Consider the following 57,671-nt stretch of genomic DNA (forward strand, 5'->3'; position numbering starts at 1 on the left):
GTGCCAGGGTATAGGCCGATCCACTGAACAACCTGTAATCGGTTGTCACTTTGATATCACCAGCGTGTGTATTGATACCGATATTCATAATGCTTTCAGCTTTCAGTGTTACCAGGATTCGTTTGTTGAACCGGTAACCCAATGAAAGATTCGGATAATTTTGCCAGCCTGTTCCCTTTGTTTTTACACCTTGCACATTGATGATCCCAAACCAGAATCCAATGTCATTGCCAGCAGCCATCGATAACCTGTCACTAACAGGAATGGCTATCCTGGGGCCCAGCGTAATGAGGTTTTGAAGGCCCTGCAGGGATAAGTGACCATCCAGGTACCATTTATTATGTAACCTGCGCAATATATGTACATCCCCGGCAGGCATTCTGAAATGCAGTTCTTCAGTAATCTCGTATGGCATGGTGGTTCCAGTGAATCCTACAGAAGTGCTCCACTTACGGTCCATTGGGTATGGGAAAAAAATACGTTTCTGGTGATCGATCGGTACATCCTGTGCTTTTATGGCAGTTTGTCCCGCCAGTAAAAAAAAGAATAGGACCAGTTGGATACCTTTCCTGTAACTATGATTCATATAAAGTAATAACCAGTAAAGTAATTAGGTGGTTCAGGATAAAATAGAGGATTTATAAACGCATTGGCAGCATTCCAGCCAACCCTGCAGTAGTTATACAATTTACGGGCCGCAGATTATTTAATTGAAATGTTGTAGTAGTAAGCTTACTTGCCGGCAAAAAATAGACCCCTGTGGAAACAGGGGTCGCAACCAAAACTAACTGCTTATGAGAAAATTTTTCTGCTTTTGTTGAATACAAAATTACTGTTGTTAATGGTAAAATCTTGTTATTGCAATGTTAGTAGTGGATTAAAATTTCATTATAATATTGATGAGGATCAACTATTTGAGTAAGATATGATACCGGATCATAATACAAAAATGCTTGAGCCAAATAAAAATGGAAAAGCCGCATAACAAAGCCTTTGAGTTTTCTTTATTATTTTTAGCGGGATGCCAACGAAAAGATTTGTATTACGGGAGATCAAAAGTTATTTCCTGATCATCATTGCCATTCTTTCCGCTGGCATGGGCATAAAAGGTTACCTGCTTTCCAGTCATTTTATTGATGGAGGGGTAACTGGTATTTCGATGCTATTGAATAATATTTTTGGCTGGCCATTATATATACTCATTCCCCTGATCAATCTTCCTTTTATTATACTGGCCTACTACCAGATGGGGCTTAAGTTTGCCTTGAAAAGTTCACTGGCCATTGCCGGGCTGGCGATCTGCCTGGCCTTTGTTCCATATCCTGATGTGACACCTGATAAATTATTGACAGCGGTATTCGGAGGCTTTTTTATTGGACTCGGTATAGGTCTGGCCATCAGGGCAGAGTCGGTACTGGACGGCACCGAGATAGCCGCCCTACTTGTAAGTAAAAACACCAGCGTATTGAAAGTTGCTGATGTGATCCTGCTGCTTAACGTGGTTATATTTGCCACAGCGCTGTTCTTCCTGGGCGTGGAACCTGCCTCCTACTCCATCCTTACCTATTTCGCGGCTTCCAAAACCATAGATTTCCTTTTATACGGACTGGAAGAATACACAGGTGTTACTATTGTTTCACCTTACAGCGATAGTATCAGGGATCGCATTACGGAAGAAATGGGAAGAGGTGTGACCGTATATAGTGGAAAAAAAGGTTATGGGAAGCGTGGTGAAAGTGATGCGGAAAATGATATTCTTTTTACTGTTGTTACACGCCTCGAAGTGGGAAGATTGAAAACTATTGTAGATGCCATTGACCAAAATGCCTTTATCATCCAGCACAGTATCAATGATATACAGGGCGGGATGGTAAAGCAAAGAGGCCTTCATTGACAGCAATTATTTTTTTCTTCTATAGCGCCGCCGCAGGGTAGTAATACCAAAATAAGTTATGTACATTTACCGCCTAAAATATCCTACATGAAACTTTTTGTAGCAGGCCTCCCTTACGATCTTTATGATGATGAACTAATGGAGATCTTCGAAAAATTTGGCACTATTGCTTCCGCCAAAGTTACCATGGATAAAGAAACAGGTAAAAGCAGGGGTTTTGGTTTTGTAGACATGCCCAATGATGAAGAGGCTAAAGAAGCTATCGAACACCTGAATGACATCTCTCTTGGCAAAAAGCCATTAGTGGTAAAACAGGCTGACGATCGTGGTGGATCTGGTGGCGGCCAAGGCGGTGGTGGTGGTTTCCGTGGTGGCCAGGGTGGCGGCGGTTTTAATAAAAGAGACGACAGGGGCGGCAGGCGGTATTAATATCAGCCTTGCATCTGTAAATAATAAAGAGCAGCATTTTCAATGCTGCTCTTCTTGCCTAAATAGGTCATCAATCTTTTAGAAAATTAAGCACCTGCTCTTTAAAGATTTCTGGCACCTGGATATGGGGAATATGCCCAACTCCTTTCAGCTCCACCAGCTTTGATCCCCTGATCTGGTGTTGCAGTTGCTTACCCAATAAGTGATACTGGCCATGATGTTGAATGATGGCCTTATTCAGCAGGTTCTTTCCAACTATGGTTCTGTCGGCCTGGCCAATAATGGCCAGCGTAGGCACCCTGATGTTTTTTAATTCATAAACCACCGGTTGTTCATAGATCATCTGGTAAGTCAGAGCACTGGCCCAGGTAGCTTTTTTAAAATCCGGAAATTGCAGCGCGGCATACTGCGCATCCACATAAGGTTCATAAGCTTCTTTCCACGCCGGGTAGTACGATTGCTGGTATTTCTTCAGCGATTCCCTTGTAGCCTTCAATTCATTGGCATATTGTTCATCTACTGAATAATAAGGCACAAAGGTCTTGTAATCTTCAAGGCCAATTGGATTCTCGTAGATCAGCTTTTCAACCCTGTCGGGATACATCAACACAAAACGGGTACCCAACATGCCGCCCATGGAATGAACCAGCAGTGACACTTTCATTACACCAAGGGTATCGAGCAATTGTTTGGTATTGGCAGCAAGCAAATGAAAACTGTAATGTATATCAGGCTTGTCTGAATAACCCCAGCCTACCTGATCGGGCACAATGACCCTGTAGCCTGCCGATGATAAAAATGAGATCACGTCTTTCCAGTAAAAGCCATTAAAATTTTTCCCATGTAACAACAATACAGTTCTGCCATTTGCTTTCCTGGGATTTACATCCATATAGGCCATCCTTACTGGTTGTTGCTCTATGGTGATACTGAGATAGTGAACTGGATAAGGATACTCAGTTTTTTGGGCCTCTGAAATAAGAATACATTGTAGGAATAAGATAGCTAAGAGGATATGCTTCATGGTTGTAAGGGTGTTGGTTAGAAAAGCAAATTGCAAAGAAACAAAACTGTGGCTTAGTGCAGTTTGGCGGCCTCCTGCTGGTGGTACATTTTCAACCGGTCACTGATATAATAGATCACTTCTTCGTTGGTAGAGTGCTGACGCAACCATTGATAGGAAGGTGTATTCTCATACAGGAACTGTCGCAAGGTGTCTCCTTTTAAGCTCGTATAAAAAGCCACCATAGCTGCGGGAAAACGGTAATTGACATAGGCTAGTCTTTCAGTCTCTTCAAACAACTTTTCCTTTTTGCGTTGATCCTGGTATTTACGTTTGGTAAACCTATCCAGGTTTAACACGATACCAAAACCTTCATGACGCCTGTTGGAAATTGTTGAGAGATCTTTCCCCCGCATCAGGTCAAATGTGGAACGGCGGTCTATACTGTCCGACTGGTACTTGTTATAGCGAGCACTTACTGTCACATTGGGAAGAATATCGCCTGTGGGAGAGAGATATAGTGTAAGCGTATCTGTTGATAAAAAGGAATATCGAAGCGTGTCGCTCTGGTACCCGGGAGCAGCCGCCAGGACCAGGTCGCCGGGTGACAGCCTGAGCGTAAATAAGCCATTGCCATCGGTGTGAAAAACTACCCTTGTCTTTTCATTCAATATGCTACCGTTGCTGATAGGAAAATGAGTGATGCTATCCTTCAACAATCCACTTACCGTTACTATTTGCGCCTGGCAATAGTTACCCATGGTAAACAACAAAACAAAAAAACAAATGGCTTTATACATAATGCAGGTTGGCTATGAAATTAAACTAACAACTACCTCAAAATGGTTAAGGGCAGGTTAATAGAATCAAATGCCACCTCTACATTATAAGCATTTTCAAATATCTTGCGGATGAGCAATCTTACTGTCATCATAAAATCTATTAGCTATATGAAAATCTGGAGCACCCTGGTTGTATTATTCATTGTAATTACCATGCATGCACAAACCTCACCGGCCTCGCTGGCATTGATACCAGAACCGGTATCCGTTCGCACAACCAAAGGCCAGTTTACATTGCCTTCACAGTTGGTCATAGCTGCACCTGCCAGTGCTGAAATGAAAGAAGTTACTGGTACACTGGTGCATCGCCTGGCAACTGCCACAGGTGTAAAAGTTTCTGCCGTATCGTACTCACCTGCTGCTTCCATACAATTGGAATTGAATAAAGTGAAGGATAACAAAATTGGCACTGAAGGCTATAATCTTTCAGTTACTCCAAAAAAGATCCAGTTGAAAGCCAATACACCTGCTGGTTTATTCTATGCAGTTCAAACACTTTTACAATTATTTCCGAAAGAAATAGAAAGCGATTCTGTCATGCATCATGTTGCCTGGAATGTGCCTGCAGTGGAGATCACCGATTATCCACGATTTGGCTGGAGAGGATTGATGTTTGATGTAACAAGACATTGGTTCACCAAGGATGAAGTAAAGCAGTTCATTGACGACATGGTACGTTATAAGTACAACCTGCTGCACCTGACGCTGTCAAATGATGAAGGTTGGCGCATTGAAATAAAAGGGTTACCCAAATTAACCGAGGTTGGCGCATGGCGCGTGAAAAAAGAAGGATACTTTGGAACGTTTTCTCCACCCACACCTGATGAACCACGCAACTATGGTGGCTTCTATACACAGGATGATATCCGTGAACTGGTGCAATATGCAAAGGCCCGCTTTGTCAATATACTTCCGGAAATAGATGTGCCTGGGCACAGCCTGGCAGCAGTGGTATCCTATCCCGAACTATCCTGCACCCCTGATGCAAAGAATTATGTAGTGCGTTCAGGCGAACAGATCATGGACTGGTCGCACGGAGCGCCACCCATTGCCCTTATTGACAATACACTTTGCCCCGCCAATGAAAGAGTATATGGATTCCTTGATACGGTCATCACACAGGTAGCCCAATTATTTCCTTTTGAATATATACATATGGGTGGTGATGAAACACCGCAAAACTTCTGGAAGAAAACACCCGAGATACTCGAGTTGATGAAAAGAGAAGGATTGAAGGACATGCATGAAGTGCAGGGATATTTTGAAAAGCGGGTAGAGAAAATCGTGCAGTCGAAGGGTAAAAAGTTTATGGGATGGGATGAGATCGTGGAAGCAGGAGTAACCCCTACTGCAGGCGTCATGAGTTGGAGAGGTATGAAGGGTGGCATTGAAGCTGCCAAAACAGGACACGAAGTGGTAATGAGCCCTACCACCTACGCTTACCTCGATTATATGCAGGGAGATCCTATTACTGAGCCTAAAGTTTATGCTTCTCTCAGGTTGAATAAAGCTTACGAATTTGAACCCTTACCAGAAGGTGTGAATGCTAAGTATGTAAAAGGTGGCCAGGGTAATCTATGGACGGAGCAGATAGCCAATATGCGCACGGTGCAATATATGCTGTGGCCGCGGGCATTAGCCATAGCAGAATCAGTTTGGAGTCCAAAGGAAAAGAAGAACTGGAACAGCTTCTTTCCAAGGGTGGAGCAACACTTTGCAAGGTTTGACATTGCCGACAGGAAATACTCACCTGCTGTATATGACCCGATATTTGAAGTAAGCCGCAACGCTGATAAAAGTCTGAAGATCACACTTAGCACGGAACTGCCGGACCTGGACATTCATTATAGCTTTGATAATTCATTTCCCGATAATCATTACCCTGTTTATAAAGGACCGCTTACTCCACCAAAGGATGCAGTAATGCTGAAACTGATCACCTATAGAGGGAATAAGCCTATGGGAAGAATGATCTATATGCCAATTGAAGAATTGAATAACAGGGCGGATAAAAAGAAATAGATTAATGATAAAGCCGCGAACTAATATACGGAACGTATAACGTAAATAACTAAACGATAATTTGATAAAAGAAAATTGTCATAATGTAAAAAGCCCCACTTTAGGTGGGGCTTTTTACATTATAGCTTCTTTATCAATCAATAGGCTTGTAATCAGTGAACAGGTCAATCTTCGTATGCTCCACCTGTGAACGGTAATTGTTCCACTGGCTGGCATAAAAACTATTGATCCGTTTAACTGCCGCAGCGATCATGGCCTCAGCGTTTTTCACCAGTTGCTCTTCCTGTGCTCCGGGCGCTACACTTTTCGACATGATGTAATTCTGTGCTTCCTGCATGGTATTCATTACATTGATAGTGGGTGGGCGTGACAGTCCCTGGCGATCAGATGGTTTTCCACTGATATACTCGCGGATGGCCTTGATACTATCTTTGGTAGCTGTAGTTAACTTTTGTAAAGAATCTATGTCCTTACCTGTTAGTCCCTGAAGGTTGGTAGTAAGCTTTGACAATACTTCTTCAGATTCAGCCAGGCGGTCCATACCTGTCAATAATTTATCAGAGCTTTTCCGCAGGCGCTCCAACATGGCACGCTGTGCTGTCTTTACTGCTTCTGATTTATTTAGTCGTGGATCATCCTTGATGGTAACAAGGGTGGAATCCGCTTCTTTACCAAAAGTCAGCACCACTTTATATGTTCCCGGAAATACCTGCAGGCCTCCGGGCTCATTGGCTGTGATATTGCCACCCTTCACCGCACGGCTTCCAGGCTGACGAAATCCTTTTTCTTCCATACCCCACCATTGACGGTTTAATCCTGTATCTGCTTTCCACTTCAGGTTACGGATCACTTCATTTTTATCATTGTAGATTTTAACCACTACACTATCCATCGCAGCCTTTTCCTTTCCCTTGTTCAGTGAGGTATCCGCAGGGGCTATTACTGATTTACTGGCTTGCGCTTTTCTTTTTTTTCCAGTGCTTACAGAAGAGGAAACTGTTTTGTTATTGATAAAATAAGAAATCTCAGCGCCACGTCGCCTGTTGGGAGCGCCCCATAATCCATAAGTGCTCCATTCATAACCAGGAGCATCCTTAAAGCTGGCCTGGTATGCAACCGGTGTTTCAAAAGCTGTAATAGATTTATTAAACACCTGGCCATTATTTGCAGCTATCCTACGAAATGGGCGAATATCATCCATAATCCACAAGGTGCGGCCAAAGGTAGCAATGGCGAGGTCCGCCTCCCGCTCCTGTATGGCAAGGTCAAAAGTGGAAACAGCAGGGAAATCATCATTCTTCCAGTGCTGGAAACTATTGCCATTGTCAAAGCTTACCCAAAGGCCATGCTCACTACCTGCAAATATCAGGTTAGGTTCTGCAGGGTCCTGGATCATGCATAAGGCGTAGCCATCTATGTTCTTCCCTGCCAGCATATTGGTCCATGTTTTTCCATAATCTTTCGTGCGGAATATATAAGGGTTGAAATCACCACGACGGTAATCATTGGCCACTACGAAGGCCTCAGCCGCATTGTACCGCGAAGCCCTGATCTGCGGCACCCAGGCGCCTACCGGCATGCCTGGTATCTTGCCGCGGAAGGAGGTCCATGTTTTTCCACCATCCCGCGTCAGCTGCACATTACCATCATCTGTTCCTACCCATATCACGCCATGTTCTTTGGCAGAAGGTTCAATGGCAAGAATGGTACAATAATTCTCTGCACCTGTTATATCAAGCGTCAACCCTCCATTTTCCGACTGGTCAATTTTGGCTGTATCATTTGTAGTGAGATCAGGTGAAATGGTCTGCCAGCTGGCACCTTTGTCTGTACTCTTGTGCACAAACTGGCTGCCGTAATAAATCGTGCTTTTATCAAATGGATCTTGTGCTATGGCGCTGTTCCAGTTGAAGCGAAGTTTAACAGAAGTATCAAGGGCGGGAGGCTTCAGGAACCAGTTCTCCCCTGTTTTATAATTCAACCGCTGCAGGTTGCCTCCCTGGCTCATGGAATATACCCAATCCGGATCTCCTGCATCTGGCATGGCGTCAAATCCATCGCCGCCTCCAATATTGTTCCAGTAAAAATTCCGCAGGCCACCGTTGATCCAGGTGTAGGCCGGACCATGCCAGGTGCCATTATCCTGCATGCCACCCATAACATTGTAGGGAAGCTGGTTATCTACATTGATATGGTAGAACTGCCCTACAGGCAGGTTCTCATTAAAATTCCATGACCGGCCCCTGTCCCTGGTAATGCCCATGCCGCCATCATTACCATCAAGGATAAAATCAGGATCCTGTGGCGATATCCACCAGGCATGGTGATCGGGATGAATGCCACCATACTGCAGCAGGGTGCGAAACGTTTTGCCCCCATCTTCACTGATGTCTATAACATCATGTATGCTGTATAACCGATTTTCGTTCTTTGTATCCACAGCAATGTCCTGGAAATAAAATGGACGGTTGGTCACCCATTTGGGATCACTGTTTACCAGTTCCCATTTAGCGCCACCGTCATCACTTTTGTATAAGCCATTCTTCGTGGCTTCCACCATGGCATATACACGCGAAGGCATGCTTTGAGAAAAGGCAATGCCGATGCGGCCATAATTGCCCTCTGGCAAGCCATCATCCTTTCCCAGCTTCTTCCAGTTCCTTCCACCATCATAGGTAATGTATAAGCCACTACCAGGACCACCACTTTTAAAGCTCCATGGGGTGCGGCGGTGCTGCCACATATTCGCTATTAGTTTATTTGGATTGGATGGGTCCATCGCAAGGTCGGCACAACCACTGGTGTCATTAGTATAAAGTACCCGGTTCCAGGTAGTCCCTCCATCGGTAGTCTTATAAACGCCACGCTCGGAATGCTCCGCATATGGGTTACCGATAGCTGCAGCATAGACCACATCCGGGTTGACCGGATCAATAATAATGCGGTGCAGGTTACGTGTCTTTTCCAGGCCCATGCGTTTCCATGTCTTGCCTGCATCCAGGCTTTTATAAATGCCTTCACCAATATTAAGAGAGTTACGTGGGTTGCCTTCACCGGTACCCACCCACACCACAGCAGGATTACTTTGCTGCACCGCCACCGAACCTATATTGAGCGTAGGTTGCTGGTCAAATACGGAGGACCATGTGGCGCCTGCATTGGTAGTTTTCCATACACCTCCAGAGGCTGAACCAATATACCAGGTGTTGGGATCCTTTTCCACTACATCAATAGAGGTAATACGCCCGCTCATACCGGAAGGCCCAATATTGCGTGGCTTCAGGTTCTTAAGCCTGCTGATGTCAATGTTTTGAGCAAGAATAGAAACAGATAAAAAACTAAATACAACAATAAAAAAGGGTCTCATCAGTCAATTTTTAAACAGGGCTAAACTTACTGATAAGTTGTGAGAGTGGGATGTATAAGTATGCTGCTAAAACAAATTGAACCCCTGTTACCCTTCCGGAAAACTATGATCTGTTATAAAAAAGAAGGCCACTCACCAGGAAATGAAACATCACCTGGTGAGCGATCTTTACAATTTTCATTTAAAACAGGTCCAGTCTATCTGCCAGTTTTCTGTTCTTTCCTGGTTTGTAGGGAATGCTGAATGTTGGGTGTAAGAAACCAGTTTACCGCTTGCATCTAACTGGTGGTTACTATATTGCCTTTCAAAAGAAGCAGGGTAACTAATACCCTCCCCACCAAATGAAGAACTGGTAAGCAGGTTCTCCGGTTGCAATTCAGGCAAAACATTCAGGTATTTCAGGAAGAAATAAAACATGTGGTAATCGCCAAACATATCATCAGGATATACCTGCGCCCTGGCCTTCCTGGAAGCATCATACCTGTAGTCTATCCAGGATTTGTCTGAACTCCTATAAATACCTCCGGCTGTAAGTCTTGTTATATTTTTATTTCCTTTATCGTAAGCCAGTTGAATATAAGGTATCCATTGCCCTGCATCCACAGAATGCACTTCACCGGAAATTTGTATCTCTCTAAGGACATTGCCCGCATAAATGAAATTATAATCTCGCCGGTAGCTCCAGTCTAGATAAAAAGGAGTAGCTGCTTTGGCACTGGTCAACCGGCCGTTGGGACTAAAATTTAAAACAGCAGTAGTATCACCATTATCCCTGGTGAAGATCATTTGCCCTGGCTGGTAGGAAACATTCAGGTTGAAACTATATTGAATTCCTGTGGCTACGTTTCGAAACCGGCTATAGATGGATTGCAAACGGGAAGATGCGTCATAGGTCTTGGTAAATAAAGCAATAGACCCTGAGGTTTCCGGTATGATACCGGGTGCAGAAGCCTGAACATAATCGTATTTGTTTTTATTGAAAATGCCATTCATGCCTTTCAGGTCATTCTTTTTACAACTATTTAGAGCCGTAAGAATAAGTAAGAAGCTGGCGAAATAAACTTTTCTCATAAAATGATGATTAAGGTGTTATATAATATCAGTTCGTCAGTTGGAAAGAATTGTTTTAAGAGTTAATATCCAACTGTTACAAGCTTTGTTCATTTAAAACATTTCCAGTCAATGGTCCAGTTTTCTACCATTGTGAGATCATAAGAGCGGTGAGAGGTTTGGGTGTAGGATAACAACTTTCCTTCCTTATCTATAATATGGTTGGAATAAACCCGGTCATAAAATGATGGATAGGGATAAAAGACTGTTGACCCATAGGTGGAACTGGTTAACATATTCTCAGGCTGCAGGTCAGGCAAAATATTAAGGTATTTTAAAAAGAAATAGAATGTAAACGCATCTCCAATCATATCATCCGGGTAAACCTGTTCTTTGATCTTCCTGGAATAATCATATACATATTGAATGGTATCATAGGCACCACTATGGAAAAACTTGAGTTTAGAAATGTTTTTATTGGTTTTGTCATAACTCATTTGAATAAAGGGTTCTGATTCGATGCCCTTTACTATCTCTGATAATTTGTTTCCAGTGTAGATAAACCTGATATCATTACCATTTACATGATCCAGTTGCCCCTGCTTATTAAAAGCAAAGTCGTAAACGGTTTCTCCTTTCATGCCTGTAAAGACCATGTGGCCCTGCGGATAACTTACCGTATACCTGTATAGATCAACTGGAAAATAGGCAACATTACGAAGACGGAAACTGATCTCTGAAAGCCGGTTATTGGCATCATAGGTTTTAGTAAATAGATAGATGGGTCCAGTTGTTTCAGGTATCAATCCAGGAGCATACGCCTGTGAATAATCACATTTTATTTTTTGAAACATCCCGGGAGGGATAAAATCATTTTTTTTACAAGCATAAAGGCCAAACAGGAGTAAGCTGATGTAAATAAGATATGCTTTTCTCATAGCATAAAAATTAAGGGTGATCTACAAAATCAGCAGTGCAATAAAGGTCTTTAGAGAGGATATGTAAGATAAGAAAATTGATTAATATAATATATGACTTTGCACCCTGCCTTAATGTTGAGGTCCACTATTGAACAATGAAAATTGCGCATTTAAACCACCTAAAAGAAGGACTGCTAAAAAAGGTATCTCCAACCTTAATACTTCATCATTTGATATTCCTTATGCTATTTTTCGATATTCCCATTCTCCACCCTCCCCACTTAGGACCGCTGTCTAACCTACTTCCTACTAACACCCTATCAACCTCCAACCAACGCCCATGATACTCCGTGTTCGCACGGAGTATCTATACCGTAGATAGGGAGCACCTATAAGGTTGCCAGGGAGGAGCTATCTCCAGGTGGACGCCCTCTGTTCACTACTGCACCTCCTAGAATGTCGCATTCTTACCACTTATTACCTTTCCTGATCCAGAACTTTATATCAGGAACAGAGGTAAATAATCTTCCTAAGAAATACCGATAACCCAATCCGTCGGGAGTTCTGGTAAATCGATAAATCATATAGTAGCGTCAAACCCAGAGGTATCGTCTCAAACCAATATAGTGAGCTATCGCGGCTTTAACACGTTAATTGTAAAAAAATGAAACGGATTTTACTTTCAATATTGTTGGTAGTTACAAGCTTAGCTATCATCTTCCCCGCTTGCAGAAAAGAGCATTCATGTGAAACATGCGGCAAAGGCAATAAGCCACCCAGAGCCTGCGCGGGCCTGGATCAAACCATTACTTTGCCAATAAATTCCTTGCATTTAAATGGCCGTTGTTCCACTGATCCCAATAATGATATTGCGGGTTATCTCTGGACAAAGATTTCTGGCCCTGGTCTGATTAGCATAGACAATGCAAGGGAGGTTGAAACACAGATAAGTGACCTGGCCGAAGGCACCTACCTGTTTCAATTGAAAGTCACAGATGCAGGTGGATTGTTTTCGATGGATACCGTACAGGTGATTGTATATCCTCAAGGAAATGTGGTATATCCACCAGGGAATGATTCGCTTGTAAATATCTACGTGGCAGGAGACCTGAATGGCCAGGCCACTTATTGGAAAAATGGCCAGCCTGTAACACTAAAAAGCAAATCTAATAATTCCGGTGCCACTTCGATTGCTGTTGCGGGCAGCGATATTTATGTGGCCGGGTGGGATGGCGATGGTTTTGTACAACGTTATAATATAGCCAAATACTGGAAAAACGGTGAGCCTGTGGAGCTGACCGGTCCCACAGGTGCAGGTGCGAATTCTATTGCGGTGTCAGGCAGCGACGTGTATGTAGCAGGGTGGGAAGTTAAAGGATCCGCGTCCATAGCCGAATACTGGAAAAACGGACAACCAGTTGCACTCACGGATGGAACAAAGGAAGCCGAGGCCACTTGCATTATAGTTGTAGATGGAAATGTATATGTAGCGGGTCATGAGAACGGGGTAGCCAAGTACTGGAAAAATGGCCAGGCAGTGGCCCTGACTGATGGGATTCAACAGGCTTTTGCCTATTCTATAGCTGTTTATGGCAGTGATATATATGTTGCCGGATCACAGTCGAACGGAACGACACACGTTGCCAGGTACTGGAAAAACGGACAGCCATTTACACTAACTAATGGATCAGCAGTTCAGGCAACTGCTAATGCCATAACTGTTACCAGCAGTGGTGTCTATGTAGCGGGGTGGGAAGGCGATGATGTTGGCAGAGTGGGCGGCACAGGTGCTGTAGCAAAATGCTGGAAAAACGGTCAGGAAGTCAAACTAACCAACGGGTCAAGCTACGCTTACCCCACTTCTATAGCTCTCTTTGGCAGTGATGTATATGTAGCAGGAACTGAATCTTATACGGCTTTATATTGGAAAAACGGGCAAACCGTACCTTTTAAAGTGTCCAATAACGCCTGGGCAACGAGTATATTGGTTGTACCTCGTTAAAGCAGACGGAGCTCTTGCTATCTGTAGTTTACTCAGAAAATAATAAATAAGAAGCAAAACGCTGGCCTGGTTTGTAACTAAGGCCAGCGTTCCCTTAACTTGATACCATAATGTCAGGTACTGGCTTAAACTGCTTTAAAAATACCAGCACTTTATAAACAGGTAATGACGCCCTAAAGAAAAGAGAGATATAAACCGGAAGATTATTTTTGATGAAGACACAAACTGTTTCCGTCCAGGTCTTTTAGCCAGGCAAACTTTCCCCAGGGAGTATCATCAATCTTTCCACCTACTATTCCTTTTGCTGCCAAATCTTTTAGTTCTTCTTCAATATTATCTGTTTCACAAATAATAGCTTGAAAACCTGCAAGTGAAATACTTGTCTCGCTACCGGGCAATCGCATTTGTATCCATGTTTCACCATGTGGGTCTGGTGCTTCTATAACGATTTGGAAACCCAGCCTCAAATAAAACTCTTTTGCCTTTTGCCTGTCCTTTACCGGGAGCATGATAATTTCTACTGATTTCATTTTCTTATTTTTTGAATTACTATGATGTTTTCCATGCAAAGCTACTTGCGCATTCAAAGAGAAACGTATGGCAGATACGACAATGTTACCCGTTGATTGCGACAACATACTGTTATACATTTACCTTATGAAGCATGTTTCCATCTTACCGCTATACGAGGCTACCCTGTCAAGCATTGATAGCAGCCACCAGCTTTTCTCACGTATCAATGACTTTATGAAATACCAGGGGAAACCACCATTTTACGAAGTGGAAATAGTAGGTATAGATAAGAAAACAAAACTCAACAACGGGTTGTACCATATTCATACAGATAAAACAATACAGCAAATCATAAAAACAGACGTGATTGTCATTCCACTATTATGCGGCGATTTTAGAAAAGCCATAATAAAAAACAAGAAATACACTGAATGGGTAATAGAGCAGTATGACAACCATGCAGAAATCGTTTGCCTCTGTGTTGGTTCATTTTTTCTTGCATCAACCGGGCTTTTGAAAAATAAGAACTGTGCAGTGCACTGGGCTGTAAAAAATGAGTTCACAGCTATGTTCCCTGACATAAACATTACTGACAACACGATTATTACAGACGAAAATGGAATTTACACCAGCGGCGGCGGCTTTTCTTACCTGAACCTGTTGCTTTACATTTTTGAAAAACATTTGGGCAGGGAAATATCCATACTGGCATCAAAAATGTTTGAAATTGATATTGAAAGAAAAAGTCAAAATCCCTTCGTGATCTTTATGGGACAAAAACAGCATGGAGACGAAGTTGTTTTACAGGCACAGGAATTTATAGAAAAGAATCCTGCAGATACTTTTAACGTTGATGATATATGCAACAGGTTCAGTATAGGCCGAAGGACCTTTGAAAGGAGATTCAAAAAGAACACGAATAACTCCATCGTGGAATATATTCAAAGAGTAAAAGTTGAAGCCGCCAAAAAACAGCTGGAGACAGGAAGAAAGACCATCAACGAAATTATTTACGACATAGGCTATAATGATATTGATGCGTTCAGAAAGGTATTCAAAAAGTTTACCGACTTATCTCCAATAGATTACCGCAAAAAATTTGCAGTACAATAGTAAGGGTCCCTACGAAATGAATACCAGTATACCTTTAAAAAGCCATAATTCATTAAATTGATCTTCCTTAACCAGACTGACAACATGAACAAGATAATCATATTAATAACAGGGCTCCTGGCTTCGTTTTGCTTTGGGTTTGCTGCCAGGTCAATAATTGTTAAACCAATCAATTCTAACACCATCAATATGAAAAAAGTAACAGGGATAGGCGGCATTTTCTTTAAATGCAAAGATCCTAAAGCAGTTAATGAATGGTATAAAACCCACCTGGGTTTTGATACAAGCCCCTATGGTACAAGCTTTGAATGGCGGGATATGGAAGACAGCACAAAAAAGGGGCTGACGCAATGGAATCCCTTTGCCGAAACAACAAAATACTTTGAGCCTTCTACAAAAGAATTCATGATCAATTACAGGGTAGAGAACCTGGAAGCGCTGGTGGAACAACTTAAGCACGAAGGCGTTACCATTGTTGATAAAATAGAGGATTCGGAATATGGCAAGTTTGTACATATTATGGATATAGAAGGAAACAAGATTGAACTTTGGGAACCAAAGTAATTACATCATTCACTAAGCGCCTTATTGTAAATGGAGAAAGGCTGCCTTGTTCATCCTTTTTTCGGTAAACTAACTGCGGAGCAGGCTGGGCGTATTGCTTACAAACGTATTGACCATCATCTAAGCCAATTCAATCGTTAATATGTTTTCATAAGCCTTGAATTCCTTCCAGGAACATTTAGAAATAGTAAGCATACAGTAGTTGAAGGATGCGTATGAGCAGATATTGTATTCAATAGTGCAACCTTAGAAAAATAAGAGAGCCATCTATCGGAATCGAACCGACGACCTGCTGATTACGAATCAGCCGCTCTGGCCAACTGAGCTAAGATGGCTTGGTAAAGAACAGGGAAAATATTACGGTACTAATTTAAAAAATCCTGCAACAAAACACTTCCCTGTTCTCATGATATTTATCAGTTAAAATGTCTTTTTTACACCACCGGGCACATTGGTATTCTCAGGGTATAAAACTGCCTTTACATAATTGTCCATGGTTAAAAATTTCTGTGCTGCCTTTTGCAAGTCACCAACAGTTAATTCATCTACCTTTTGCTCATAGTCCAATATGTTTTCAGGATCCACCTGGTCAATAAAGGCCCGCGATAAATTATCCAGCCAGTAATTATTCTCCTGCAACTGCGAACGGTAATGCTTTTTCCATGTCTCCTTCACCTTATCAAGATCCTTTTGCTCCACTCCTTTTTGTTGCGCATTTTTGATGATGGCAAGCAAAGCATTGGTGAGTTTGTCCACATTCTCCGGGCCCGTTGGAATGGATGCAGAAACGGAATAATGCACATAAGGCCTTTTCTGAATAGCACCTCTTAACCCACCACTATACATGCCTCCCAGTTCTTCCCTGAGCTTTTCGATGATGGAAATATTCAACACATCCAGCAATGCCTGGAAGGCCATATTTTCCTCGCGGCTGTATTGGGTTTCTCCCGTCCACAATACGGTTATCAGCGCTTTTTCTTCCTTACCTTTTTTAATATTGGCTTCCACTACACCCTTCACAGGACGAATGTTATTGTCTTTAAATAAATGATCTGCTGGTGTAGCAGGCAGCGAACCCAGGTACTTCTCCAGCAATGGTTTGGCTTTCGCCAGGTCTATATTACCTACAAAGGTGAAATGCATACCATCGGCATTGCCAAAAACCTTTTTGTAAATGGACAATGCTGTATCCAGGTTCAGGTTATTGTATTCTTCTTCGGTAGGAATGACACTGATCCATGGATTGCTGTTATAAACGATCTTCATCAGCGTATCCTGGTAAAAAGCCTGCGGATTGCTTTTCATGAATTGCACCATACCTTTTTCCTTGGTCACCATAGATTTGAACAGGCTCTCATCCCTGCGCGGCTGAGTGAAATACAGGTTGACCAGTTGCAGGAAGGTCTCAAAATCCCTGACACTGCTACTTCCTTCTATTCCTTCTTCATAGTCATTGATATAGGGTGTTACTTCAACTGTTTTGCCGGAAAGAAATTTCTGGAGATCAGTAGGGGAAAGATCCTTTACCCCCATTTCGTTGACTACGTTGGCTGCATGTTTGGCATTGTCTTTTTCGGATAGAGGAAACCGTTGGTAACCACCCCAGCGCCATGCATCCATTAATACCTGGTCATTTTTATAAGTGGTTGGCTTGAGTGTAATTGTTACTCCATTGCTCAGGGTAATATTAGTTGTCCCCAGCTTATCATTCTTTGTTTCTGAAGTGATCTTTCCAGGTGTTGGCGTTTCACTCATCAGGTTTTGCGCTACTGCTTTTTCAGCGTAAGGTTTTACTTCCTGCTTAGTTGCAGCTACCATCTCTGACAAGAGCGCATCATTGGTTGGCAGTTTATCTTTCATTTTAGCAGGAGCCATCAGCAGCACAAAAGCATTTTTATTATCCGGCATTTTCCTGGCCACTGCATTGATCTCCGCTGCTGTAATGCCGGGCAATACCTGGCTAACAAATTTGTAACGGTTCTCCACCCCCGGGATGGGTTCGCCCTGTAAAAAGTTATTCAAATATCCCTGGACCAATTGTGCGGATTGTAATTTATCCTTTTCATGGAAAGCTGTTTCAGCGCTGTTCAATAGGGAAGCCTTGACCCTTTCGATCTCTGAAGGCAGAAAGCCATATTTGCGGGCTCTTTCTGTTTCAGCTACCACCGCATCCAGGGCTTCTTTAGAACTGTTATTTCCCAATACGGCAAATGATACAAAAGCTTCATAGCCCCGGATAAATGCTTGCTGCCCTGTGAAGGCATATACAAAAGGAGGATTCTCCTTTGTAGTTAGCTCCTGCAGGCGTTCATTGATCAGCGAATTGACCATGTCTTCTACCAGGTCTTTCCGGAAATCGGCCCATGTCTTTATTTTTTGAGCAGGCCTCAGGTAGTTGATCACTTCCAGTATGGTATTGGTGTTCTCTTCATCTGTCAGCACCATGGCCTCAGGCTTTGTTCTTGGTTTTATAGGAATAATAGCCGGACGAGGTTTGCTTGCTACAGGATTTTTAAAACTACTGAAATGAGCCTTGATCTTTTTCTCTGCTTCTGCCGGGTCAATATCACCTACAACGATTACGGCCATTAAGTTGGGCCGGTACCATTGTTTATAAAAGCGCTGCAGCGTGGCTGGTTGAAACGTTTTTAATATGGAGTCCGAACCAATAGGAAGGCGTTCTGCATAAAGAGAGCCATTGAATAGTTTTGGGAAATACTGGCGCAGCATTCTTTGCTGTGCACCCTTGCTGAGTCGCGACTCTTCCAGCACCACACCTCTTTCCTTGTCAATCTCTGATTTGTCCATCAGGTTATTGAAAGCCCAGTCCTCTAATACGGTAAAGCCCTGCTCCACGATCTTCGGATCATCGGTAGATATAGGAAGAATATAAACGGTTTCATCAAAACCTGTATAGGCATTGAGGTCGGCACCAAACTGCACACCTATCTTTTGCAGGTAATTCACCAGCTCATTCTTTGGAAAATGTTTGGAGCCATTGAAATTCATATGCTCCATGAAATGCGCCAGGCCACGCTGGTCCTTATCTTCCAGTACAGAACCTGTATTTACGGCAAGGCGCAGTTCTACCTTGTTATCAGGTTTGGTATTTTTTCGAATGTAATAGGTCAGTCCATTGGATAGTTTTCCCACCCTTACATTCGGGTCTACAGGAATGGGAGCTGATAGGTTGATCTGTGCGATGGATTGTAATCCAGAAAGGAAAACAAGCAAAAAAACATAACAATGCCGGAGCTTCAATTTCATAAGTGTTTTGTTAGAATACTAATATAATCGAATTGTTCTATTTGAAAACGGGTATGCAAAATTTAAAAGAAGGATTAACGTTCACTACTAAAAAAGTTAACCCTCCATTAGGAGGGCTAACCATATTGATTAAGCTATCCGTATTAAAAAGCTTTTTTCTTTTCTGTAGATGCAGCCCCATTGCCAGAAAGGTATTTGTCAAGGAAATCAAGGGTGACCTTAGCCGCCTTGATCTGGTTCTCTTTTTTCCGGAAGCCATGGCCTTCATCAGGGAAGAGCACATATTCAACAGGCGTTCCATTCTTGCGGGCTCCTGCCACGATCTCATCGCTTTCCACGGGCAACACACGTGGATCATTTGATCCCTGCAATACCAACAATGGCGTTTTGATCTTGTCTGTATTGAATAAGGGTGAAATATTATGCAGCCTCACGCTATCTTTTTCAGGATCTCCCATTTCTTCATACAATGCTTTTTTGAAGCTTTCCCAATAAGGCGGAACGCTTTTTAGCGTACGCAGCCAGTTGGTGACACCAAACAGGTCCACACCCACTTTAAATTCATTGGGATACTGGATGATACCTGCCAGGGACATGAAGCCACCATAACTGCCCCCATAAATACCGATCTTATTGGGATCAATGTAGGACTGCGAAGCCAGCCATTTTTTACCCCATACACAATCCTTGAGGTCCTTATCACCATGATTTCTATTATCCATTTTGTAGTACGATTTACCATAACCACTGCTGCCCCTGTTATTGACAGCAAGTATGGCATAACCATGATTGACAAAATATTGAATGGCCTGCGAATAACCGGCACGACTTTGTCCACCAGGACCACCATGCACCCATACCAACGCCGGCACCCTGCGTCCACCTGATGCCTGCTTTGGCTTATAAAATATGGCTGGCACTTCCATCCCATCAAAGGATTTGTATCGCACCACCTGTGCATCCACCAGGTCATTAGGATTGATCTCGGGGTTCAGCGCTGAGGTCAGCTTTTGCATCTTACGCGTATCGAAATTATACCACCATAGATTAACGGGCGAACGGTCTCCGGCCACATAAATGATCATATTCTTTTCCGAAGGAGAAATGCTGACACCCTGTACATTTCCTTCTTTAACTGCAGGAAAAGGAATTTGTTTCCCGGTGCGGTGATCAAAGAATAATACCTTATTACGTCCATCTTCATTAATGCCAATAACATGGTATTTACCATTTTCGCTGAGGTACATATACATCACATCCCATTTATCAGAATACACGGTTTCTTTTTTACCACTGGCAATATTGTACTTCACAAGGCGTGCAAATTCATTGTCCTCATTGGTCAGGTAATAAAATGCGCTGTTATCCAGTTCAAAAGCCTGTGGGGAATAGGTGGCTTCATCTTCTACGGAGATCTTTTTCAAATCGCCCGACTTCCTGTCCAGCAGGTACATTTCATTCTTATCCGTGGTGATATTCTTTACCAGCAAAATATTATTCTCGTCAGGGGAAATGCTCCCTACATCAAATCCCTTATCGTTGGTATAGAGCAATTCAGGCTTCAAATCGGCAATGGTCATTTTATAGACATCAAAATATTTTGGATCCCGAACATTGGATTGGTAATAGAATGCTGTTTTGGCTTTGTTCCATCCAAAGAAACTGGCCTTTTCCTTTTCGCCAGGGGTTAGGTCCTTAACCGAATCAGCGGATTGAAGGTAGATGTGCGCATTTTCATTGCCTCCTTTATCAGCGCTATACAGGAAATCATTGGACCCAGGGATATAATCGATCATAAAATAGGACTCCTTAGAAGATTTTGTCAGTGGCTTCTTTACTTTGGAAGAGAGGTCTATTTCATAAACATTGAAGATGCCTGTACTGTTATCATGCAGGAGGATCTTATTTTCCTGTTTATTGAAATTTCCTCCACCATAGTTGATGGTCTTGTAAAACTGTTCAATGGTATACTGTTTTACAAATTGCTGCGCATGCAGGGTTTGAATGAGAAAGAAAAAAAGAATGGAGTACAATGCCCGGTTCATATGCATAAGTTTTAGTCCTTAAAAGTTAGTGCATTAAATAACCGGGGCAAAAAATATATGATGGAAGGGTGATGGGTTGAAAGGTCGAAAGGTTAAAATGGCAAGGGGCCAGGTTGAGGATAGTGAATTATAAGCTTCTATGAATACCCATGCAATAGATGAATTGCAACAATTGCAAGCAATCAAATTATCCTCAAAAATCCTATTAAATCCCTTAAATCCTAGTTCTCTTTTTTGTACTGCTTCTCTGCTTCCTGTGCTTTTTTAAAATCCAGCACTACTCCATTGATACAATAACGAAGGCCTGTGGGGGGTGGTCCATCATCAAATACATGTCCCAGGTGCGATTTGCAACGGCCGCACATTACTTCGGTGCGCTTCATTCCATACGCATTATCGGGTGCATAGATAACGCTGCCCTTGCTAACCGGCTGGTAAAAGCTGGGCCATCCGCAACCACTTTCAAACTTGGTATCACTTATAAATAAGGGGTTACCGCAAACAGCGCAGTAGTATGTTCCCTTATCTTTTATATTCTCCAATGGACTACTCCATGGTCTTTCCGTGCCTTTTTCTCTTGCCACCTGGTACACGTCAGCAGGTAGGATCTTCTTCCATTCTGCATCTGTTTTGTTCACATTAGAAGTATCAGAATTGGAATGTACCGGGTTATTTTGATTAGAAGGCTCCATAGCTGTCTGTTTTTTAGATTGAGAATAAGTGCAGAATTGCAATCCCAATGCCAGTGGTAATAAAATAAGTATTCGTTTCATGAAAAAGGTTATCTCAAATTTACGAAGAATGAAAGGGAGCGGTTTTGTAAACAAATGTGAAAGCCTGTGCTGCAACCTTATTTGCTTTTGGTACCCGGTTTATAATAGCGCTTTCGTTTGATAAGTTGTTTATAATGTATAACCTAACTAAAATCATGTGCCTGTAGCAGCAATGAACCCCCGGCGAAGCGCTTTTTCCTTATATTTGTTTTTCAAGCTTAGGAAGCGTCTATGTTCAATTTGATCTTATTTGGCCCCCCGGGAAGTGGAAAGGGCACCCAATCCGAAAAAATAGTAGAGAAGTTTGGTTTGATTCATTTGTCAACAGGCAATTTGCTGCGCCAGGAAATAGCTGATAAAACTCCGCTGGGACTTGAGGCAAGGAACTTTATGGACAAGGGACAACTTGTACCAGATGAGGTAGTGATCGGCATGATCGACTCCTCCCTGGAAAAGCATGCAGATGCCAGGGGCTTCCTTTTCGATGGATTTCCACGTACTATTGCCCAGGCTGAGGCGCTGGACAAATTATTAGCCCTGAAGAAAACCAGTATATGCAAGGTGCTGGCACTTGAGGTTACTGAAGATGAATTGGTGAAAAGACTGGTGAAAAGAGGTGCAACTTCCGGCCGAAGCGATGATACGGACGAGCAGATCATCAGAAGACGCTTTTCTGTATACAAGCAGGAAACAGAACCCGTTGCAGCTTATTATGAAAAAGAGAATAAGCTTGTAAGAATACATGGTGAAGGTTCTGTGGAAGATATCTTCTCTAAATTGAGTGGTTGTATTAACACAGAAATGGAGAAGCACTCAACTGCCATTACAGAAAGCAACACCAATGATGAAGCATAATTAAGCTGTTTATTGACAATATATTTAAGCCCTACGCTGTTGGGGCTTTTTTTATTTTATTGTTTACAGTAAAACAAATTACCACATCCGCAGAGGCCGCAATTTTTCCCTAAATTGGCTGCTATTATAACTTGCTATATGAATGAAGAGAAACTGCAATTTTTAAAGCACAGGCTGGTGATCTTGTTACGCCAGGTTCCTTCAGATACACATCCGCTATGGGGAAAAATGACCTTGCAGCAAATGGTTGAACATTTTTCAGATTCAGTCCGCATTGCTTCAGGCAAAACAACCTATACCAATATTGTAACACCTGAAGAACACCTTGAAAAAATGCGGGTCTTTTTGGCTAGTGAAAAACCATTTAAGGAGAATACTATGAACCCATTGATGCCAGAGGTACCTGCACCTGTCAGGAACCGCTCGGCTGAAGAGGCCATCAGTGAACTCAAAACGGAGTTAGCAGATTTCTTTTCTTACTTCGAAAAGAATCCTATAAAGGCTACACGCAATCCAATATTTGGCGACCTGAACTTCGAAGAGAATGTTCAGTTACTCTATAAACACGCTTTACACCATTTAAAGCAATTTGGAATAACCATTGAAAAACAAACACAGGCATGAACAAACTTGGAAATTATATAACAGGCAAATGGATAACAGGCGATGGAGATGGCCAACCACTTTTTGATGCAGTAACCGGCGAAGGCGTTGCAATAGCTTCAACTAAAGGGCTTGACTTTGCAGGTGTGCTTAAATATGGCCGCGAGGTAGGAAACCCCGCCCTGCGCAAAATGACCTTTCATGAAAGAGGCCGGATGCTAAAGGCGCTTGCCACTCATCTCATGGAAAGAAAAGAGCAGTTTTACAAGATCAGCTACCATACCGGTGCCACAAGGGCAGATAGCTGGATAGATATAGAAGGCGGTATAGGCAACCTGTTTTCAAATGCTTCGCTGAGGCGCAAGTTTCCTGACCTTCCCTACACTACCGATGGAGATCCTATCGGACTGAGTAAGGAAGGCAATTTCATGGCACATCACCTGCTGGTGCCAAAAGAAGGGGTGGCTGTACATATCAATGCCTATAATTTTCCCGTATGGGGCATGCTGGAAAAATGTGCTGTTAACTGGCTTGCAGGGGTACCGGCCGTAGTAAAGCCAGCAAGTATCACCTCCTATCTTACTGAAGCTGTAGTGAGAGAGATCATTGCTTCTGGTATACTGCCTGAAGGGGCACTTCAGCTACTGTGTGGTAGCGCCGGCGATATGCTTGACCATGTAATGGCGCAGGATGTAGTAACGTTCACAGGCTCTAAGACCACAGGTTTGATGCTGAAGTCTCACAAGAACATACTGGAAGAAACAGTTCCTTTCAATATGGAAGCAGACTCATTGAATGCGCTGGTACTAGGCACTGATGTAACCCCTGGCAGTCCTGAGTGGGATATCTTTATAAAAGAGGTGCGTAAAGAAATAACTGTCAAGGCAGGACAAAAATGCACCGCTATCAGGCGCATATTTGTTCCACAACATTTATTGGAAGATGCTTCTATAGCTTTAGGCAAAGCATTATCTCAAACCATAATAGGCAACCCCCTTAATGAAAAGGTTAGGATGGGATCATTAGCGAGCCTGGGCCAGCGCGACGAGGTGAAGCAGAACATTCAAAAACTATTAGCCGGCGCTCAAATAGTTTATGGATCACTTGACAGCCTGGAAGTTTTAGATGCCGACGCCAAAAAAGGCGCCTTCCTGTCTCCCATACTACTGCTGAATGAACAACCTTTCCGAACTGAAACCGTGCATGACATAGAATGCTTTGGACCTGTCAGTACTATCATGCCTTACGATGGTATAGCTGAAGCCATTACACTTGTTAAAAAAGGAAAAGGATCTCTTTGTTGCTCTATTGTCACCAATGATGATCGCTTAGCCACAGAATTTGTGATAGGGGCCGCCACCCATCATGGGAGGATATTGGTATTGAACCGGGATGATGCCAAAGAAAGCACTGGTCATGGCTCACCGCTTCCGCTTCTCGTTCATGGAGGTCCTGGCCGGGCAGGTGGTGGTGAGGAAATGGGTGGTGTCAGGGGAGTGAAACATTATATGCAGCGTGTGGCCATCCAGGGCTCACCTACTACCATTACCGCTATCACCAAATCATTCCAGCCAAATGCCAAAGGCATACAAAGCATTGTGCATCCTTTCCGTAAATATTATGAAGAACTACAGGTTGGCGACCAGGTAATCACAGCCAAAAGAAAGATCACCCCGGAAGACATCGATGCCTTTGCCGGGTTAAGTGGTGATCATTTTTATGCGCATAAAAAAGACACTGATTTCACAGGCACCATGTTTGAGCAACAGGTTGCACATGGTTATTTTATATTAAGTGCTGCTGCTGGCTTGTTTGTCGATGGCAGTGAACTGGGCCCTGTTTTGCTGAATTATGGTATAGATGAGCTACGGTTTACTAAACCCGTATATCCAGGAGCAGAACTGACCGTAAGGTTCACCTGCAAGGAAAAAATACCACAAGACCTCAAAGATGAAAATGATATACCAAAAGGAATCGTGAAATGGCTGGTCGAAATGCTGGACGAGACGGGGGAGCATGTGGGGATAGCCACCATCCTTACCATGGTAAAAAGAAAATAATAAATAATTACCTGCACGATTACAAAGGCACAAGTTCCCGCTTGTGCCTTTGTAGTACTGGTATTATTTTTTAATACCTATAAATAGTATTCAATAAATACAGGTTTAGGACAACAACTCTTTCGCATACAATCTTGCGGGTATTCAATAATTTTGAACCAGGCAAAGAGGAAATTACCCGGCCTTCTTTCTTTTATAAAAAATGTAGCTATGGCAAAAGACATGACCAATGGATATGTAAACACAGAAACGCATAATGGAATAACAACAATAGAATTCTTCCATCCGCAAAGTAATTCTTTGCCCTATAGGCTTTTGGAAGACCTGGCAAATGAGGTACATGCGGTAGGCACTGACAAGGAAACGAAAGTGATCATCATTCGGTCATATGGAGACAAAGCATTTTGTGCAGGAGCTTCTTTTGACGAGCTAACACAAATAGAAAATGAAAAGAAAGGCTTCCATTTCTTTAGCGGTTTTGCCAATGTGATCAATGCCATGAGAAAATGTCCAAAGTTGATCATTGGCCGTATACATGGTAAATGTGTAGGAGGCGGTGTAGGCCTGGCTGCGGCTATGGATTATGCTATTGCCCTGGAAGGCGCTGAAATAAAACTGAGTGAATTGGCTATTGGTATTGGCCCATTTGTGGTTGGCCCGGCCATCCAGAGAAAATTAGGCTTATCTGCTTTTTCCCAACTAGCCATAGATGCGGGCATGTGGCGCAATGGTGACTGGGCACGCCGGAAAGGATTGTATGCAGAATTACATCCATCGCTGGAAAGTATGGACGAATCCATATCACGTCTTTCAAACCAGCTGGCTAAGAGTAGTCCTGAGGCCATGTCAGCCTTAAAGAAAACATTATGGCAGGGAACAGAAGATTGGGATGATCTGTTAAGCAACAGGGCTGAGATCAGCGGACGCCTGGTGCTAAGCAATTTTACCAGGGAAGCAATTTCCAAATTCAAGAACAAGGTTTCCTAAAAATTTAATTACATAGGTAAGGCTGGCACACTGCCAGCCTTCTTTTTATTCCATGATTGAACGGTTCTCAGAAGCAACTTTACCCGGGTTATATACAACTATCACTCAAAAGGATGATCACCTGCACATGATCGTAAATGAATATGGTCATCCTCCCCTGTGGATACGACCAAATAATTTTGAAACACTGGTACTTACCATCCTGGAACAACAGGTATCGCTGGCCTCGGCTTATGCAGCTTATAAAAAATTAAAAGAACGCATCGGCACCATTACACCAATAGCCTTACTACAGCTTTCTGATGAGGAACTGCGCAACTGTTATTTAAGCCGGCAAAAGATCGTCTATACCAGGGAGTTAGCAAAGGCTTTGAATAACAATTCCATCAGCCTGAGAAAGCTGCACCATCAGCCCGACGATGTGGTGCGGCAGGAATTAAAAAACCTAAAAGGCATTGGCGACTGGACGGTGGACATATACCTCTTGCATGCGCTGCGCCGCACTGATATCTTTCCGGTTGGTGACCGCGCACTCCTGAACGCTATTAAAATGGTAAAAGGAATAGACAAGCTTTCAAAAGAAGAGGCGCTGGAAATGGCAGCACCCTGGAGGCCCTACCGTTCAATAGCTACCATGTTGTTCTGGCACTATTATATAAAAAAGAAAAACATCAAAATCCTGCATTGATATATTCGTATGGTAGTGGTGCCTGGGCAAATAAAAAGCACTCCAGGAGAAGTGCTTTGATTCTATTTGAAAGAATGCTTTATTTAGTTGCGAAGCTTATTACATATACAACCCACCATCCACACTCAGCACCTGCCCTGTTACATAAGCGCTAAGTTCAGATGCAAGGAATAAGGTAACATTGGCAATATCATCGGCAGTACCAAAACGACCTAATGGAATCCCTGCCTTGTATTTATCCGCCTGCTCACCTTCTTTCAGGTAGCCTGTCATATCTGTTTCTACGAATCCGGGAGCGATGGCATTGCAACGGATGTTGCGGCTACCTAATTCTTTTGCTACTGACTTGGTAAAACCTATAATACCAGCCTTTGATGCTGCATAGCTGCTTTGACCTGCATTACCCATCAACCCTATCACAGAGCTCATGTTGATGATGCTGCCAGTCTTAGCTTTCATCATAGGCCGGATTACCTGCTTGGTCATGTTGAACACACTTTTCAGGTTGATGGTCATCACATCATCCCATTGTTCTGGTGTCATGCGCAGTAGTAAATTATCTTTAGAGATCCCTGCATTATTGACACAGATATCAACCTGTCCCAATTCTTTGATCACATTATTCACCAGGGTTTCACACTCAGCAAACTCTCCGGCATTGCTTCTATAAGCTTTTGCTTTCACACCCATAGCAACTAATTTTCCTTCTAAAGCCTGTGCTCTTTCAGCGCTGCTTTCACTTATATAGGTAAACGCTATACTGGCGCCATGTTCAGCTAATTTCAAAGCAACCCCCTCGCCTATTCCGCGTGCAGCACCGGTGACAATGGCAACTTTTCCTTCCAATAATTTCATGCATTAAATTTTACAGGCAACAAATGTAGGTTACACCAGGAAAATGGGAATAGAAATTTAGAAAGGACAACCAGTAAAATACTAATAGCTAGAGCATGAAGGATTTAATATCCTCAATGATGGTCCTTTCATTAGACAACCGGGGCACCTTGTGCTGTCCGCCAAGCTTTCCTTTACTGCTCAACCAGTTGGTAAATGTATTAAGTGGAACAGATTTAATAAGGGGCATTCTTAAAGCTATGTCTTTATAGCGTTTGGCCTCATAATCACTGTTGATATTCTTTAATGCAATATCAAGTTCTGAAGTAAAACCTTCCAAATCCTTCGGTTCCTTTTCAAATTCAATCAGCCATTCATGAGCGCCATTTCCTTCTTCCGAAAAATACACAGGTGCGGCAGAATAATCTTTCACCACTGCCCCTGTCTTTTGGCTTGCAACAGCAATGGCCTGATCGGTATTATCAATAATGATCTCCTCACCAAAAGCATTGATATAATGTTTGATGCGGCCTGATACTTTAATGCGGAATGGGTCAAGCGAAACAAATTGAATGGTATCACCCACCAGGTAACGCCATAGCCCGCCATTGGTTGTGATCACCAGGGCATAGTTCACTCCTGTCTGCACATCATCCAGTTGTATGGTTTCAGGAAATTCTTTCCCATATTCACTTAAGGGCATGAACTCATAAAAAATACCATGATCACACATCAGCAGCATACCTTCCTTGGTCACATCATCCTGCGCAGCAAAAAATCCCTCCGATGCATTATACATCTCCAGGTAATTGATAGGTGCACCTATTAACTTTTCAAATTGTTGTTTATAGGGAACAAAGCTTACACCTCCATGCATATACAATTCAAGACTCGGCCACACCTCTTTAATTGTTTGCTTTCCGGTAATTTCCAGGATACGCTTCAACAATACAATGAGCCAGGTAGGCACGCCGGCCATAGATGTCACATTCTCTAATATGGTTGATTGTGCCAGCTTTTCAATCTTGCTTTCCCATTCATCCATCAATATGATGGAGGTATCAGGTGTCCTGATCCAGTTGGACCAGAATGGTGAATTCTGCACGATCACTGCACTCAGGTCACCACAATGCACTTCTTCATTTACCTGGCTTATCTGGTGGCTGCCACCAATGATGAGACTTTTACCAGTTAAAAGATCGCTTTCGGGATGCGAAGCATAATAGAAACTCAATACATCCTTCGATGCCTTATAATGATTGTCCTGCAGGCTTTCTTCACTTACAGGGATGAATTTGCTTTTATCACTGGTAGTACCGCTGCTTTTGGCAAACCAGGATATAGGCGTATTCCATAGTATGTTTTCTTCCCCCTTCATCATTCGTTCAATAAAGGGTTTCAGGCTATCATACTCTTGTATAGGAACTGTATTTTTAAAATCTTCCAAAGACTGTATATGCGAGAAATTATACATTCTGCCAAACTCCGTATACTGTCCGGCAGCAAAGAGATCCTGCCATACATCAAATTGGTTGGAAGCTGCATCACTCATCCATTTTTCAATGGACCAAAGGCGCCAGCGGGCAAAACGTGATATGGCAGGGCTAAGCAACTTCATGAGTCTCGGCAAAATACGAAAGAAGCATCAATAAAAAGGGGAAAAACAAGCTATGGTAATACAACAGCGGCCTGAGCCATAATGGGATTATTGATCCTAAACAATAGTCTACAAGCTATCAGTTAAGGCTTCAGGGTTTAGATCCTGTAATAGATAATCTTTTCTTTTCAACTCAAAATTTCTACCCAGGTACAGCTTTTTCACCTGCTCATCCTCTGCCAGTTCTTCTGCTGTTCCATGTTTAAAGATCTTTCCTTCAATAAGAAGATAAGCTCTGTCGCAGATCGATAGAGTTTCAGTTACATTATGATCGGTGATCAATATGCCGATATTCTTGAACTTTAATTTTGCCACAATAGCCTGTATATCTTCCACTGCAATAGGATCAATACCTGCAAAAGGTTCATCGAGCAATATAAACTTGGGGTCCACAGCAAGGGCCCTTGCAATTTCGGTTCTTCTCCTTTCACCACCACTCAACACATCACCATGACTTTTGCGCACATGTGTCAGCCTGAATTCTTCCAGTAATGACTCAAGTTTTTCCCTTTGTTCCTTCTTAGGGAGCCTGGTCATTTCAAGGACTGCCTTGATATTATCTTCCACACTCAGCTTACGGAAAACCGAAGCTTCCTGCGGCAGGTACCCTATACCCATCTGGGCTCTTTTATACATCGCCAAAGGGGTAATATTTTCGTCATTGAGATATACCTCTCCCTCATCTGGCTTGATCAAACCTACCACCATATAGAAAGTAGTGGTCTTGCCTGCTCCATTTGGTCCCAGCAATCCCACGATCTCTCCCTGCTTTACCTCAATGGATGTATGGTTCACCACCGTCCTGTCTCCATATCGCTTTACCAGCTCATTGGTATGTATTCTAATGCTCAAAAAGAAAATTTTGGTAAAAATAATTGTTTCAGGGCTTGCTGAACAGTTAAACAATTGCCTGTTATACTATGAACCGGCAAAACCTCCTTAAGCTTTTAAGATCCAATATTTATACAGGCTGAAATAACAGCCATAATAAAATGCTATAATCAACTTGTGTCCGTCAACTTATCAACTTTAGCTAAGTTTGCGCCAGTTTATGAAAGTAATCGACCACATCAGGGAATCAAAAGGAACACATATTTCCTTCGAAATATTGCCACCATTAAAAGGGAAAGGTATCAATGCACTTTGGGAGCACCTTGACCCTTTACTGGAATTCAAACCATCTTTTATCAATGTTACCTACCACCGCAGCGAAAGCATGTTCAAACGCAAGAGTGATGGCACTTTTGACAAGGTAGAGGTGCGTAAGCGTCCAGGAACTGTAGGAATTTGCGCAGCCATTCAGAATCGATATAAGGTAGACGCTGTAGCTCACCTGATATGCGGAGGCTTCAGCAGGCAGGAAACCGAGGATGCATTGATAGACCTGAACTTCCTTGGTGTGGATAATGTACTTGTGCTGCGTGGTGATGCGCCAAGGAATGAGTCATTCTTTGAGCCTGAGCCAGGGGGCCACCGCTATGCCATAGAACTAATGAACCAGGTAATGAACATGAACAATGGGATCTACCTCGAGGAAGACCTGAAGAATGCCGTCAAAACAAACTTCTGTATAGGGGTGGCAGGATATCCCGAGAAGCATTTTGAAGCACCCAATATGCAAACCGACCTTCAATACCTGAAGGCCAAGGTAGATGCCGGTGCTGAATACATTACCACGCAAATGTTTTTCGATAACAAGAAGTATTTCGATTTTGTTACTGCCTGTCGTAATGCAGGTATCAATGTTCCCATCATTCCAGGGCTGAAACCTGTTAGCACTAAAAAACAACTAACCGTGGTGCCCCGAACCTTTCATGTGGATATCCCGGCAGATCTTTCCGGTGAGATATTAAAATGCAAAACAGATGCGGATGTTGAAATCGTAGGCACGGAATGGCTGTTGCAACAATCAAAAGAATTAAAAGCTGCGGGTGTTCCTGTACTTCACTATTATACTTTAGGCAAGCCTAATATCATTTCCAACGTAGTAAAAGCGATCCTATAAAAAAGAATAGAGGCCTTTGGAAAGGCCTCTATTCTTTTTGAGCTATAAGTTCATCCCACTGGTTAATACTTTTTATTACGCTTTAATTCTTCCAGTGCTTTCTGGTTCATAACAACAGGGTATTTCTTTTTCAATTTATCCAGCCAATCTTTTTCCAGTTGCGCCTGGTAATCTGTGATCACCAATCCTTTAGCATCGGCAAAATTCCTGGGCTCAGCTTGGGGGTAATATTTCAATATATAGGCAAAAGAAGCCGTGTTATCTGATTTATTGACCAACGGAGCAGTGATCGTTCCTGGTGTTAATGATAAATGTGAAGGATTAGGCAATTGCTCCAGTTCAAAGCGGGATGAATCTGCAGCGATCTTTTCACTTCTTTCACTCACCAATGTTCTCCATTGTGCAGGATCTTTTTTAAGTTCTGTAGACAATTCAGTGGCACTTGTCAAATCATTAGCATAGAAGATCACCGCATCCGCACTTTGCTTCCAGTTGTATTTATTCTTATGAGCGTTATAATAAGATACCAGGGCAGCAGAATCATTTTGAGCTGGTCCCCATACTTCTCTTTGCATGATTTCGAAGAATAAATTTCCATCCCTGAATTCATTGATCTGCTGGCGAAACTCCTCATTGTAATCTTCCAGGTGACGTTGGTAATAATCAAGCGCACTGGCATCAATAAATTCGTCCATCACCTGTGCGTAGGGCTTTATGCCACTGCCATCAGCCCTGAACCTGAAGTTTTGAGCATAATTGATCCAGTCATTCACTGTAACATTTTGCTTCCCTACAGTGAATAGAACAGACGCATTGGTAAGATGTAAAGCCGTCTTTGGCGATTGATGGTTAAACACACTGTCTGAATAAGCCCAGAGTTGCGTATTTTCAAAAGCAGCTTTTTTAAACCGGGCATCCTTCATAATTTTCTTTGCCAGCAATGATTTGGTAGTGTTGATTCGATCACTCTGCTCCACCTTGGCCTGCATCTCTGCAAGGGCTGTAGCTGTAGGTTGTGAGGGTATCGCTATTTTACCGATCCTTTTTACAATATGGTAGCCATAAGGTGTAGTAAAGGGAGGGGTTACATCTCCATCTTTAGATAAGGCAAATACTGTCTTTTCAAATACCGGGTCATAATCTCCGGTACCAAATTCCTGCATCTGGCCATTGGAGGCAGCAGATACTATATCATTGCTAAACTGGGCTGCCAACTTACCAAAATCATCACCTTTAAGTATCCTGTTGTATAATGAATCTGCCAACTTCTTTACCGCTGTCTTTGCACTATCATTGGCTTCGGGAGGGAATGCCAATAGAATTTCTGCGGCCTTCATTCTTCCAATTGCCTTTCTTTCGCCCAGGTTTTTGAAGATATGATAACCTGCCCTGGAACGGTAAAGCTTTGAGACTTTACCTACAGGCGTTGTATATGCCAGGTTCTCCAGCTCATAGGGCAAATTAAATACAGTTATAAAGCCTATATCTCCGCCATTGGTTTTGGCAGAAGGATCATCTGAATATTTTTGAGCCAGTTCTGCAAACGGTTTCCCTTTTTTAAGTTCAGCCTGCAGTTCCGCTATGGTTTTGAGTGCATCCAGGGTATCCGACCCTTTAGCAGCAATAAAGATGTGAGCCAGGTGAATCTCCTTTTGTGCCCGGGTAAAGGCCTCCCGTACAAGTTTTTGCGTGCTTTCTTTATCTGTAAGGTATGAAGGTAGTATTTGCTGTCTCAGGCTTTCCAGGTCACTGACTATTTGTGGCAACGTATCATAGCCTTTAGACCTTGCCTCTGCTATCTTTAGCCTGGAAGCTATATACAGGTCAAGGTATTCCATAAAAGCCTTTTCAGTTCTGACACCTGTATTGTTTTTTTGGTAGGCCTTCAGGAATTCATTAACGGAAACAGAGTCCTTTCCATAATGAAATAAGGTTTGAGCTGAAGCCGAAAATGAGGCCCAGAGAAGAGCAAAAGCAATTAGTTTTTTCATAGTTCCTTTAGCGGTTTTTGAGCTTGTATTGCAGTATTTCATCTACCTGTTCAAACGTTACTTTCTTAGCGATAATACGTTTGTCTTTATCAAGCAGGTACAAAGTAGGAAAAGTTTGAACATCATACAACTGTGAATAGCTTGGTATATTGGCGCTGGTGCGTGCCCGGTCATCTTCTTTTGAATAATAAACATTTACCCAGTCGCCGAGGTTATGACCTTTTATGAAGGAAGTCCAGTCCTTCCTGGTGCCATCGGTTTCTTTGGCTAGGGCATATACCTTTAATCCATAACCTTTCCATTTAGCCCTGTACATACTATCCAGTTTGGGTAAGGTCTCCTTGCAATGACCGCAGGTGGGGTCCCATATAGCCACCAGCACAAAGGGAGCTTCAACAGCATAAAGGCTTTTCTTCTGCCCAAGGCTATCGGGCAATTCAATTTCAGCTGCAGGCGACCCCATAATATTTGCCATTAGGCTGTAGGCCCTGTCCGTGATCAGCTTCTTCCCTTTTTCTGTCAGCCAGGGATAGTCCTTTTGCGCAAAATACTTTTCAAAAAGATGTACAAACACGGCATCTTCCCACATGTATTTCTGGTTCAGGTACCTGTTTATAAACTTCAGTAACATGAAACGCTGCATTTCATCATTCACATTGGCATAGCTCATCATCCAGTCCATTTCCTTTATAACAGAATCTGCAGCAGGATATACCAGGTTCTCCATGTATTTATCCACCCGGGCATCAAAAAAAGGTGTTCGGGCCAGGCGGTCATCCATAAGGTTTACATCATCCCAATAATGCTTTTTAAAATAATGATAGGCAAACAGTGAATCGGTTTTTTCTGCCGGGTCATTTTTAGGTACTTCAGGCTCCTTCATGGCCTTCAACAACACGGCAAGGAAGCTTTGAGGTTCCTTAGCTATTAATGATTGCCGGTAATCCCTGATCTTTTTATTCAAGGCATCTATTTGCGAAGTAAGCTTTAATGAATCTTCCTTGTCAGCACCTTTTCTTTTAGCCAGCAAGGCATCAATGGCCCGGCCATTGGTGGTCATGAATTCCTGGTAAGCTTTGAAGGCTACATTTTCAGGTGAATTGGTAAAGCTTACCTTCTGAATGTTGGCTGTATCGCCATGGATGGAGAACTTTTGGTTTTTATCAATCAGTATCTCGAAGTTCTGTGCCCTGTCAGGATAACCTACCAGGTAGATGCCTCCGCCCAATTTTTTGTCGCCCTTAAAAACACCCTCGCTTTTATCATTCAGCATCACAGAATCTACTATGGGCAACTGCCGGCCATAATAATGACCCAGGTAAAGCCATTGGTTCTTAAAAGGCTTCAGTGTAATCCTGATCTCATAGCCATTCTGGGCAAAAAGAGCAAGGGAAAGGAAAGCAGCAAGAAAGGTGGCAGTATATTTCATAGCTTGAATCTATGTGGTAAAAATATCTAAAAAGAGGTCAAACCTGGTTAAAGAGTTGCAAAGACAAACAGGAAAAAATTAGGGCATCCCAGCATTTTAAAACGTAGCGCCTCCATATTGAAAATATAAAACGGTTGATCTCCTGGAAAGGATACCAGCTTTTAGTATCCTTCCTGGCTCCGGGCCTGCCCCCAACCAACTTGCGTTATGCAACGCCTATGTAACGGCTATGTGCCGCCTATGTAACGGCTCTGCAACGGCTCTTTAAAGAGGCGGTATCAACACGTTACATGCCCCTTAGTTGCGTGCTTCATTGATAAAACAACATGTCCCTTACTATTTTCCAGGCAGAACAGCAGTAACTAACATGTATAAATGATATCCTGAACATCACGTATCCAATTTACCAGAGAAGGAATATCATTTCTGTTAGAACCTTCTTAAACCGGCATAGCCTTCCTAAACAAGAGTTCAAAGGCCGTACTTTTACGCCGTGAGAAGCAAAAAGAGTATTGTTTTACAGGATGTACAGGTAGAGAATTATGCCGCAGAAGGAAAGTCGCTGGCCAGGCGTGACGGGAAGGTGATCTTTATAGAAAATGTAGTGCCTGGTGATGTGGTGAATGTGCGCCTGTTGAAAAATAAAAAAGACTGGGCCGAAGGCTACCCCCTGGAATTTAAATCTTATTCAAAGGAAAGAGTGGAACCCTTTTGCCAGCACTTTGGCGTCTGCGGTGGCTGCCAATGGCAAATGCTCCCTTACAAGAAACAATTGGAATATAAACACCAGCAGGTTTATGATAACCTGACAAGGATCGGGAAGATCAGGCTCCCGGAATTCTCACCCATTATTGGGGCAGAAGAAGATAAATTTTACAGGAATAAACTGGAATATACCTTTAGCACCAAGGAATTTACAGTGGCAGCTCCGCCGCGCAGGGTATGGGACAATGAAACGAAGGACCAAACAGAAAATCCAGAAAATTTAAACAAGGAAGGCCTGGATAAGCAGGAAATACCTGTTCCCGGCGCTTTGGGATTTCATGCAAAGGGTTTTTTTGACAAAGTAGTGCATATTGAAAAATGCTGGCTACAGCCTGAGCCCACCAATGCCTTACGCAATGCCATCAGGGATTTTGCCTTTCGTAACAACTATTCTTTCTATGATTTCAGGGGCCACCATGGCTTCCTGAGAAACCTGCAGGTGCGTATATGCACCACGGGCGAAGTAATGGTGAACGTTGTCTTTGGGGAAGAGGACAAAAAGAAAAGGCTGGCTTTGCTACAATTCATTGAACAGGAATTTCCAGCTATCACCACGTTGTTATACACCATTAACCTGAAATGGAATGATTCCCTGCATGACCAGGAGCCTATTGTGTATAAAGGCAAGGGATACGTTATAGAACAATTATCCACCGGTCCTGATGCCGCCCCCTTTCAGTTTAAAATAGGACCAAAGTCTTTTTTCCAGACCAATACCCGCCAGGGCGAAAAGCTTTACCAGGTAACAAAGGAATTTGCAGAACTGGATGGATCGCAGATAGTGTATGATCTTTATTGCGGCACGGGGAGTATAGGCATATTTTGCAGCCAGCATGCCAAAAAGATCATTGGCGTGGAAATGATTGAAGCAGCAGTTGCTGATGCCAAAGAGAATGCAGTTTTGAATAATATTCAGCATGCCGAATTTTACAGCGGCGACGTGATTGATATCTGTAATGATGAATTCTTTCAACAGCATGGCCGCCCGGATGTGATCATTACAGATCCTCCAAGAGCAGGTATGCACGAAAAACTTGTGAGGAAGATACTTGAAATGGAAGCGCCACTGGTAGTTTATGTAAGCTGCAACCCTGCCACCCAGGCAAGGGACCTTGCACTGCTTGATGAAAAATACGAGGTTACCAGGGTGCAGCCTGTTGACATGTTCCCACACACACACCATATTGAAAACGTAGTACAGTTAAAAAGAAAATAAGAATCAAGGATGAGCAATTTCAAATTTACCCGGCCGGATAATTTCCCTCCCATTGTAAAAAATTTGATCATAATCAATGTGCTGGTTTACATCGCCCAGGTAACATTGAAACAATATGGAATAACAGAAAGGATCTCACTTTATCCCATAATGCCTGCTGAATTGCACCAGATACTGGTGGATAATAAAATTTATGAACCCTTTGAGGGGTTTTATCCTTACCAGATAGCCACCCACCTTTTTGCGCATTCACCACAGATGATCATTCATATACTGTTTAATATGTTTGGCTTGTGGATGTTTGGCAGGATACTGGAAAATGTTTGGGGAGCAAAGCGCTTCCTCCTGTTCTATCTTATTTGCGGTGTAGGGGCAGCTGCCTGTCACCTGGCCATCCAGTATTTCAGGTGCCAGGAACTATTGCATGCCATAAAGGCCAATGACCCTATAGCTCAAAATTTGATTGGCGCTGCATCACCCGCATTAGGCGCATCAGGCGCAATTATGGGTATCTTTGCAGCATTCGGATACTTGTTTCCAAACACGGAGTTATATCTCATGTTCATCCCAATCCCTATCAAGGCCAAATGGGCTATGTTGGGATTGGCGGCATATGATCTTTTTGGCGGGGTAGCGAATATGAGCGGCGATAATGTTGCACATTTTGCTCACCTGGGCGGAGCTGTCACAGGATTTATTTTGGTGCTTATATGGAACAAAAGTAGCCGTCGACGGTTTTATTAAGTGGCAGATAAATTGCAGTTTCTTTTTTAATCACTATGAGTTACTATCAACAACAAAACAGACACCGGCTGTCTATAGGCCAGGATGGTAATGCGCTCACCTTACTGATCGCTATAAACCTTGTGGTATTCGTGATCCTGGCTTTTATAAAAGTGATCTATTACTTCAGCCAGGGTGATGCAGGCGTATCCTCGTTTGATAATAATATATTTCACTGGGTGGCCCTGCCGGCGGACCTGAACACTTTTATAACCAGGCCATGGACATTGCTTACCCATATGTTCGTTCACAGCACAGAATCTGTATGGCATATCCTTGCGAATATGTTATGGTTATGGGCTTTCGGGTACATACTCCAGGACCTGGCGGGCAACCGGAAGTTGGTTCCTATATTTTTATATGGTGCTTTGGCTGGCGCTTTTGCCTACATGGCCGCTTATAACCTGATAAACCCTTTAAAGCAAAGCCTTCCCCTGGCTTATGCCTGTGGGGCTTCTGCCGGCATCATGTCAATCGCTATTGCTACTACTACGCTGGCTCCGGGCTACCGGATATTCCCCATGCTTAACGGGGGTATTCCATTATGGGTGATCACTGTTCTTTACCTGATCATTGACCTGGCAACCATACCATACAACAATCCTGGCGGGCATATAGCCCATATTGCAGGTGGTGCCATGGGCTTCCTGTTTATGCGCACGATGCAACGCGGCAGGGATTTGGGAGCCTGGATGAACAACTTCTTTGATTGGGTCAATAATCTCTTTAATCCCGACAAACCTCAAAAAGGTAAGGTAGTTAAAACACAATTATTCTATAAGGCCAGGGTGCAACCTTTTATTAAAACCCCCACGGTAACCCAGCAAAAAGTGGATGACATCCTCGATAAGATCAACCAAAGAGGATATAGCTCCCTTACAGAGGACGAGCGGGAGATCCTGAAAAGAGCGAGTAAGGAAGACATTTAACCATTTTACATAGAAGACAGGTACACGAGAAAGTAACCTTCCCAGGTTTTTGCGGCAATTGCTGAGCAATTAATTCGTTTTAATAAAAGCAATTCCTGAAATTCGTGTAATTCGTCATCTGATGGGAATCAACTACCGGCGCTCTACCAAAATATTATTTATTGTCATCAACCTGGTGGCAGCCATTATATTCCTGCTGGCTTGCTGGGCTCCCTACCTTAACCCTCAAAAGTGGTGGGCACTTTCCCTGATCGGGCTTGGTTTCGCTTTTATTATAGTGACATTACTGGCGTTTATTTTTTTCTGGCTTGTCTTTAACATCAGGTATATTTTCATTTCACTTATTGCACTCACCATAGGATATAAAGCCATCCTGGTTTTCTTTGCTTTTCATAACCCTGATAAATTCGATTATGAGAAGCAAAAGAACACATTAAGAGTAGTACACTGGAATGTAGGGCGCTTTACAGAATGGAAACGGAACAATAACAAAGGAAGCCAGACAAGACTGAAAATGATGGACCTGATAAAGGAACAGAATGCCGATGTTATCTGCATGCAGGAGTTCTTCCATTCAACGGATTCGGTTTATTACGACAACCTGGATTATATAAGCAAGGAACTGAATTACCCCTATTATTATTTCTCCTGGGATGGCGATGGCTATAAGCAATGGGTAGGACAGATCATTTTCTCGCGTTTGCCTATCATAGACACCAGTATGGTTCGCTTTCCGGCCCCCAGCATGCCCGAAGCGTTATTGCAGGCAGATATACTTTTTGGTAAGGACACCATTCGTTTTTATACAACACACCTGCAATCAGTAAGGTTTGGGAAGGAGGATTTTGAACGCCTTCACCGTATTAAAAAAACGGATGAGACCATGGTGGAAGACTCAAAGAACATTTTTGTAAAATTGAAAAGAGGTGTAGTGAGGCGTTGCATCCAGGCAGATATGGTCAGGCAGGTCATCTCCACATCTCCCTACCCCTACATACTTACCGGAGATTTTAATGATGTGCCGAATTCCTATACCTATTTTACCATCAGGGACCAAGACCTGCAGGATGCTTTCCTGGAAACAGGGCTGGGTGTTGGCCGAACCTATTCCTACATAGCCCCAACACTACGCATTGATTATATTTTCACTACCAGGGACTTTGCCATTCGCCAGTTCAACCGGATTATCAAAAATTACTCTGACCATTATATGCTTGTGACTGATGTTGCGCTCAATAAATAAGTAATAGACAGTTAAACTATCACTGCTTTTCTTGAGCGCATTTATTTTTCCGGGGCTTTCGATTATCTTTGAGCCGTATGATCGTAATAGATACCTATACCTTTTCATGTTGTTGCTGCCAGGCAAACTAACCTTTCTGCATTTTTACGATCCCATTCAATAGTTATTTATGAGTCAACTGAAAGTATATAATTCCTATATAAGAGAAAAAGAAGAATTTGTTCCCCTGGTAGCAGGACACGTAGGCATGTATGTTTGCGGACCTACTGTAAGTGGCGAAAGCCACCTGGGCCATGCTAGGCCATACATCACATTCGATGTGGTTTACCGCTACCTGTTGCACCTGGGTTATAAGGTGCGCTATGTAAGAAATATAACAGATGCCGGCCATTTTGAAGAAGAAGGCCGGGAGGCTGAAGACAAGATCTCTAAAAAAGCAGTGATTGAAAAGCTGGAACCCATGGAGCTGGTACAGAAATATACCAACCTGTTTCATTGGGCGATGGCTAAATTCAATATACTGGAGCCAAGCATTGAACCTACCGCCACAGGCCATATCATTGAGCAGATCAATATGATACAGGAGATATTAAAGGCAGGTTATGCGTATGAATCAAATGGCAGCGTTTACTTTGATGTAAAGAAATATGCTGCTTCACATGAGTATGGTAAATTAAGCGGGCGTATTGTCGATGACCTGCTTGAAACTACCAGGGAACTGGAGGGTCAGGAGGAAAAGCATGACAGGGCTGATTTTGCACTTTGGAAAGCCGCTCCCCCGGAACATATCATGCGCTGGACCAGCCCCTGGGGTGAAGGATTTCCGGGTTGGCATATTGAATGCTCTGCCATGAGTACCAAGTACCTGGGAAAGCAGTTTGATATTCATGGAGGAGGAATGGACCTTTTATTTCCGCATCATGAAAGTGAGATCGCACAAAGTACCATTTGCAACCACATATCACCGGTAAGGTATTGGATGCATAATAACATGATCACCATTAATGGCCGCAAAATGGGCAAAAGCTATAATAATGTGGTCAAGCTAACTGAAATGTTCAGCGGTGACCATCCTTTGCTGGAAAAGGCTTTTTCTCCAATGACCATTCGTTTTTTTATCCTGCAAACACATTACCGCAGCACCCTGGATTTCAGTAATGAAGCACTGATAGCCGCAGAAAAAGGATTGAAACGTTTAATGGAAGCCTATGAATGGTTAAAGACAGTTGTTATAGATGGACAGGAACAGGGCAGCGGAAATAATAAGGAGTTGGAACAAAAAGTATTAGGCTTACTAGACCAGTTTGACGAATTCATGAATGATGATTTCAGTACTGCCAAGGTTTTAGCCAATATGTTTGAACTGGTGCCGGTGATTAATTCCATAAAGGATAAAACCATTGCTTTTGATAGCTTATCACCCGGTACCCTGCAGCACCTGCAGTCTAAAATGAAGATCTATATTGAAGATATACTTGGGCTGAGAATAGAGTCCGAAGCAGACAATAACAAGCTGAAAGGAGTTATGGATGTTTTGATCACCATGCGAAAGGAAGCCCGCAATAAGAAAGACTGGGCCACCTCTGATAAGATACGCAATCAGCTTGCAGAAATAGGCATCCAGTTAAAGGATGATAAGGATGGAAATATCAGTTGGATAGTTAACTAAATATACTGGCCAGGATTCACCAGTTGAGCCTGGCCAGTTAGTTTTTATATATGAGCATTGCTTTTTACAATCATAAATATGACTTACTCTTATAGTGTGATTTTAAGCATAATGTAAAATGCGGCTTCAACAGTAGTACTATAAAATAGCACAGGTTATTATCTAATTAACGCTTACTTTTCACAACTACATTTGCAAAACAAAACTCTGCCAAATAATAAGTACACTCATGTCTTATACGCTTCACCTTTCAAAAGACAGGAAACTTTCCAGGTTGATAGCCCAACAGGAATCTTTCACATTGAAGTCTCATAAGAACATTTGCCTAAGGCTTTGTGCTTCCATCATGAGCCAGCAATTGTCAACTAAAGTTGCCAAGGTCATTTATCATCGTTTCCTGGAATTGTACGGCGGGAATGAACCTACTCCTCAACAAATAGTCATTACCCCTTTAGAAACATTGCGGGGCATTGGGCTTAGCAACGCTAAGGCACAATATGTTTTAAATGTGGCACAGTTTGCCATTGACCACAACCTGGATGATAAGCGATTAAAAAAAATGAGCAATGAGGACATCATAGAGTTGTTAACCCAGATAAAGGGAGTTGGCAGATGGACAGTTGAAATGCTGTTGATGTTTACATTGGGAAGAGAGGATGTATTTGCAGTGGATGATTATGGAATACAAGTGGCCATGAAAAAGATTTATAAACTGGATGATAGCAATAAAAAAGAAATGAGGGAAAAAATGCTAAAGCTTTCAGCAAAATGGTCGCCCTACCGCACTTATGCCTGTCTTCATTTATGGCATTATAAGGACAATGTGCCGGCGACCTGATATATTTTTGAAATTCCATCTGTTTGCAAATACGGAAAACGGACTCTATATCCGTGCTCACCTCCACCCTTCCAATGGAAAGTACAATCTGATTGATTGCAGTTTTACCACAGATCTACCCATCCTCTGGAAATCCGTTAATCTATTTATTAATTCGTAAAAGGACCCCCAAATGAAAACAATCAGCCTAAGCAGTATTGCTTTTGCATGCCTCTGCCTTTTCAATTCCTGCACAAAGGAAAGTTCTGAGATCTCCACATCAACATCTTTCACCAATTTAAGTTCTGCAAGAGTAGCAGCACCTGGAACTCTTCCACAAAATGGTACAGGCAATAATGATGTAGTTCCAGAAATGACAATTACCTATAACCCAAATCCTGGAATTGTTAATCAACCTGTTACAGTTACCGCATCTCTAGCCGGTACTAATATTCCAGATTGTGGTAAGCTTCAATTGCAGCAATTAATAAATGGTAATTAGGCTAGTATCTCAGGCGCTAAGACTACTGTTTCTTCGACTGTTCATGAGCTTACCTATACCTTCACCCCAACCTTAGCTGGAACCGCAGCCTATAGTTTTCAATTGCATTATGTAGCAGGAAACTGCGATGGTTTTAGGGAAGGCAAATCAGGTGGTTTCCCATTAGATATAATTGAACCTTGCCAGGGATTAACCTTTACTGGCAACGCTACTGCAGAACCTTCAAGTGCAGGAAAATATTTATTTACTGTTACTTACACAGTCAACCCATGTGGTCTTCAATTCGACAAGCTTAAAACACAGGGCGGTCTCACCAATGCTGTTGAGTTTATATCTGCAGAAGGGGGATTAATTGGTTCTCAAAACTGGGTTCCAGGCACGAGCACCAATTAGATCATCAAATGGGAAGAAAATACCCCTGGCAGTTTGTTGCCAACTACTAAACGAGTGTATGTGATCAAATTTGAAAAAGCTTACTCTGGAACAGGGCCAATAGACTTAACAGGAGATTGGAGCACATCAGCTTCATTGAATAGCGTTGAAACAGGATATGTACAGTTTCCTAAGATCACTTATCAACCATAATTTTTTTCTCATTGAGCTATATTCAAGTACCTGCCAAAGCAGGTGCTTTTTTTTATGCCTCTATATCAAATAAAATTAGAAATACTGATGTTTTGCCTCTACATCGTGGCAATCTTTATGAACAAAATAATCCACATATAACCGCTTTAAGGCCTGAATTTACAAGTATTATAGGCTTAAAATAATTACTGGCACAGTATTATACCTTATAATGTCAAATGATTAGTATATGAAGCATGTATGGGAAAGCCTGATAGGCGAAAATGGTGACAGGCAGGAAGTTGCCTATACCAGGAAAACGATTCTGATGGTGCTTTTATTCCTTACATTTTTTGGCGCAAGCTTTTATGTAATGATAGAGAGTCTTTTCAGCTAATTAACACTCTATATAAATTCCGGGGTAAGCTATTGTGTTTTATGTACTTGAAGAAATGGAAGCTTATCCCTTTTTTTATGTCCATACCTGATATAATAAATGATCTTATTACATAATCAAAAGTAACCTGTTAGTGGAACAGGTTTTGTGTGAACATTAGCTCAACGTGATTGTATGATATTGAGAGATTTTAAGCGATTAAAAAGGTCATTACAACTGGAGCTTCTTGAAACCGAAGGGATCATGCTCGTGGAGTGCAGGGGGCTGCGGGTTACCATGGAGTTGTATGCATTTCTTGATTATTATGTAGAAGTATTCCGTGGGCAGGAAAATGATAAGATCATCATGATACAGGCTTTTGATGATACTGAATGCCTGGAACCATATCTTGAACAAATAGATATATCTGGTTTGGTACCACGTCCAATCTGATGATGTAATTGCAGCATATTATGGCTTATTATAATTTGCACGTTTAATTACGGCATATTTGCCTTTCATGAACTTTACTCCTTACCTGGAGCATATTATTTTAAATAACCAGGAACTTGAGCTTTTTGTACCTGACCCAAAAGAGGTACATGATGCCTATACACTTCAGGCAATTGAATTCCCTTTTTGGGCACAGGTGTGGCCATCTGCCAGGGCGCTGGCAACATTTATCCTGGATCACCCTGTATACTTAGAAAATAAAAAGGTGCTGGAGCTAGGAGCAGGCCTCGGGCTCCCTTCATTGATCGCGGCCAGGTGGGCAACATCTGTAATTTGTTCAGATCATATTCAAACTGCAATCGAATTTGCCGCCTTATCTGCAAAATACCACCAATTAAAAAATGTCCATACCGGTATTATTGATTGGAACCATCTACCCCCTTACCTGGAGACGGATGTTGTATTATTAAGCGACGTCAATTATGACCCTGCTGCTTTTGAAAGGCAACAGGATATTATCCTTTCCTTTCTCCAAAAAAATGTCACAGTACTTTTAAGTACACCGCAGCGCATACAGGCCAGGTTATTTTTATTACCCCTGATGAATTATTGCAGGTATAATGAAGAGTTTCATATTAAGCAAGATGATAAGGAGGTCATTATTTCAGTAATGGTCCTGGAAATGTAAAGGGTCCTAATAACCTGAAACAATTTTTTAAAATATCGCTTAATTATAATTCTCTATTCATCTATTTTTAATAAATTAGATTTACTTCTCAGCCAAAACAAGCCACCTGATTATGCATTCTTTCCAAGTTGGGGACAAAGTATCTTTTTTGAATATTTTCAAGCAAGCGCAGGAAGGCCTTATCCAGGACCTTGTAATTGCCGGGGGCAATTATGCCTATTGCATTGAAGGATATGATTTCATTGTTTTAGAAAAGAACATAATAGAAAGGCTGGTAAAGGCAAATAAAAAAAGCCAGAGCTGGAAATACCGCAACGGCTGACGTTCTTCTTCACAAAACCATTTTACATATATTATTTTCATAGCGTTGGCAAATAGATATGTTTCAATTTTTCTGTAACTTAAGAATCCGTTACTTCTTTTGAAAACTTGCTGTACTTAGTGAAAATGTTATTTAGGATTTAACTCTTATACATAACATTTAAAACTTCCAAAATGAAACGGCTTGTAATCATTCTTCTAACATGTTTAGCGCTTCCCCTTTTTTTAATGGCACAGGATAAGGTTAAAACAAAAACAAAAGATGCCGAGGGAAAGGTGACCAAAATGAAAGACAAAGGCAATATGGATATGAAAGGCGATATGATGGATTATCCATACAAACCGGAGTATTCTTCAAAATTCCAGTTAGGAAATCCTCAACATGGCAAACTGATCCTGGACATGTGGAAAGACTGGGATGACAACCAGTTGGACAGGCATGCTGATGCCATATCTGATACTGTGGTCATGCAAACTTCCACTGGTGAATTGATTAAAGGAAAAGATGCTTTCATTTCTACCAGTAAACAAGTACGCAACAATATCACTACTGCAAAAAGTGGGGTTGAGGTATGGTTGCCATTAAGAAGCACTGACCGGAATGAAAATTGGGTAGCCATCTGGGGACATGAAGATGATACTGACAAGGATGGTAAGGTCACTTCACAAATGATTCATGAGATCTGGCGTATCAATAAAGATGGCAAGATTGATTTTTATAGGCAGTATACCGCCAAACCTGTCATGCCGCAACAGTAAGCATAATATTATTATCTGGTAAGCAGGGTAGATCCCTGCTTTTTTATTGCATTGACATTTATAAACGCAGCAGAACTTATTTTCCAAATAGTTTTAATGGAAACCGTAACTATAATCTTATAGAATCCCCGGGCAATATCTAAAAGTTCAGCGCTCAAACTTCCAACTTCCTTTATCTTCGCAGCGCTTTTATAAACAGATAATATGCTACCTAAATATAAACGTATTCTTCTCAAGCTTTCCGGTGAATCATTGATGGGTGATAAAAGCTTTGGATTTGACACGGCAGTGCTGGGTCAATATGCCCTGGATATTAAATCTATCGTAGACCTGGGAGTACAGGTAGCAATTGTAATTGGCGGTGGCAATATATACCGTGGCATGAATGAAGCAGAAACAGGCATCGAAAGGGCCCATGGAGACTATATGGGCATGCTGGCTACTGTGATCAACGGCATGGCCCTCCAGGCGGCCCTTGAAAAAATAGGGGTATATACACGCCTGCAAAGCGCTATCAAAATGGAGCAGATAGCTGAGCCCTACATCCGCAGAAGGGCTATTCGCCATGTAGAAAAAGGAAGAGTGGTGATCTTTGGAGCAGGAACAGGCAATCCTTATTTTACTACTGACACGGCTGGATCACTAAGGGCCATTGAAATAAAGGCAGATGTGATCATGAAAGGTACCAGGGTTGATGGCATTTATTCTGCTGATCCGGAAAAAGACCCTGCAGCAACAAAATTCGGCACCATCACTTTCCAGGAATGCATTACCCGAAAACTAAATGTAATGGATATGACAGCATTCACACTTTGCATGGAAAATGAGCTTCCCATTGTTGTATTTGATATGAATAAACCCGGGAATTTACGTAGGGTTGTTACGGGAGAAAAGGTAGGAACACTGGTTACCGTATAAGTTTTTACCCTCATTATCCCTGTTTTAAAAAAAAATCATTAGTTTGTTCACCGAAAACTTACTGAACTAACTGATGCCACTCCTTTCTATTAATCTAAGCCTTCTGGAAATTGGTGTGTTACTTGCCGGTGCCATTGTATTAGGGTTAGCTGTCTATTTCTTTATTACAAGTCGCAAGTCGTTGAAAGAGACCATTGAAAAAACAAATCAAAAGGTTACACTGCGTCCGGGATTTTATAACTCACCTACTTCAGTTCCTTCAAGCATACAGGAGAGAACTATTACAAAAGAACCACAGCACCCCAAAAAAGCGCCTGCTAAAATATATGAGGAACCTACTCCAGCGTATGTCCCTTTGAAAGCAAAGCAGCCTGCTAAGGAAGAATCAATTGATGATTTGAAACAAACTATTCAGCAACAGCAAAAGTTGTTAAACAGTTTCTTAAAGCAGGTGGAAGAGATAGAAAATGAGGGACGTGAGGAACTGGAATTGCAGAACAAGCACCTGGAGAAAGAAATAGAAAACCTGGAAGCAAGGCTTGAAAAGAAGCAGGCTGAGTTAGAAGAAGTGAAACAGCAGGCATCTATGGCTGAAAGAATGGCTGATAAAATAGAAGAAGTATACCAGGAGTTTGAGTTACTCCAATCAAAGATGGCTACTCTTGAAAAGCAGGCCAACCGTGCCAATAACCTGGCATTGGAACTGGAAGATACAAGGCAATCTTATGAGCAGGTACATAAAGACCTGCAGCGTAAGACAGAAAAGCTGGAAGAGACCTATGCTGAAAACCAGCGCATGCAGCAATTAATGAATACAATGGAGGACAAGCTGGCGGAAGCTAACCTGCAAAGGCAGCAATTGCACAAAAAAGTACAGTTTCTCCAGGACCTGAATACAGACCTTCAAACAGTTTCGGACACCAACAAAAAGCTGCAAACAGAACTTCGTCGTATAGGTGAATTGGAAAGTATGCTGGATATGATAGCAGAAGAAAGAGATTATTTGTTGCGAAAAGGGTCCGGTAAATAACGGCCCTTTACCTTTGCGGCATAATCGTTCATATGAATCCATCCATTGCCGGCCTGCGCAAAGACTATTCTTCGGAAACCTTACTTGAATCTGAAATTGCACCACATCCCATTCAGCAATTTGATAAATGGTGGCAACAGGCTATTGACAGCCAGGTAGATGAAGCCAACGCCATGACGCTTGCCACTGCATCGAACGATGGTATGCCTTCGGCCCGTATAGTATTATTAAAGGGATATAACCCGGAAGGCTTTGTTTTCTTTACCAATTACAAAAGCTATAAAGGATTACAACTGGAGGAAAATCCAAAAGCCTGCCTTGTGTTCTTCTGGAAAGAATTGGAGCGACAGGTACGAATCATTGGGCTTGTAAATAAGATAGCAGAAAAGGAAAGCGATGAATACTTTCATTCAAGGCCAATTGGCAGCCAGGTAGGTGCCTGGACCTCACCTCAAAGCCAGGTAATCCCCAATCGTTCATGGCTGGACGATCATTATCAGCAAATGGCTAAAGAATTACAATCAAAACATATTGAAAGACCTCCACATTGGGGAGGGTACATTGTAAAACCAGTAATTATTGAGTTTTGGCAGGGCCGCCCAAGCAGGCTACATGACAGGATACAATATACCCTGCAGGAAAACGGCGAGTGGCAGATAGAACGCCTGGCACCTTAAAAAGATCAATGTTGAGAGGTTGATAAGCCCACAAGAAACTGGTCCTTACCTGCTTATCAACCAGACAACTGTTTAGCTTTCCTTTTTAACCGCAGGTTGGTTACCTGTAGTTTTCTTTTCACTGGCAGGTCTTGCTTTTCCAAAAGACCCTTTGAATATTTTACCTTTCTTGGTTTTTTTATCACCTCTTCCCATAGTTGTATTTTTTGTTTTGCAAATGTCGTAAAAAATTATCCACCGGCTCAACCTTTAACGAGTTGTGATGGAGAAACATATTCCTGGTACTGGCAGCAAATGAAAAGCCCTGTACATGACAGGGCTTCAATGCATTTGTGCAGCAATTACAATTTGGCTGAAAGCTCTTTACCAGCTTTGAAGCGGGCAACTTTTCTAGCTTTGATTTTGATTACTTCACCTGTTTGAGGATTACGGCCATTACGGGCAGCACGCTTTGAAACAGAAAATGTTCCGAAACCTACTAAAGTAACTTTACCTCCACCTTTCAAGGTCTTAGTAACGGCTTCAACAAAAGAATCCAATGCAGCATTAGCTTGTGTTTTTGTAACACCTGCATCATCAGCGATCTTGTTGATCAATTCAGCTTTGTTCATAGTTGATATTTTAAAAGTTTTGACAGCAACAAAAATAGACGGTTTTTTTATCCAACAAAATAATTTTAGTCATTTAATAAAAATAGTTTTGTCGGCTGAAATCCTTATGGTATAAGGGTTTTACGGATTTTTACGTAGTGTTTCCAACATACTCATCGACAGCCCATTCAGATGAAACCCTTTGCCATGGCGGGTTTGAAAGACTCTCTCCTGAAATGCAGGCAGGGCAAGGCTTACAGGGGAATATACAATAAATAGAAAAAGAAAAACTTTACACGCTTATTTTGTACACATCTATTTCACAACCTGCATAACGCTTCTGAATGCAAGGAACCGATCACCCCATTTATCAAAACTTTTCTTTCGCATATCTGCCGCATATATTTCATTATACCTGTTGTAATCTGCCTTTGATGCAGCATGGTACTGAATGGCAAATGTGGGTCCTTCCGAATCATCAACCTCCAGTAAACGCACCACCTTAAAGTCTGTAAAACAGCCGGTTTTTACTATCTCAGGTGCATGCTCTTCTAATAGCCATTGCAACCAACGGTCAGCAATAAACGGATCTACCTTCACTGTTAAATTATAAATAATGGCCACTTCTTCATCTCTGCTACTATTCGCCTCATTTGTTCCAGGTTTGTTCATGTTATTCGATTGATTGTTAGCTGCAATTATTTCTGGCTAGCTTTTAATTCCAGCATACTGTTGATATCAATACTTTTCCAGTTCCAGGTAAACCGGGCAGTGATCACTATGCTTTACATCAGGATAGATCTCTGCATCTTTAATATAATCACTTAGTGGATCCGTTACACTGATATAGTCAATACGCCATCCTTTGTTGGATGCCCTTACAGAAGGAAAGCGCTGGCTCCACCAGCTATATCGGTGGGGTTCAGGGTGAACCTTCCTGAAGGTATCCACCCACCCATTGCTATACAATTTATCCATCCATGCCCTTTCTTCTGGCAAAAATCCGGATGTGTTCTTATTACCTGCCGGATTATGTATATCTATTTCCTTATGAGCAATATTATAATCACCACAAAGCACAAGGTTAGGATGTGTTTTTCGAAGGTCCTGGATATAATCGAAGAATTCTTCCAGCCATTTGTATTTGTATGATTGCCGTTCATCGCCGGTAGTTCCGGAAGGGAAATAGGCATTGATCAAGCGCAGGTCTCCAAAGTCCAATTGTATCACCCTTCCTTCATCATCACTTACCTGGTGACCCGTTCCACATTTCACGTAGTCGGGTTTGATTTTCGTAAATACCGTTACACCACTATATCCTTTTTTCTGTGCACAAAACCAGTGATCATGATACCCGAGTTCATTAAATAACTGCACATCCACATCAGTTTGTTGAGCCTTGGCCTCCTGTATGCATATTACATCTGCAGGATGCGTTTGCAGCCAGTCAATAAACCCTTTTTTAATGGCTGCCCTGATTCCATTCACGTTATAACTGATGATCTTCATTTGACAAATGTAAGAGAGAACAATAATGAATCATGATTGGATCGGTTAGTATTCTCTATTGAAAACCTGAACAATATCATTTACGAATGACATTAAAAAAGTTTTACTTTTAAAGACAATGGAGCAGCAGATCAAATCCCCTAAAAAAAAGGTGGAACCTATCATACCCCCTAAGGAACATGTATACCTCGATGGACCAAAAAGCAGGGGCTATGAACTGGAGTTTGCCTGGAGAGTGTTCTGGGAATTCATTATGGGTTTTCGCAACCTCCACTTCGTTGGGCCTTGTATCACGGTCTTTGGTTCCGCCAGGTTTAAAGAAGATAATAAGTATTATGAATGTGCAAGAGAATTTGGTAAGCGCATTGCCGGCCTGGGATTCACCACGCTTACGGGCGGAGGACCGGGTATTATGGAAGCGGCCAATCGCGGTGCTTACGAAAACGATGGTCTTTCCATTGGTTGCAACATTCAGCTACCCTTTGAACAGGTAGGTAATAAATATGTGCACAAGTCACTTACTTTCGAGCATTTCTTTATCAGGAAAACCCTGCTCATTAAATATTCCTATGCCTTCATTATCATGCCCGGTGGCTTTGGCACCATGGATGAATTTTTTGAGACCCTTACACTCATCCAGACAAAAACCATCACCACATTCCCCATCGTCATCTTTGGTAAAGAATACTACAAGGAACTAATGGAAGCCATGGAAGATATGGCACTGAAGGGGACTATTTCCAAAGAAGACATGAACCTGGTTTTGCTCACAGATGATGTAAATGAAGCTATGGACCACATCAGGAAATACATTACTACTAACTACAAGGTAAGACCACGCAAAAGACTATGGTGGTTATTGGAAAAAAGATAAACCACCCTGGGTAAAAGAATGCAAATGGATATATTACTATTCAACTGCTGAAATAGCAGCTATTTCAACTACTGCATCTGTATTAATGGGACCATACACGTGTGGAAATTCTTCATTGATGGAAGGGGCCAGGTCATACTGCCAGGGAGCAGTAAGCCTTTCCGTATCAATTGTTAGACGAACCAGGTCCTCCTTTCCTTTAAAATACCGGGAAAGTACCCCTTGTACCTGTTCTGCCTTACTGCAATGAATAAAATTTTCCTGTTCCAATGATGGCGCGATGTAAACACCATTCTCTGAAGCCCTGTTCCATTCCTCCATGCTGGTAACGTGATAGATAATTGCCATAATGCAATTATACGCTTAAGCTTTTACTTCATTGACACAAAGGTCACCCCTTTGAAAACTATCAAGGTTATTAATGGTTGTTTGTGCAATATTGTGGAGCGCTGTATCAGTTAAAAAAGCCTGGTGACTGGTGATCAGCACATTGGAGAAAGTGAGCAAGCGGGCAATGACATCATCCTGCAATATATGTTCTGAATGATCTTCAAAAAATAATCCTTTTTCTTCTTCGTACACATCCAAACCCAGGTATCCTATATGCCCTGATTTCAAAGCATCTATCACATCCCTTGTATTGATCAGCGCACCTCGCCCGGTGTTGATCAGCATAACTCCTCTTTTCATGCTTTGAATGGAATCTTTATTGACCAGGTAATGAGTTTCTGGTGTTAGAGGTGCATGCAATGAAATAATATCACACTGTTGAAAAACGTCTTTTACAGTCGAATAGGTAATTCCATGTTTTTCACCCCATACTTTATCCGGGTAAGGATCATAAGCCATAAGCCTGCAACCAAAGCCTTTCAATATTTCGGCTACCCTTTTGCCAATCTTCCCAAGTCCAATGATACCAGCTGTTTTATCGTGCATGTCAAAACCAGTAAGACCGTCAAGGGAAAAATTCAGGTCGCGGATACGGTTATGTGCCTTTATCAGCTTCCGGTTCAATGTTAACATCAACGCCACTGTATGTTCGGCCACTGCAAATGGAGAATACTCCGGTACCCTGGCCACCCTGATACCATTTTTGGCTGCAGCCTCAAGATCTACATTATTAAAACCTGCAGACCTCAGTACAATGAACTTAATGCCCATCATAGCCAACTGCTTGATTACTGCAGCAGAAGCATCATCGTTCACAAAAATGCAAACAGCCTGGCATCCCAGCGCCATGGAACAGGTCTCTGCGCTTAGTTGAGGTTCAAGCAATAGCAGGTCATGGTGTTCCTTTGCCGCTTTCAGCAGATACTCTCTTTCAAACCCGTGTGTACTGTAAACAGCGATCCTCATATGTAAATACTATAGGTAGGGAAGTTACATTCATTTTCAATGCCCCCAATTTCCGAAATGTTCCCTTACTCAACCCATCCAATGCACTCACTCCTCTACCATTAAAGCTTCTATTGCCCTGTAAGCTGCCCGATTACTGCTTGTTTATATAAACGACCAATCGGTATTTCAGTAGTATGCATTTTCACACAGTTGCTGCAATATCCAGAAATTTTATCCAGGGAAATGATGTAAGAACGATGCACCCGCAGAAACTTATGTTCAGAAAGCAGGCTTTCCATAGCGCTGATGGTTTGTTTTACCAGCAAGTGTTTACCGCCGGTAAAGAACAGCTTTACATAATCTTTCCAACTCTCAATGTAAAGAATATCGTCAATAAATATTTTTTGCATCACCTTCTCCGATTTCAAATAAACAAAGGCATTAGGATTGGAAGGATATAACTTTTGTTCGGTAATGGTTTGATGGTTGCCAGATCGCTTAAGCTTGTCAATAGCTTTTAAAAATCTTTCAAATGACACGGGCTTTACGAGGTAATCCACAGCATCCAGCTCAAATCCTTCAACTGCATATTCCCTGTAGGCGGTCACGAAAATTACCTTTGGCGGATGCGTTAGGCTGCGCAGAAACTGTGTGCCTATGATCTTAGGCATTTTTATATCAAGGAACATCACATCCACAACTTTAGCATGCAAAACATCCATGGCTTCTATGGCATTAGTGCACACACCCACTAATTCCAATCCACTGATCTGGGAAACATATGATTGCAACACTTTCAGTGCCGGAGGCTCATCGTCAATTAACAGGCAGCGGATCTTCATGCATATATCTTTTGAAATGATCGCCAATTTTTCCCGGCACGGAATTACTACTTGCTTTCAGGTTCAGTAAAAGCGACACAACAAAGAAATCTCCTTCATCCTTCAGCTTAATATCATGTTTCTCCTGGTACAACAATTCCAGGCGCTTCTTTACATTGTTAATGCCAACCCCATTTTCATGAAAGGGCACAAACTGATCCTTGCTGTTCACCACCTTGCATTTCAACTGGTGGTCCTTTACCACAATATCTACACTCATCCAGGGCTTTTCCAATTGTTCCGAAGTGCCATGCTTAAATGCATTTTCTAAAAAGGGAAGGATCAAGAGTGGTGTTATATATCTATCCTGGATATCTCCTTCAATATTTACAGATATATCAATTTTATCGCCATAACGTTCCTTTTCAAGGTCTATATAATTCTTCATGATGTCCACTTCTTTCTCCAGCAATACCTGTTCATCCCTGCAATCATAAAGCATATAACTTAACAGGGAGGAAAGCTTTAAGATCATCTCGGGTGTCCTGGGGGAACTTTCCATGGCTAAGGCATAAATATTATTGAGTGTGTTGAAAAGGAAATGAGGATGCACCTGTGCTTTTAATAACTGTAGTTGCGCTGTTATTCTTTCCTGCTGTGCCAGCATCAGGTCTCGCTGTTTGATGGTCCATAACTTAAAAAACCTGATGACCATCGGCGTTGCCACTGCGGTGGTCATACAAAGGTAGCTAGAAGGTAGAGGCATTAATGTTTTTTGAGCGTAGATGTGATCTAATTCCAGGTATTGCTGTAAGGGCACATATACGTAGTACCTATAGCAGCCATTGATCAATAACCCTGCTATTGCCCAACACACACCTACAAGGAGGAACTGCCACACCTTACCCTGCAAAAGCAAGCGGGGAATGGCCCCATATACAAGAGGGTATCCAAAAAAAATAAAAACGGGCGTCCATACGATCATGCTAAATACCTGGCGGGGGAAAGAATAGCCCGAGCCGGTAACTATCCAGAATATAGCCCATATAACAATGTGACAAGACCAATAGGTAAGATGACGCCATACCCTGTACTTAGGAAGGAAAACAAATTCATTGGTTTTGGGCAAGGGCATCGTAAGTAGTTGTACTTACAATTTACCAATTCTACTACGCTTTTTCAATAACTAATTAGATAAAATACAAATATTATCGACAAACAGCAATAAATGGGAACAAACACCACCCAGGCGCCTTGATAGCTTTATTTCTATAAAAAATAGCGCATGTCGATTTCAGTTGGAATGAGCCCTGGAGGCAACCTACCTTTTTGCTGTTAATTGTTTTTTTACCAAAATCAGCTTCTATGTATTCACACTTAAACCAGAAACTAATGGTGATGCTATTCATGATCATTACCATAACATCCTGTCAGAAAAAAGAGATTTCTGCGCCTCCTGAAACTATCAATGCGCGCATGGCTAAAACTGACACCCGCGGGCATTTAAAGCAAACCAAAACCTTCTCTTCAGATGTTGTTAAGAAATGGCTGGCCGTTCAATTGCCGTTATTGTATTCTCCACCTGTTTCTTATGGGGTCAACCCAGGTAGATACATGGCTTATAGCGGCATTGCGCTATACGAAGCAGTGGTACCGGGGATGCCTGCTTACCAAAGCCTTTATGGCCAGTTGAACGAAATGCCCGAAATGCCACAAACCGAACCCGGAAAAGCTTACCACTGGCCTACCAGTGCCAATGCAGCGCTGGCAGAAATTACCAGGAAACTATTCACTTTTACGCCTGCTACAAACGATGCCGTGCAAAAACTGGAAACCGAATTAAACCAGGTTTACGAAGCGGAAATTGGAGACGAGTCCATATTTGAACGCTCCAAAGCATTTGGAAAGGCAGTAGCCGATAAAATATTTACCTGGTCTACCACCGATCATCCATGGACTACCTGGGCCCCCCTTGTATTAACCGATCACTCTTCGGGCAAGTGGTGGCCCGAGAATAACAACCCTGTTATTCCTAATGGCCTGGCTTATTGGGGCAACACCCGAACTATGGTAGCAGGAAGCATAGATAATGTTACTTCAGAACCATACCCTTATAATGACGTGGACAAAAACTCAGCTTATTACAAGGATTACCAGGAAGTGTATGACATATCTAAAAACCTGACCTGGGAACAAAAGCGTCTCGCGAAGTATTATGACGACCCCGCCGTTAAGGGATATCCAGCAGGTTCCAGTTATATCTCAGTCTTTAAACAATTATTGGAGCAGTTAAACCCCACACTGGAAATCACTGCATTTGCTTATGCTAAAACGGGCATTAGTCTTATGGATGCTACCATAGGATCCATGAAAGCCAAATACCATTTCATGCAGGAAAGGCCTTTCCAGTTCATACGTCGTGTTATAGAGCCATCCACTGATCCAACAACATGGTGGAAGCCTTTCATACCTACACCGCCTTATGCCGATTTCCCCGCCAACCACGCCACCTTTAGTGGTGCTTTTGCCTATGCCCTCACCAGCATTTTCGGCGACAATGTGCATTTTACCAACAGCACCTATAAAGGATTACCCGCCATGATAGACGGCAACCCTGTAGACCTGGGTAGCTATAGCTATAACTCTTTCTATGAATTGGCACATGATATTGCCATTTCAAGAGTGTATGGTGGCATACACACCCGTCATGCTGTAGAAGAAGGAACCAAACAGGGAATGAGAACAGCACAAAATATTGATAGTAAGGTCAGGTTCCTGAAAGATTAATTATCACCATCTTGCGTCCACTTTATTCTCAATAGAAGCTGGACGGATGTAAGCCTGGGTGAATTTCACCCGGGCTTTTATTTACATGGCTCAGGCAGAAATTCCATGGTAACTTTTGATTGCCAGCCCCACCATGGTTTTTATATTTCAACCTTGATTGTTGAGGAACTGATTTTGCACTATTTACGAAAACTCCAGTTCCATTGCCTGCCCGCCCGGCCATGCACCGAACAGCTCATTCACCTTTTGAAACCTGAACGAAAAAATCTGCTGAAGCTTTGGCTTTACTATAGGACCATGAACTATATCACCAAGAAAAGAAAAAGGTAGACGGTAATGTACCAGATCAGTCATTTCCACACCACCATCTATCGCTTTAAAATGATGCTGATGGTGCCAGAGTTTATAAGGCCCCTTTCTTTGTTCGTCCACAAACATTTGCAATGGCACTACATGCTTTATTTCCGTCATCCAGAAAACCGGTATCCCCAACAGTGGCTTTACTGTATATGTGATAACCTGGCCGGCATAGGCCTCATGCCCAAACACCTCGTTTGTAACGTGCAGGTTCAAAAAGGGTGGTGTAATGGCTAGCAGGTTGGCCGGGTCAGAAAAAAAGGACCAAACCTGTTCCAGCGATGCAGGTATCTTCTGAACAGCTTTTAAACTATGCACTGGACTCATTGGGTAATTTTATTATTCCTTATTCAGTGAAGCGTTTCTTTCCGGGGCTACCTTACAATAATACCAGGCATTCCCCAGGTTGTAAATACAACCAGGCCGTTCTAAAGTTCAATTCCCGCAAATATTAAAATAATCCGGGTATATATAGTCTAAGGTCACATAGCTCCTTTATCAAACTATGCTACTGCTATTTTGTCTGAATACTCAATAGGTGGAGTCTGGCTTAAACCTACCTACTCCCTACTTCAGGTATAGCTTCGGTATAGCAACGGTATAGATACTCCGTGCGGGCACGGAGTATCTATACCGCAGATAGGGCTTTAGTAGGGCGTAGCTATATTCAAGGAAGGCTTATTCCCCCTTGGGGATCAATGTTTTATATACTTAACCAGCAATTTAGAAATGACAGTGTCTATCCGGAACCGGGAGAATAGTAAAACATTTC

55 protein-coding genes and 1 tRNA gene (1 of these 56 cut by a window edge) are annotated in these 57,671 nt (G+C 42.3%); 31 read left to right on the forward strand and 25 right to left on the reverse strand.

The window, feature by feature from the left end:
* A protein-coding gene (locus tag BUA53_RS09925) for a hypothetical protein (protein ID WP_084079968.1) crosses the window boundary here: on the reverse strand, window positions 1-586 show its 5' portion. 146 nt of this gene lie to the left of the window's left edge; only the first 586 of its 732 coding nucleotides appear in the window; its start codon is at window positions 584-586; the stop codon falls past the left edge of the window.
* Window positions 587-1,021: 435 nt separating this feature from the next.
* On the opposite strand from BUA53_RS09925, the gene BUA53_RS09930 reads away from it, so the two are divergent.
* Together BUA53_RS09930 and BUA53_RS09935 are read left to right on the forward strand one after the other, a co-directional pair.
* Window positions 1,022-1,894 carry a YitT family protein gene (locus tag BUA53_RS09930; protein WP_072835224.1) on the forward strand — a complete coding sequence of 291 codons (873 nt, stop codon included), beginning with the start codon at window positions 1,022-1,024 and terminating at the stop codon, window positions 1,892-1,894.
* 87 nt (window positions 1,895-1,981) lie between these two features.
* Window positions 1,982-2,323, forward strand: coding sequence for an RNA recognition motif domain-containing protein (locus BUA53_RS09935; protein ID WP_072835225.1), 342 nt, complete (start codon window positions 1,982-1,984; stop codon window positions 2,321-2,323).
* Window positions 2,324-2,393: 70 nt separating this feature from the next.
* Here the strand turns inward: BUA53_RS09935 and BUA53_RS09940 are convergent, their stop codons facing one another.
* Together BUA53_RS09940 and BUA53_RS09945 are read right to left on the reverse strand one after the other, a co-directional pair.
* Complete coding sequence (locus BUA53_RS09940) at window positions 2,394-3,347, reverse strand: alpha/beta fold hydrolase (protein WP_072835226.1); 954 nt, start codon at window positions 3,345-3,347, stop codon at window positions 2,394-2,396.
* A 53-nt stretch (window positions 3,348-3,400) separates the two neighbouring features.
* Window positions 3,401-4,126, reverse strand: coding sequence for a hypothetical protein (locus tag BUA53_RS09945; protein WP_072835227.1), 726 nt, complete (start codon window positions 4,124-4,126; stop codon window positions 3,401-3,403).
* A gap of 150 nt (window positions 4,127-4,276) precedes the next feature.
* Here BUA53_RS09945 and BUA53_RS09950 point away from each other — a divergent pair, with 150 nt between their 5' ends.
* Window positions 4,277-6,190, forward strand: coding sequence for a beta-N-acetylhexosaminidase (locus tag BUA53_RS09950; protein ID WP_072835228.1), 1,914 nt, complete (start codon window positions 4,277-4,279; stop codon window positions 6,188-6,190).
* Between the two features lie 133 nt (window positions 6,191-6,323).
* Here the strand turns inward: BUA53_RS09950 and BUA53_RS09955 are convergent, their stop codons facing one another.
* The 3 genes from BUA53_RS09955 to BUA53_RS09965 form a co-directional block, all read right to left on the reverse strand.
* Complete coding sequence (locus tag BUA53_RS09955; protein WP_072835229.1) at window positions 6,324-9,557, reverse strand: WD40/YVTN/BNR-like repeat-containing protein; 3,234 nt, start codon at window positions 9,555-9,557, stop codon at window positions 6,324-6,326.
* A gap of 177 nt (window positions 9,558-9,734) precedes the next feature.
* The gene (locus BUA53_RS09960) at window positions 9,735-10,628 is read right to left on the reverse strand and encodes a hypothetical protein (protein ID WP_072835230.1); all 894 of its coding nucleotides are present in this window, start codon (window positions 10,626-10,628) and stop codon (window positions 9,735-9,737) included.
* 89 nt (window positions 10,629-10,717) lie between these two features.
* Window positions 10,718-11,545, reverse strand: coding sequence for a hypothetical protein (locus tag BUA53_RS09965; RefSeq protein ID WP_072835231.1), 828 nt, complete (start codon window positions 11,543-11,545; stop codon window positions 10,718-10,720).
* Between the two features lie 646 nt (window positions 11,546-12,191).
* Here BUA53_RS09965 and BUA53_RS09970 point away from each other — a divergent pair.
* Window positions 12,192-13,529, forward strand: a complete 1,338-nt coding sequence (locus BUA53_RS09970) for a PKD domain-containing protein (RefSeq protein ID WP_072835232.1) — start codon at window positions 12,192-12,194, stop codon at window positions 13,527-13,529.
* Between the two features lie 203 nt (window positions 13,530-13,732).
* Here the strand turns inward: BUA53_RS09970 and BUA53_RS09975 are convergent, their stop codons facing one another.
* The gene (locus BUA53_RS09975) at window positions 13,733-14,059 is read right to left on the reverse strand and encodes a VOC family protein (RefSeq protein ID WP_072835233.1); all 327 of its coding nucleotides are present in this window, start codon (window positions 14,057-14,059) and stop codon (window positions 13,733-13,735) included.
* Between the two features lie 67 nt (window positions 14,060-14,126).
* On the opposite strand from BUA53_RS09975, the gene BUA53_RS09980 reads away from it, so the two are divergent.
* On the forward strand, window positions 14,127-15,155 hold the full coding sequence (locus tag BUA53_RS09980; RefSeq protein ID WP_317041267.1) for a GlxA family transcriptional regulator: 1,029 nt from the start codon (window positions 14,127-14,129) through the stop codon (window positions 15,153-15,155).
* A gap of 84 nt (window positions 15,156-15,239) precedes the next feature.
* Window positions 15,240-15,719: a VOC family protein gene (locus BUA53_RS09985; protein ID WP_217652974.1), complete on the forward strand. Its 480-nt coding sequence runs from the start codon at window positions 15,240-15,242 to the stop codon at window positions 15,717-15,719.
* A gap of 261 nt (window positions 15,720-15,980) precedes the next feature.
* Here BUA53_RS09985 and BUA53_RS09990 read toward each other — a convergent pair.
* The 4 genes from BUA53_RS09990 to msrB all read right to left on the reverse strand — a co-directional run bounded on the left by BUA53_RS09990 (window position 15,981) and on the right by msrB (window position 21,804).
* Window positions 15,981-16,054 (reverse strand) — tRNA-Thr (locus tag BUA53_RS09990).
* 85 nt (window positions 16,055-16,139) lie between these two features.
* A complete protein-coding gene (locus tag BUA53_RS09995) occupies window positions 16,140-18,986 on the reverse strand; it encodes a M16 family metallopeptidase (protein WP_072835234.1) in 2,847 nt (948 codons plus the stop codon).
* Between the two features lie 143 nt (window positions 18,987-19,129).
* Window positions 19,130-21,031 carry a S9 family peptidase gene (locus BUA53_RS10000; protein ID WP_072835235.1) on the reverse strand — a complete coding sequence of 634 codons (1,902 nt, stop codon included), beginning with the start codon at window positions 21,029-21,031 and terminating at the stop codon, window positions 19,130-19,132.
* A 221-nt stretch (window positions 21,032-21,252) separates the two neighbouring features.
* Window positions 21,253-21,804: a peptide-methionine (R)-S-oxide reductase MsrB gene (msrB, locus tag BUA53_RS10005; protein ID WP_072835236.1), complete on the reverse strand. Its 552-nt coding sequence runs from the start codon at window positions 21,802-21,804 to the stop codon at window positions 21,253-21,255.
* Between the two features lie 231 nt (window positions 21,805-22,035).
* On the opposite strand from msrB, the gene BUA53_RS10010 reads away from it, so the two are divergent.
* The 5 genes from BUA53_RS10010 (at window position 22,036) to BUA53_RS10030 (ending at window position 26,997) form a co-directional block, all read left to right on the forward strand.
* Window positions 22,036-22,659, forward strand: a complete 624-nt coding sequence (locus tag BUA53_RS10010) for an adenylate kinase (RefSeq protein WP_072835237.1) — start codon at window positions 22,036-22,038, stop codon at window positions 22,657-22,659.
* Window positions 22,660-22,797: 138 nt separating this feature from the next.
* The gene (locus tag BUA53_RS10015) at window positions 22,798-23,283 is read left to right on the forward strand and encodes a hypothetical protein (protein WP_072835238.1); all 486 of its coding nucleotides are present in this window, start codon (window positions 22,798-22,800) and stop codon (window positions 23,281-23,283) included.
* On the forward strand, window positions 23,280-25,322 hold the full coding sequence (gene paaZ / locus BUA53_RS10020) for a phenylacetic acid degradation bifunctional protein PaaZ (protein WP_072835239.1): 2,043 nt from the start codon (window positions 23,280-23,282) through the stop codon (window positions 25,320-25,322). The genes BUA53_RS10015 and paaZ overlap by 4 nt, the downstream gene beginning before the upstream one ends.
* Before the next feature lie 210 nt (window positions 25,323-25,532).
* On the forward strand, window positions 25,533-26,309 hold the full coding sequence (locus BUA53_RS10025) for an enoyl-CoA hydratase/isomerase family protein (protein WP_245793083.1): 777 nt from the start codon (window positions 25,533-25,535) through the stop codon (window positions 26,307-26,309).
* A 52-nt stretch (window positions 26,310-26,361) separates the two neighbouring features.
* On the forward strand, window positions 26,362-26,997 hold the full coding sequence (locus tag BUA53_RS10030; RefSeq protein ID WP_072835240.1) for a DNA-3-methyladenine glycosylase family protein: 636 nt from the start codon (window positions 26,362-26,364) through the stop codon (window positions 26,995-26,997).
* Between the two features lie 99 nt (window positions 26,998-27,096).
* On the opposite strand, the gene fabG is transcribed toward BUA53_RS10030, so the two are convergent.
* The 3 genes from fabG to lptB all read right to left on the reverse strand — a co-directional run bounded on the left by fabG (window position 27,097) and on the right by lptB (window position 30,340).
* On the reverse strand, window positions 27,097-27,852 hold the full coding sequence (fabG, locus tag BUA53_RS10035; RefSeq protein ID WP_072835241.1) for a 3-oxoacyl-[acyl-carrier-protein] reductase: 756 nt from the start codon (window positions 27,850-27,852) through the stop codon (window positions 27,097-27,099).
* Window positions 27,853-27,940: 88 nt separating this feature from the next.
* Window positions 27,941-29,449: a GH3 auxin-responsive promoter family protein gene (locus tag BUA53_RS10040; protein WP_072835242.1), complete on the reverse strand. Its 1,509-nt coding sequence runs from the start codon at window positions 29,447-29,449 to the stop codon at window positions 27,941-27,943.
* A 108-nt stretch (window positions 29,450-29,557) separates the two neighbouring features.
* Window positions 29,558-30,340 carry an LPS export ABC transporter ATP-binding protein gene (gene lptB / locus BUA53_RS10045; RefSeq protein WP_175546054.1) on the reverse strand — a complete coding sequence of 261 codons (783 nt, stop codon included), beginning with the start codon at window positions 30,338-30,340 and terminating at the stop codon, window positions 29,558-29,560.
* A 199-nt stretch (window positions 30,341-30,539) separates the two neighbouring features.
* Between lptB and metF the strand changes: the two genes are divergently transcribed.
* Entirely contained in the window at window positions 30,540-31,493 is a 954-nt protein-coding gene (gene metF / locus BUA53_RS10050; RefSeq protein ID WP_072835243.1) for a methylenetetrahydrofolate reductase [NAD(P)H], read from the forward strand.
* A 62-nt stretch (window positions 31,494-31,555) separates the two neighbouring features.
* Here metF and BUA53_RS10055 read toward each other — a convergent pair whose 3' ends face one another.
* Both BUA53_RS10055 and BUA53_RS10060 read right to left on the reverse strand, forming a co-directional pair.
* The gene (locus BUA53_RS10055) at window positions 31,556-33,484 is read right to left on the reverse strand and encodes a peptidylprolyl isomerase (RefSeq protein WP_175546055.1); all 1,929 of its coding nucleotides are present in this window, start codon (window positions 33,482-33,484) and stop codon (window positions 31,556-31,558) included.
* 7 nt (window positions 33,485-33,491) lie between these two features.
* Complete coding sequence (locus BUA53_RS10060) at window positions 33,492-34,913, reverse strand: TlpA family protein disulfide reductase (protein ID WP_072835245.1); 1,422 nt, start codon at window positions 34,911-34,913, stop codon at window positions 33,492-33,494.
* Window positions 34,914-35,406: 493 nt separating this feature from the next.
* Here BUA53_RS10060 and rlmD point away from each other — a divergent pair, with 493 nt between their 5' ends.
* The 17 genes from rlmD to pdxH all read left to right on the forward strand — a co-directional run bounded on the left by rlmD (window position 35,407) and on the right by pdxH (window position 48,623).
* Window positions 35,407-36,894, forward strand: coding sequence for a 23S rRNA (uracil(1939)-C(5))-methyltransferase RlmD (gene rlmD, locus BUA53_RS10065; protein WP_072835246.1), 1,488 nt, complete (start codon window positions 35,407-35,409; stop codon window positions 36,892-36,894).
* Between the two features lie 9 nt (window positions 36,895-36,903).
* Window positions 36,904-37,638 (forward strand): rhomboid family intramembrane serine protease, encoded by a 735-nt coding sequence (locus tag BUA53_RS10070; protein WP_072835247.1) that lies wholly within the window; start codon window positions 36,904-36,906, stop codon window positions 37,636-37,638.
* Between the two features lie 35 nt (window positions 37,639-37,673).
* Entirely contained in the window at window positions 37,674-38,606 is a 933-nt protein-coding gene (locus tag BUA53_RS10075) for a rhomboid family intramembrane serine protease (protein ID WP_072835248.1), read from the forward strand.
* Between the two features lie 121 nt (window positions 38,607-38,727).
* Entirely contained in the window at window positions 38,728-39,849 is a 1,122-nt protein-coding gene (locus tag BUA53_RS10080) for an endonuclease/exonuclease/phosphatase family protein (RefSeq protein WP_072835249.1), read from the forward strand.
* Between the two features lie 169 nt (window positions 39,850-40,018).
* Complete coding sequence (gene cysS / locus BUA53_RS10085) at window positions 40,019-41,518, forward strand: cysteine--tRNA ligase (RefSeq protein WP_072835250.1); 1,500 nt, start codon at window positions 40,019-40,021, stop codon at window positions 41,516-41,518.
* Between the two features lie 229 nt (window positions 41,519-41,747).
* Complete coding sequence (locus tag BUA53_RS10090) at window positions 41,748-42,356, forward strand: DNA-3-methyladenine glycosylase family protein (protein ID WP_072835251.1); 609 nt, start codon at window positions 41,748-41,750, stop codon at window positions 42,354-42,356.
* 172 nt (window positions 42,357-42,528) lie between these two features.
* Window positions 42,529-42,837, forward strand: a complete 309-nt coding sequence (locus tag BUA53_RS10095) for a hypothetical protein (RefSeq protein WP_072835252.1) — start codon at window positions 42,529-42,531, stop codon at window positions 42,835-42,837.
* Window positions 42,838-42,939: 102 nt separating this feature from the next.
* Entirely contained in the window at window positions 42,940-43,230 is a 291-nt protein-coding gene (locus BUA53_RS10100) for a hypothetical protein (protein ID WP_072835253.1), read from the forward strand.
* Between the two features lie 60 nt (window positions 43,231-43,290).
* A complete protein-coding gene (locus BUA53_RS21645; RefSeq protein ID WP_262494395.1) occupies window positions 43,291-43,422 on the forward strand; it encodes a hypothetical protein in 132 nt (43 codons plus the stop codon).
* 229 nt (window positions 43,423-43,651) lie between these two features.
* On the forward strand, window positions 43,652-43,798 hold the full coding sequence (locus tag BUA53_RS21230; RefSeq protein ID WP_175546056.1) for a hypothetical protein: 147 nt from the start codon (window positions 43,652-43,654) through the stop codon (window positions 43,796-43,798).
* Window positions 43,799-43,972: 174 nt separating this feature from the next.
* Window positions 43,973-44,230, forward strand: a complete 258-nt coding sequence (locus tag BUA53_RS10105; protein WP_072835254.1) for a hypothetical protein — start codon at window positions 43,973-43,975, stop codon at window positions 44,228-44,230.
* A gap of 67 nt (window positions 44,231-44,297) precedes the next feature.
* Window positions 44,298-44,918 carry a class I SAM-dependent methyltransferase gene (locus BUA53_RS10110; protein WP_072835255.1) on the forward strand — a complete coding sequence of 207 codons (621 nt, stop codon included), beginning with the start codon at window positions 44,298-44,300 and terminating at the stop codon, window positions 44,916-44,918.
* Window positions 44,919-45,030: 112 nt separating this feature from the next.
* Window positions 45,031-45,240 (forward strand): hypothetical protein, encoded by a 210-nt coding sequence (locus BUA53_RS10115; RefSeq protein WP_072835256.1) that lies wholly within the window; start codon window positions 45,031-45,033, stop codon window positions 45,238-45,240.
* Between the two features lie 173 nt (window positions 45,241-45,413).
* A complete protein-coding gene (locus tag BUA53_RS10120) occupies window positions 45,414-45,998 on the forward strand; it encodes a nuclear transport factor 2-like protein (protein ID WP_072835257.1) in 585 nt (194 codons plus the stop codon).
* A gap of 204 nt (window positions 45,999-46,202) precedes the next feature.
* Window positions 46,203-46,916 carry a UMP kinase gene (gene pyrH / locus BUA53_RS10125; protein WP_072835258.1) on the forward strand — a complete coding sequence of 238 codons (714 nt, stop codon included), beginning with the start codon at window positions 46,203-46,205 and terminating at the stop codon, window positions 46,914-46,916.
* A gap of 73 nt (window positions 46,917-46,989) precedes the next feature.
* On the forward strand, window positions 46,990-47,946 hold the full coding sequence (locus BUA53_RS10130; RefSeq protein ID WP_072835259.1) for a coiled-coil domain-containing protein: 957 nt from the start codon (window positions 46,990-46,992) through the stop codon (window positions 47,944-47,946).
* A 32-nt stretch (window positions 47,947-47,978) separates the two neighbouring features.
* On the forward strand, window positions 47,979-48,623 hold the full coding sequence (gene pdxH, locus BUA53_RS10135) for a pyridoxamine 5'-phosphate oxidase (protein WP_072835260.1): 645 nt from the start codon (window positions 47,979-47,981) through the stop codon (window positions 48,621-48,623).
* 72 nt (window positions 48,624-48,695) lie between these two features.
* Here the strand turns inward: pdxH and BUA53_RS10140 are convergent, their stop codons facing one another.
* From BUA53_RS10140 to BUA53_RS10155, 4 genes are all read right to left on the reverse strand, one after another.
* A complete protein-coding gene (locus tag BUA53_RS10140; protein ID WP_072835261.1) occupies window positions 48,696-48,818 on the reverse strand; it encodes a 30S ribosomal protein THX in 123 nt (40 codons plus the stop codon).
* Window positions 48,819-48,964: 146 nt separating this feature from the next.
* Window positions 48,965-49,285 carry an HU family DNA-binding protein gene (locus BUA53_RS10145; protein WP_449401670.1) on the reverse strand — a complete coding sequence of 107 codons (321 nt, stop codon included), beginning with the start codon at window positions 49,283-49,285 and terminating at the stop codon, window positions 48,965-48,967.
* 243 nt (window positions 49,286-49,528) lie between these two features.
* Window positions 49,529-49,885 (reverse strand): DUF4286 family protein, encoded by a 357-nt coding sequence (locus BUA53_RS10150; RefSeq protein WP_072835263.1) that lies wholly within the window; start codon window positions 49,883-49,885, stop codon window positions 49,529-49,531.
* A 66-nt stretch (window positions 49,886-49,951) separates the two neighbouring features.
* Window positions 49,952-50,722, reverse strand: a complete 771-nt coding sequence (locus BUA53_RS10155) for an exodeoxyribonuclease III (protein ID WP_072835264.1) — start codon at window positions 50,720-50,722, stop codon at window positions 49,952-49,954.
* 118 nt (window positions 50,723-50,840) lie between these two features.
* Here BUA53_RS10155 and BUA53_RS10160 point away from each other — a divergent pair, with 118 nt between their 5' ends.
* Entirely contained in the window at window positions 50,841-51,596 is a 756-nt protein-coding gene (locus BUA53_RS10160) for an LOG family protein (protein ID WP_072835265.1), read from the forward strand.
* A gap of 36 nt (window positions 51,597-51,632) precedes the next feature.
* Here the strand turns inward: BUA53_RS10160 and BUA53_RS10165 are convergent, their stop codons facing one another.
* From BUA53_RS10165 to BUA53_RS10180, 4 genes are all read right to left on the reverse strand, one after another.
* Window positions 51,633-51,944 carry a DUF952 domain-containing protein gene (locus tag BUA53_RS10165; RefSeq protein WP_072835266.1) on the reverse strand — a complete coding sequence of 104 codons (312 nt, stop codon included), beginning with the start codon at window positions 51,942-51,944 and terminating at the stop codon, window positions 51,633-51,635.
* Window positions 51,945-51,959: 15 nt separating this feature from the next.
* The gene (locus tag BUA53_RS10170) at window positions 51,960-52,952 is read right to left on the reverse strand and encodes a 2-hydroxyacid dehydrogenase (protein ID WP_072835267.1); all 993 of its coding nucleotides are present in this window, start codon (window positions 52,950-52,952) and stop codon (window positions 51,960-51,962) included.
* Window positions 52,953-53,062: 110 nt separating this feature from the next.
* Window positions 53,063-53,776 carry a LytR/AlgR family response regulator transcription factor gene (locus BUA53_RS10175; RefSeq protein WP_072835268.1) on the reverse strand — a complete coding sequence of 238 codons (714 nt, stop codon included), beginning with the start codon at window positions 53,774-53,776 and terminating at the stop codon, window positions 53,063-53,065.
* On the reverse strand, window positions 53,751-54,890 hold the full coding sequence (locus tag BUA53_RS10180; protein ID WP_072835269.1) for a sensor histidine kinase: 1,140 nt from the start codon (window positions 54,888-54,890) through the stop codon (window positions 53,751-53,753). The genes BUA53_RS10175 and BUA53_RS10180 overlap by 26 nt, the downstream gene beginning before the upstream one ends.
* Before the next feature lie 230 nt (window positions 54,891-55,120).
* On the opposite strand from BUA53_RS10180, the gene BUA53_RS10185 reads away from it, so the two are divergent.
* The gene (locus BUA53_RS10185; RefSeq protein WP_084079970.1) at window positions 55,121-56,542 is read left to right on the forward strand and encodes a vanadium-dependent haloperoxidase; all 1,422 of its coding nucleotides are present in this window, start codon (window positions 55,121-55,123) and stop codon (window positions 56,540-56,542) included.
* Between the two features lie 183 nt (window positions 56,543-56,725).
* Here BUA53_RS10185 and BUA53_RS10190 read toward each other — a convergent pair whose 3' ends face one another.
* On the reverse strand, window positions 56,726-57,226 hold the full coding sequence (locus BUA53_RS10190) for an SRPBCC family protein (RefSeq protein ID WP_072835271.1): 501 nt from the start codon (window positions 57,224-57,226) through the stop codon (window positions 56,726-56,728).
* Window positions 57,227-57,671 lie beyond the last annotated feature (445 nt).

Source organism: Flavisolibacter ginsengisoli DSM 18119 (assembly GCF_900129295.1).
GTDB classification, from domain to species: Bacteria; Bacteroidota; Bacteroidia; order Chitinophagales; family Chitinophagaceae; genus Flavisolibacter; species Flavisolibacter ginsengisoli.

What these genes read in the sequence shown, in the direction of transcription:
- BUA53_RS09950 (WP_072835228.1), top strand. Translation starts at nt 4,277, where the DNA reads ATGAAAATCTGGAGCACCCTGGTTGTATTATTCATTGTAATTACCATG.
- BUA53_RS10160 (WP_072835265.1), top strand. Translation starts at nt 50,841, where the DNA reads ATGGAGCAGCAGATCAAATCCCCTAAAAAAAAGGTGGAACCTATCATA.
- BUA53_RS09995 (WP_072835234.1), bottom strand. Translation starts at nt 18,986, where the DNA reads ATGAAATTGAAGCTCCGGCATTGTTATGTTTTTTTGCTTGTTTTCCTT.
- BUA53_RS09940 (WP_072835226.1), bottom strand. Translation starts at nt 3,347, where the DNA reads ATGAAGCATATCCTCTTAGCTATCTTATTCCTACAATGTATTCTTATT.
- pdxH (WP_072835260.1), top strand. Translation starts at nt 47,979, where the DNA reads ATGAATCCATCCATTGCCGGCCTGCGCAAAGACTATTCTTCGGAAACC.
- BUA53_RS10120 (WP_072835257.1), top strand. Translation starts at nt 45,414, where the DNA reads ATGAAACGGCTTGTAATCATTCTTCTAACATGTTTAGCGCTTCCCCTT.
- metF (WP_072835243.1), top strand. Translation starts at nt 30,540, where the DNA reads ATGAAAGTAATCGACCACATCAGGGAATCAAAAGGAACACATATTTCC.
- BUA53_RS10110 (WP_072835255.1), top strand. Translation starts at nt 44,298, where the DNA reads ATGAACTTTACTCCTTACCTGGAGCATATTATTTTAAATAACCAGGAA.
- BUA53_RS10140 (WP_072835261.1), bottom strand. Translation starts at nt 48,818, where the DNA reads ATGGGAAGAGGTGATAAAAAAACCAAGAAAGGTAAAATATTCAAAGGG.
- BUA53_RS10155 (WP_072835264.1), bottom strand. Translation starts at nt 50,722, where the DNA reads ATGAAGATCATCAGTTATAACGTGAATGGAATCAGGGCAGCCATTAAA.
- cysS (WP_072835250.1), top strand. Translation starts at nt 40,019, where the DNA reads ATGAGTCAACTGAAAGTATATAATTCCTATATAAGAGAAAAAGAAGAA.
- BUA53_RS10175 (WP_072835268.1), bottom strand. Translation starts at nt 53,776, where the DNA reads ATGAAGATCCGCTGCCTGTTAATTGACGATGAGCCTCCGGCACTGAAA.
- BUA53_RS10075 (WP_072835248.1), top strand. Translation starts at nt 37,674, where the DNA reads ATGAGTTACTATCAACAACAAAACAGACACCGGCTGTCTATAGGCCAG.
- BUA53_RS10090 (WP_072835251.1), top strand. Translation starts at nt 41,748, where the DNA reads ATGTCTTATACGCTTCACCTTTCAAAAGACAGGAAACTTTCCAGGTTG.
- paaZ (WP_072835239.1), top strand. Translation starts at nt 23,280, where the DNA reads ATGAACAAACTTGGAAATTATATAACAGGCAAATGGATAACAGGCGAT.
- BUA53_RS09945 (WP_072835227.1), bottom strand. Translation starts at nt 4,126, where the DNA reads ATGTATAAAGCCATTTGTTTTTTTGTTTTGTTGTTTACCATGGGTAAC.
- BUA53_RS10185 (WP_084079970.1), top strand. Translation starts at nt 55,121, where the DNA reads ATGTATTCACACTTAAACCAGAAACTAATGGTGATGCTATTCATGATC.
- BUA53_RS10040 (WP_072835242.1), bottom strand. Translation starts at nt 29,449, where the DNA reads ATGAAGTTGCTTAGCCCTGCCATATCACGTTTTGCCCGCTGGCGCCTT.
- BUA53_RS10115 (WP_072835256.1), top strand. Translation starts at nt 45,031, where the DNA reads ATGCATTCTTTCCAAGTTGGGGACAAAGTATCTTTTTTGAATATTTTC.
- BUA53_RS10180 (WP_072835269.1), bottom strand. Translation starts at nt 54,890, where the DNA reads ATGCCCTTGCCCAAAACCAATGAATTTGTTTTCCTTCCTAAGTACAGG.
- BUA53_RS10010 (WP_072835237.1), top strand. Translation starts at nt 22,036, where the DNA reads ATGTTCAATTTGATCTTATTTGGCCCCCCGGGAAGTGGAAAGGGCACC.
- BUA53_RS10095 (WP_072835252.1), top strand. Translation starts at nt 42,529, where the DNA reads ATGAAAACAATCAGCCTAAGCAGTATTGCTTTTGCATGCCTCTGCCTT.
- BUA53_RS10080 (WP_072835249.1), top strand. Translation starts at nt 38,728, where the DNA reads ATGGGAATCAACTACCGGCGCTCTACCAAAATATTATTTATTGTCATC.
- BUA53_RS09980 (WP_317041267.1), top strand. Translation starts at nt 14,127, where the DNA reads ATGGCAGATACGACAATGTTACCCGTTGATTGCGACAACATACTGTTA.
- BUA53_RS10060 (WP_072835245.1), bottom strand. Translation starts at nt 34,913, where the DNA reads ATGAAATATACTGCCACCTTTCTTGCTGCTTTCCTTTCCCTTGCTCTT.
- BUA53_RS09930 (WP_072835224.1), top strand. Translation starts at nt 1,022, where the DNA reads ATGCCAACGAAAAGATTTGTATTACGGGAGATCAAAAGTTATTTCCTG.
- msrB (WP_072835236.1), bottom strand. Translation starts at nt 21,804, where the DNA reads ATGAAACGAATACTTATTTTATTACCACTGGCATTGGGATTGCAATTC.
- fabG (WP_072835241.1), bottom strand. Translation starts at nt 27,852, where the DNA reads ATGAAATTATTGGAAGGAAAAGTTGCCATTGTCACCGGTGCTGCACGC.
- BUA53_RS10165 (WP_072835266.1), bottom strand. Translation starts at nt 51,944, where the DNA reads ATGGCAATTATCTATCACGTTACCAGCATGGAGGAATGGAACAGGGCT.
- BUA53_RS10015 (WP_072835238.1), top strand. Translation starts at nt 22,798, where the DNA reads ATGAATGAAGAGAAACTGCAATTTTTAAAGCACAGGCTGGTGATCTTG.
- BUA53_RS10190 (WP_072835271.1), bottom strand. Translation starts at nt 57,226, where the DNA reads ATGAGTCCAGTGCATAGTTTAAAAGCTGTTCAGAAGATACCTGCATCG.
- BUA53_RS10055 (WP_175546055.1), bottom strand. Translation starts at nt 33,484, where the DNA reads ATGAAAAAACTAATTGCTTTTGCTCTTCTCTGGGCCTCATTTTCGGCT.
- BUA53_RS10025 (WP_245793083.1), top strand. Translation starts at nt 25,533, where the DNA reads ATGGCAAAAGACATGACCAATGGATATGTAAACACAGAAACGCATAAT.
- BUA53_RS09985 (WP_217652974.1), top strand. Translation starts at nt 15,240, where the DNA reads ATGAACAAGATAATCATATTAATAACAGGGCTCCTGGCTTCGTTTTGC.
- BUA53_RS09960 (WP_072835230.1), bottom strand. Translation starts at nt 10,628, where the DNA reads ATGAGAAAAGTTTATTTCGCCAGCTTCTTACTTATTCTTACGGCTCTA.
- BUA53_RS09975 (WP_072835233.1), bottom strand. Translation starts at nt 14,059, where the DNA reads ATGAAATCAGTAGAAATTATCATGCTCCCGGTAAAGGACAGGCAAAAG.
- BUA53_RS10000 (WP_072835235.1), bottom strand. Translation starts at nt 21,031, where the DNA reads ATGAACCGGGCATTGTACTCCATTCTTTTTTTCTTTCTCATTCAAACC.
- BUA53_RS09935 (WP_072835225.1), top strand. Translation starts at nt 1,982, where the DNA reads ATGAAACTTTTTGTAGCAGGCCTCCCTTACGATCTTTATGATGATGAA.
- BUA53_RS10070 (WP_072835247.1), top strand. Translation starts at nt 36,904, where the DNA reads ATGAGCAATTTCAAATTTACCCGGCCGGATAATTTCCCTCCCATTGTA.
- BUA53_RS10030 (WP_072835240.1), top strand. Translation starts at nt 26,362, where the DNA reads ATGATTGAACGGTTCTCAGAAGCAACTTTACCCGGGTTATATACAACT.
- BUA53_RS21230 (WP_175546056.1), top strand. Translation starts at nt 43,652, where the DNA reads ATGAAGCATGTATGGGAAAGCCTGATAGGCGAAAATGGTGACAGGCAG.
- BUA53_RS09955 (WP_072835229.1), bottom strand. Translation starts at nt 9,557, where the DNA reads ATGAGACCCTTTTTTATTGTTGTATTTAGTTTTTTATCTGTTTCTATT.
- BUA53_RS10130 (WP_072835259.1), top strand. Translation starts at nt 46,990, where the DNA reads ATGCCACTCCTTTCTATTAATCTAAGCCTTCTGGAAATTGGTGTGTTA.
- BUA53_RS10105 (WP_072835254.1), top strand. Translation starts at nt 43,973, where the DNA reads ATGATATTGAGAGATTTTAAGCGATTAAAAAGGTCATTACAACTGGAG.
- BUA53_RS09970 (WP_072835232.1), top strand. Translation starts at nt 12,192, where the DNA reads ATGAAACGGATTTTACTTTCAATATTGTTGGTAGTTACAAGCTTAGCT.
- BUA53_RS10170 (WP_072835267.1), bottom strand. Translation starts at nt 52,952, where the DNA reads ATGAGGATCGCTGTTTACAGTACACACGGGTTTGAAAGAGAGTATCTG.
- BUA53_RS09965 (WP_072835231.1), bottom strand. Translation starts at nt 11,545, where the DNA reads ATGAGAAAAGCATATCTTATTTACATCAGCTTACTCCTGTTTGGCCTT.
- pyrH (WP_072835258.1), top strand. Translation starts at nt 46,203, where the DNA reads ATGCTACCTAAATATAAACGTATTCTTCTCAAGCTTTCCGGTGAATCA.
- BUA53_RS10150 (WP_072835263.1), bottom strand. Translation starts at nt 49,885, where the DNA reads ATGAACAAACCTGGAACAAATGAGGCGAATAGTAGCAGAGATGAAGAA.